Origin of the sequence: Candidatus Kapaibacterium sp. (genome assembly GCA_023957315.1) — a bacterium.
Classification (GTDB): Bacteria; Bacteroidota; Ignavibacteria; order Kapaibacteriales; family UBA2268; genus PGYU01.
On record JAMLHE010000016.1, the window covers coordinates 1 to 57,671 of the forward strand.

At 37.9% G+C, this 57,671-nt stretch carries 52 protein-coding genes and 1 tRNA gene (1 of these 53 running past the window's edge); 31 read left to right on the forward strand and 22 right to left on the reverse strand.

Going from position 1 to position 57,671, the window contains the following annotated elements:
* Positions 1–1,005: T9SS type A sorting domain-containing protein (locus tag M9949_13010; GenBank protein MCO5252320.1), on the forward strand; the 1,005-nt coding region annotated here is incomplete at its 5' end.
* A gap of 287 nt (positions 1,006–1,292) precedes the next feature.
* On the opposite strand, the gene M9949_13015 is transcribed toward M9949_13010, so the two are convergent.
* From M9949_13015 to M9949_13070, 12 genes are all read right to left on the reverse strand, one after another.
* The gene (locus tag M9949_13015; protein ID MCO5252321.1) at positions 1,293–2,144 is read right to left on the reverse strand and encodes an alpha/beta hydrolase; all 852 of its coding nucleotides are present in this window, start codon (positions 2,142–2,144) and stop codon (positions 1,293–1,295) included.
* Positions 2,129–2,335 carry a hypothetical protein gene (locus tag M9949_13020; GenBank protein ID MCO5252322.1) on the reverse strand — a complete coding sequence of 69 codons (207 nt, stop codon included), beginning with the start codon at positions 2,333–2,335 and terminating at the stop codon, positions 2,129–2,131. Before M9949_13020 ends, M9949_13015 begins: the two co-directional genes overlap by 16 nt.
* Before the next feature lie 185 nt (positions 2,336–2,520).
* Positions 2,521–3,675: a hypothetical protein gene (locus M9949_13025; GenBank protein MCO5252323.1), complete on the reverse strand. Its 1,155-nt coding sequence runs from the start codon at positions 3,673–3,675 to the stop codon at positions 2,521–2,523.
* Positions 3,676–3,680: 5 nt separating this feature from the next.
* Positions 3,681–4,205 (reverse strand): PRC-barrel domain-containing protein, encoded by a 525-nt coding sequence (locus tag M9949_13030; GenBank protein ID MCO5252324.1) that lies wholly within the window; start codon positions 4,203–4,205, stop codon positions 3,681–3,683.
* Between the two features lie 23 nt (positions 4,206–4,228).
* Positions 4,229–4,831: a hypothetical protein gene (locus tag M9949_13035; GenBank protein ID MCO5252325.1), complete on the reverse strand. Its 603-nt coding sequence runs from the start codon at positions 4,829–4,831 to the stop codon at positions 4,229–4,231.
* A 213-nt stretch (positions 4,832–5,044) separates the two neighbouring features.
* Positions 5,045–5,623 carry a ferritin-like domain-containing protein gene (locus tag M9949_13040; protein ID MCO5252326.1) on the reverse strand — a complete coding sequence of 193 codons (579 nt, stop codon included), beginning with the start codon at positions 5,621–5,623 and terminating at the stop codon, positions 5,045–5,047.
* A 98-nt stretch (positions 5,624–5,721) separates the two neighbouring features.
* Entirely contained in the window at positions 5,722–5,958 is a 237-nt protein-coding gene (locus M9949_13045) for a hypothetical protein (GenBank protein ID MCO5252327.1), read from the reverse strand.
* Between the two features lie 33 nt (positions 5,959–5,991).
* Positions 5,992–6,453 carry a PA2169 family four-helix-bundle protein gene (locus M9949_13050; GenBank protein MCO5252328.1) on the reverse strand — a complete coding sequence of 154 codons (462 nt, stop codon included), beginning with the start codon at positions 6,451–6,453 and terminating at the stop codon, positions 5,992–5,994.
* 116 nt (positions 6,454–6,569) lie between these two features.
* Entirely contained in the window at positions 6,570–7,481 is a 912-nt protein-coding gene (locus tag M9949_13055) for an isoaspartyl peptidase/L-asparaginase (protein MCO5252329.1), read from the reverse strand.
* Positions 7,482–7,538: 57 nt separating this feature from the next.
* The gene (locus M9949_13060; protein MCO5252330.1) at positions 7,539–8,417 is read right to left on the reverse strand and encodes a cyanophycinase; all 879 of its coding nucleotides are present in this window, start codon (positions 8,415–8,417) and stop codon (positions 7,539–7,541) included.
* Positions 8,414–11,086, reverse strand: a complete 2,673-nt coding sequence (gene cphA, locus M9949_13065; protein MCO5252331.1) for a cyanophycin synthetase — start codon at positions 11,084–11,086, stop codon at positions 8,414–8,416. The genes M9949_13060 and cphA overlap by 4 nt, the downstream gene beginning before the upstream one ends.
* A 277-nt stretch (positions 11,087–11,363) precedes the next feature.
* The gene (locus tag M9949_13070) at positions 11,364–13,523 is read right to left on the reverse strand and encodes a catalase (protein ID MCO5252332.1); all 2,160 of its coding nucleotides are present in this window, start codon (positions 13,521–13,523) and stop codon (positions 11,364–11,366) included.
* A gap of 387 nt (positions 13,524–13,910) precedes the next feature.
* On the opposite strand from M9949_13070, the gene M9949_13075 reads away from it, so the two are divergent.
* From M9949_13075 to M9949_13105, 7 genes are all read left to right on the forward strand, one after another.
* Entirely contained in the window at positions 13,911–14,855 is a 945-nt protein-coding gene (locus M9949_13075; GenBank protein ID MCO5252333.1) for a hypothetical protein, read from the forward strand.
* Positions 14,856–15,020: 165 nt separating this feature from the next.
* A complete protein-coding gene (locus M9949_13080; GenBank protein MCO5252334.1) occupies positions 15,021–16,541 on the forward strand; it encodes an IS1182 family transposase in 1,521 nt (506 codons plus the stop codon).
* Positions 16,542–16,923: 382 nt separating this feature from the next.
* Positions 16,924–17,682 carry a hypothetical protein gene (locus M9949_13085; protein MCO5252335.1) on the forward strand — a complete coding sequence of 253 codons (759 nt, stop codon included), beginning with the start codon at positions 16,924–16,926 and terminating at the stop codon, positions 17,680–17,682.
* Positions 17,679–20,150 (forward strand): T9SS type A sorting domain-containing protein, encoded by a 2,472-nt coding sequence (locus M9949_13090; protein ID MCO5252336.1) that lies wholly within the window; start codon positions 17,679–17,681, stop codon positions 20,148–20,150. Before M9949_13085 ends, M9949_13090 begins: the two co-directional genes overlap by 4 nt.
* A gap of 68 nt (positions 20,151–20,218) precedes the next feature.
* A complete protein-coding gene (locus M9949_13095) occupies positions 20,219–20,665 on the forward strand; it encodes a hypothetical protein (GenBank protein ID MCO5252337.1) in 447 nt (148 codons plus the stop codon).
* A 66-nt stretch (positions 20,666–20,731) separates the two neighbouring features.
* Positions 20,732–21,358: a hypothetical protein gene (locus tag M9949_13100; protein MCO5252338.1), complete on the forward strand. Its 627-nt coding sequence runs from the start codon at positions 20,732–20,734 to the stop codon at positions 21,356–21,358.
* Between the two features lie 63 nt (positions 21,359–21,421).
* On the forward strand, positions 21,422–22,024 hold the full coding sequence (locus M9949_13105; GenBank protein MCO5252339.1) for a hypothetical protein: 603 nt from the start codon (positions 21,422–21,424) through the stop codon (positions 22,022–22,024).
* Positions 22,025–22,327: 303 nt separating this feature from the next.
* Here the strand turns inward: M9949_13105 and M9949_13110 are convergent.
* Positions 22,328–22,401, reverse strand: a tRNA-Val gene (locus M9949_13110).
* Between the two features lie 173 nt (positions 22,402–22,574).
* On the opposite strand from M9949_13110, the gene wecB reads away from it, so the two are divergent.
* Genes wecB through rfbD form a run of 5 tightly spaced genes read left to right on the forward strand, consistent with a single transcriptional unit; the run spans position 22,575 to position 27,039 of the window.
* A complete protein-coding gene (wecB, locus tag M9949_13115; GenBank protein MCO5252340.1) occupies positions 22,575–23,666 on the forward strand; it encodes a UDP-N-acetylglucosamine 2-epimerase (non-hydrolyzing) in 1,092 nt (363 codons plus the stop codon).
* 3 nt (positions 23,667–23,669) lie between these two features.
* Positions 23,670–24,308 carry a dTDP-4-dehydrorhamnose 3,5-epimerase gene (locus M9949_13120; GenBank protein ID MCO5252341.1) on the forward strand — a complete coding sequence of 213 codons (639 nt, stop codon included), beginning with the start codon at positions 23,670–23,672 and terminating at the stop codon, positions 24,306–24,308.
* Positions 24,309–25,184, forward strand: coding sequence for a glucose-1-phosphate thymidylyltransferase RfbA (gene rfbA / locus M9949_13125; GenBank protein ID MCO5252342.1), 876 nt, complete (start codon positions 24,309–24,311; stop codon positions 25,182–25,184). It begins immediately after the preceding gene.
* Positions 25,181–26,173, forward strand: a complete 993-nt coding sequence (rfbB, locus tag M9949_13130; protein MCO5252343.1) for a dTDP-glucose 4,6-dehydratase — start codon at positions 25,181–25,183, stop codon at positions 26,171–26,173. Before rfbA ends, rfbB begins: the two co-directional genes overlap by 4 nt.
* Positions 26,170–27,039, forward strand: coding sequence for a dTDP-4-dehydrorhamnose reductase (gene rfbD, locus M9949_13135; protein ID MCO5252344.1), 870 nt, complete (start codon positions 26,170–26,172; stop codon positions 27,037–27,039). Before rfbB ends, rfbD begins: the two co-directional genes overlap by 4 nt.
* Here rfbD and M9949_13140 read toward each other — a convergent pair.
* From M9949_13140 to M9949_13150, 3 genes are read right to left on the reverse strand one after another with little or no spacing between them, the layout of a single operon-like run.
* Complete coding sequence (locus M9949_13140; protein ID MCO5252345.1) at positions 27,003–28,517, reverse strand: amidohydrolase; 1,515 nt, start codon at positions 28,515–28,517, stop codon at positions 27,003–27,005. The two genes, rfbD and M9949_13140, sit on opposite strands and share 37 nt — an antisense overlap.
* Entirely contained in the window at positions 28,504–28,707 is a 204-nt protein-coding gene (locus tag M9949_13145) for a YfhL family 4Fe-4S dicluster ferredoxin (GenBank protein MCO5252346.1), read from the reverse strand. The genes M9949_13140 and M9949_13145 overlap by 14 nt, the downstream gene beginning before the upstream one ends.
* Positions 28,697–29,665, reverse strand: a complete 969-nt coding sequence (locus tag M9949_13150) for a glycosyltransferase family 2 protein (GenBank protein ID MCO5252347.1) — start codon at positions 29,663–29,665, stop codon at positions 28,697–28,699. The genes M9949_13145 and M9949_13150 overlap by 11 nt, the downstream gene beginning before the upstream one ends.
* 63 nt (positions 29,666–29,728) lie before the next feature.
* On the opposite strand from M9949_13150, the gene M9949_13155 reads away from it, so the two are divergent.
* From M9949_13155 to M9949_13230, 16 genes are all read left to right on the forward strand, one after another.
* Complete coding sequence (locus M9949_13155) at positions 29,729–31,228, forward strand: AbgT family transporter (protein MCO5252348.1); 1,500 nt, start codon at positions 29,729–29,731, stop codon at positions 31,226–31,228.
* 140 nt (positions 31,229–31,368) lie between these two features.
* A complete protein-coding gene (gene secD / locus M9949_13160; protein MCO5252349.1) occupies positions 31,369–33,492 on the forward strand; it encodes a protein translocase subunit SecD in 2,124 nt (707 codons plus the stop codon).
* A 30-nt stretch (positions 33,493–33,522) separates the two neighbouring features.
* Positions 33,523–34,467: a protein translocase subunit SecF gene (gene secF, locus M9949_13165; protein ID MCO5252350.1), complete on the forward strand. Its 945-nt coding sequence runs from the start codon at positions 33,523–33,525 to the stop codon at positions 34,465–34,467.
* Positions 34,468–34,475: 8 nt separating this feature from the next.
* Positions 34,476–34,817 carry an STAS domain-containing protein gene (locus M9949_13170; GenBank protein ID MCO5252351.1) on the forward strand — a complete coding sequence of 114 codons (342 nt, stop codon included), beginning with the start codon at positions 34,476–34,478 and terminating at the stop codon, positions 34,815–34,817.
* A gap of 38 nt (positions 34,818–34,855) precedes the next feature.
* Positions 34,856–36,133, forward strand: coding sequence for an adenylosuccinate synthase (locus M9949_13175; protein MCO5252352.1), 1,278 nt, complete (start codon positions 34,856–34,858; stop codon positions 36,131–36,133).
* Positions 36,134–36,203: 70 nt separating this feature from the next.
* Positions 36,204–36,869 (forward strand): T9SS type A sorting domain-containing protein, encoded by a 666-nt coding sequence (locus M9949_13180; protein MCO5252353.1) that lies wholly within the window; start codon positions 36,204–36,206, stop codon positions 36,867–36,869.
* A 381-nt stretch (positions 36,870–37,250) separates the two neighbouring features.
* Positions 37,251–39,446, forward strand: coding sequence for a TonB-dependent receptor (locus M9949_13185; GenBank protein ID MCO5252354.1), 2,196 nt, complete (start codon positions 37,251–37,253; stop codon positions 39,444–39,446).
* Between the two features lie 18 nt (positions 39,447–39,464).
* Positions 39,465–40,466, forward strand: a complete 1,002-nt coding sequence (locus M9949_13190) for a hypothetical protein (GenBank protein ID MCO5252355.1) — start codon at positions 39,465–39,467, stop codon at positions 40,464–40,466.
* 115 nt (positions 40,467–40,581) lie between these two features.
* Complete coding sequence (locus M9949_13195) at positions 40,582–41,328, forward strand: class I SAM-dependent methyltransferase (protein ID MCO5252356.1); 747 nt, start codon at positions 40,582–40,584, stop codon at positions 41,326–41,328.
* Positions 41,325–43,643 (forward strand): YfhO family protein, encoded by a 2,319-nt coding sequence (locus M9949_13200; GenBank protein ID MCO5252357.1) that lies wholly within the window; start codon positions 41,325–41,327, stop codon positions 43,641–43,643. Before M9949_13195 ends, M9949_13200 begins: the two co-directional genes overlap by 4 nt.
* Positions 43,636–44,742 carry a glutamine-hydrolyzing carbamoyl-phosphate synthase small subunit gene (gene carA / locus M9949_13205; GenBank protein ID MCO5252358.1) on the forward strand — a complete coding sequence of 369 codons (1,107 nt, stop codon included), beginning with the start codon at positions 43,636–43,638 and terminating at the stop codon, positions 44,740–44,742. The genes M9949_13200 and carA overlap by 8 nt, the downstream gene beginning before the upstream one ends.
* Complete coding sequence (gene carB / locus M9949_13210; GenBank protein MCO5252359.1) at positions 44,735–47,944, forward strand: carbamoyl-phosphate synthase large subunit; 3,210 nt, start codon at positions 44,735–44,737, stop codon at positions 47,942–47,944. Before carA ends, carB begins: the two co-directional genes overlap by 8 nt.
* 54 nt (positions 47,945–47,998) lie before the next feature.
* A complete protein-coding gene (gene metH / locus M9949_13215; GenBank protein ID MCO5252360.1) occupies positions 47,999–51,691 on the forward strand; it encodes a methionine synthase in 3,693 nt (1,230 codons plus the stop codon).
* Positions 51,691–52,041 carry a hypothetical protein gene (locus tag M9949_13220; protein ID MCO5252361.1) on the forward strand — a complete coding sequence of 117 codons (351 nt, stop codon included), beginning with the start codon at positions 51,691–51,693 and terminating at the stop codon, positions 52,039–52,041. The genes metH and M9949_13220 overlap by 1 nt, the downstream gene beginning before the upstream one ends.
* An 18-nt stretch (positions 52,042–52,059) precedes the next feature.
* A complete protein-coding gene (locus M9949_13225) occupies positions 52,060–52,494 on the forward strand; it encodes a YbaN family protein (GenBank protein ID MCO5252362.1) in 435 nt (144 codons plus the stop codon).
* Entirely contained in the window at positions 52,472–52,924 is a 453-nt protein-coding gene (locus tag M9949_13230) for a cytidine deaminase (protein MCO5252363.1), read from the forward strand. The genes M9949_13225 and M9949_13230 overlap by 23 nt, the downstream gene beginning before the upstream one ends.
* A 32-nt stretch (positions 52,925–52,956) precedes the next feature.
* Here the strand turns inward: M9949_13230 and M9949_13235 are convergent, their stop codons facing one another.
* The 6 genes from M9949_13235 to M9949_13260 all read right to left on the reverse strand — a co-directional run bounded on the left by M9949_13235 (position 52,957) and on the right by M9949_13260 (position 55,918).
* Entirely contained in the window at positions 52,957–53,223 is a 267-nt protein-coding gene (locus M9949_13235; protein MCO5252364.1) for a twin-arginine translocase TatA/TatE family subunit, read from the reverse strand.
* Between the two features lie 39 nt (positions 53,224–53,262).
* Positions 53,263–53,451, reverse strand: coding sequence for a twin-arginine translocase TatA/TatE family subunit (locus M9949_13240; protein MCO5252365.1), 189 nt, complete (start codon positions 53,449–53,451; stop codon positions 53,263–53,265).
* A complete protein-coding gene (purQ, locus tag M9949_13245) occupies positions 53,448–54,140 on the reverse strand; it encodes a phosphoribosylformylglycinamidine synthase subunit PurQ (protein MCO5252366.1) in 693 nt (230 codons plus the stop codon). Before purQ ends, M9949_13240 begins: the two co-directional genes overlap by 4 nt.
* A 2-nt stretch (positions 54,141–54,142) precedes the next feature.
* A complete protein-coding gene (gene purS, locus M9949_13250) occupies positions 54,143–54,400 on the reverse strand; it encodes a phosphoribosylformylglycinamidine synthase subunit PurS (GenBank protein MCO5252367.1) in 258 nt (85 codons plus the stop codon).
* 75 nt (positions 54,401–54,475) lie between these two features.
* On the reverse strand, positions 54,476–55,237 hold the full coding sequence (pssA, locus tag M9949_13255) for a CDP-diacylglycerol--serine O-phosphatidyltransferase (protein MCO5252368.1): 762 nt from the start codon (positions 55,235–55,237) through the stop codon (positions 54,476–54,478).
* A 9-nt stretch (positions 55,238–55,246) separates the two neighbouring features.
* Positions 55,247–55,918, reverse strand: a complete 672-nt coding sequence (locus M9949_13260) for a phosphatidylserine decarboxylase family protein (protein ID MCO5252369.1) — start codon at positions 55,916–55,918, stop codon at positions 55,247–55,249.
* 128 nt (positions 55,919–56,046) lie between these two features.
* On the opposite strand from M9949_13260, the gene dnaN reads away from it, so the two are divergent.
* On the forward strand, positions 56,047–57,237 hold the full coding sequence (gene dnaN, locus M9949_13265) for a DNA polymerase III subunit beta (GenBank protein ID MCO5252370.1): 1,191 nt from the start codon (positions 56,047–56,049) through the stop codon (positions 57,235–57,237).
* Between the two features lie 65 nt (positions 57,238–57,302).
* Positions 57,303–57,671: the 5' end (the start) of a DNA replication and repair protein RecF gene (recF, locus tag M9949_13270; protein ID MCO5252371.1), read on the forward strand. It continues 768 nt past the right edge of the window; only the first 369 of its 1,137 coding nucleotides appear in the window; it begins with the start codon at positions 57,303–57,305; its stop codon lies beyond the right edge, outside the window.

Consider the following 57,671-nt stretch of genomic DNA (forward strand, 5'->3'; position numbering starts at 1 on the left):
ATTTGGGATACAGAGTCTGGTGAACTAATAAAAACCTTAGACGCAGGATATGAACCTTGGAATATACCAGATTGTATGGCGTTAACTGTATCCGAGCGTTACATTGCCGTTTATGTATGGTATAGAATTTATGATTCTCAAATAAGTGAATCTATCAGTGCGATTCATATTTGGGATATAAATACCTACGAAAAAATAACTACATTCACACCCCAAAATCCAACAAAATTGCATACAATTAAGTTTTCTGATGATGGTAGGTTTTTAGCTATAACATATGTTCCATTTACTAATGATGCTGAAAGTGAAACAGGCACTATTTTGTATAACAGCGGCACTTGGGATTCTTACGGGAGATATTGGGGGCATAAGGATATGTCGGCCACGATGTACGTCGCTTTCTCGCCTGATGGAACTAAAATGGCTACTTGTAGTTGGAGTTATCAAGTGAAAGTTTGGGATATTGCTGAAAGAAGACTTATATCTGATATCAAAACTAAATATGGAGATGTTCAATCAATTTTATTTAGTGACAATAAACATGTATTTGCATGTAGTATTGCTGGAACATTTTTTTCAAGTATACAAGGATGGGAAATACTAAATAACAAAGAGGTCTTTCATTTTGATGAAATATCTCCAACAACCATTGATTATAATCCAAAAATCGATAAGATTTGTGGGGCTCAATTTAGGGAAATGGTATTACTCAAACCAACAAATTCTACAAGCATTTTTGAACCCTTCAAACAAAGCCTTACAGCATCCCCAAATCCTACGAACAGTTCTATAATAATTAGTTTTAATTTGCCTAAATCGGGATTGACAAATGTTGAAATAAGCGACATTAACTCAAGAACTATTTGCAAACTCCATACAGGTTTTCTCGAATCAGGACAGCATTCTTTTGATTGGAACACAAAAGCAATTCCCGCAGGTGTTTACTTTTGTAAGATTTCTTCAAAAGAATTTAATGAGACAATAAAAATTATAGTGGAGAAATGAGTCTCGTCCTAAATTATGATGTCAAACATAAAAACAAAGAAAGCTCACCCCGACCCTTCGACAGGCTCAGGGAGCGGGAATTAAAATCGTAGGGACAGAACTGCGTTCTGTCAAAATAACTAATAATATCATAGGTACACAACGCGCCGTGTCCCTACAAAAAGCGTTCATATTGAGCCAGGCGAAGAAAACTAATTCATCCTATGACTCTAAGTCATCTGTTGAATATTGAGTCTTTAATCATCTGACAGAACGCTGTTCTGTCCCTACAAAAAATTGCATTATCCTCACTCTCCGGCAAATTTTATCAGCTCGCTATTAAACTTTTCAGTTTCTTCCAGAAATAGACTATGACCGCTGTTCTCGAAAATTACAAGTTTTGAATCTTGGATTCCGGCTTTCATTTGTTCTGCCAAATCGAATGAGCATATTTTGTCTTTTTTGCCATGCATAATCAAAGTTGGAATGCTGATTTTTGCAATATCGGCTCTCAGGTCTGTATCGCGTAGAGCGACCAAGCATTGTGCCGTAGCGTACGAAGAAGCGCTCAAACTAATTCCATTCAGCCAATTTCCAATCCCTTCATTCAGTGAAGTTTCAGTTGCTGAGAATATCTTTGCGAAATCATTTAAAAGTTTTGGTCTGTCCTTGTGATTCAGTTCAATTAATTCATCAACGGCGCTTTGGGGCAGATTGTACGGAAAATCTTCCCGTTGAGTCCAGCTCGGGGCTGCTGCTCCACAAAGTACAAGTTTTGAAACGTGAGCTTCATTATAGTTAGACACAAAGCGAATTGCAATAGAGCCGCCCATCGAAAAGCCGACTAAAATTGCGTAATTTATATCAAGTTCGCTCAGAACTGTTTTGATATCCGATGCGTGTTTATCATAATTATACTCCCCATAAGGTTTGTCAGACTTTCCAAAGCCTCTCAGTGTTATGCCGATTGCACGAAACCCTGCATTGAGCAAATCATTATATTGATATTCAAACATATCATCGCTTAGGGGCCAACCGTGTATCAATACTATTGGTCTCCCTTCGCCGGCATCAGTAATATGAAGCCGAACATTTGGCTCCACTTCAATATATTCTGCACGAGCCGATTGAGTTGTTGATTCTTCTATAGTTTTTTCCATTTCCTTTCCCTTAGATTCTTTACAAAATTTATCTTTACTGTTTCGTATGATTTGTAAGAATTATTGTTTTCGTGTATTTTTGAGGCTTGATTGGTGGTTGATAAATGGAATACACCATTTTCAATGTTCTCAGAAATGTCATCAATTCTTGACGAGCTATTCTTTTCCGGATTTACTTCTGTATTTGCCATTGTTAATATACCTTAAAATGTGAATAATAAATAGTATCTGTACAAATGTAAGCACATTAAATTATTGAAGTTTACATATACTTTGAAATATTTATATTATCCACATATTTCAAAATGTAATTCAGTAATTGAAATATTCCTGAAATTCATAAACTAAGTTTACAAATCGCAAAGCAATTAATTAATTAAAATCGAAATATTGCTGCCATTCCGGTTTCGGAGGGCATTTTATCGGTTGGTAGGACCATTACCTGTCCACCCATCTTCATAACCAATTCTCCCATATCGTCAAGCAGGTCATCTACTTTCGGATTGCTCAAATCTTTTTTCTGTGTATTTCCCGTTACAAGATTAGTAACCCTTGCCGAGATTATTCGGTCAGCTTCAACAAGAAGCGTATCAACCCGACCCTCAACAGCCGCAACTGCAATTATCTTGTAATCATCACTACCTTTGCCGTTTGCCCTTGCCTGCTCAAAACGTGCAACTAAGTTGTCAAGTTTCGAGTTATACTCCGGTTCCATTACTTCCCAAGCCATTTTTGCTAATTGCTCGGTTGAAACAGACGAAGGATTGATAGCAATTCCATTTTGAAGCAGCAGTGGATTTTTGCTTACCTTATGAAAAAGGCTATGGTGTTCGGGTAATGCTGCAAGAATAAGGTTCCAGCCTGTAGGTTTCGAATAGTGTTCATTTATCGCATTTGCGACCACTCGGAAAAAGCGCTCAGCATCTTTTTCGGATTCTTCCTTATAACCACCATGTCCGTGGTGCATACCTGAGCTTTCTCCACCCACACCTCCATAAGATGCAACAGTTGTATGGCTGTCTGTCAATTCATCACCAAGTGCTTCTGTTATGGTTTTTGGAGTGTCTGAAGTTAGTTCAACCTCAGAGATGAAATGACGATTGCCTTCAAAAAGTTTGATGTCATGGAGGGTTAAACCCAATAAATAAAAATGGTCGAGTGATTGCAAATATTGCCGCAGCGGTTTGGTATGGAAACTGTCGGCTACTATTGCAAATTCTTCAACCGTTTTATTTAATCCTACAACTTTGAAAATTCCTTTTGCACTAAAAACAGCCAGTCCATCTTTTGTGTGATTCCAGATAATTTCATCGTCAGCAAGAGTTTCGAAAGGTCCTATATGTTTTTGTACCTCATCGGCTGAATACTTGTGGAGCAAGGATTTCTCCATTTCGCGAATTAGATTTTTAAACCGGATAGGATTCTGAAGGTTAGCAGGATGGCTTCTATCCGTAGGCATATAAAGTGAAAGAAAGGGCTCCTGTCCTGACGACAGGAGCTCTTGAATTAATTCTTTGGTTAGTATTTCCATGATTTTTATTCCAAATCTTTCTTTCGGAATGAATTGTTGAACTCTTCGCGGTCATAAAATCCTTCAACAGTATTCGAACTGTGAAATGTGTTATCTCCTTTGTAATGACGAACTACATCTAATTCGTAACCAAAACCAATAACATCTCCCTTTTTGAAGCGTTTGGTTTTCGCAAAGGTTGAACTATCAATCTGATTGGTATTAACAAGTTTGTTTTCCTCATCAAGATTTGCCATTCCGATAGGAATAATCAGGTGATTTTCCCCATCCTTGTTTAAAAAACCATGAACACCTTCGCTTGCCTTATCTTGATAAGTATCATGCCCTTGCTCTATCAATGTGGTATCCACTTCAACATCAAGGTAAACTACACGTTCGGCAGTTTTATTTACCAGCAAATGCTCCACTTTCCCTATGGTGCGGTTATTTGCATCTTTTACGTCCCAGCCTCTTACATCGCTATAATTTTCGGCTACTTTATAACCGGATAATTCATCCAGGTTAAAAAGATTTTGGTTTGTATCTGTCATTATTCTTTCCTTTTTATTGTTAATTAATTCATTTTTTGAAGAAGGTCAGAAGACTTAGCGAAGTAATTCTTAACTGCATCTTTTTGTTCAAGCGTAAGTATCCCCGGTTTTATAGATTCTGATGCACTCCTTAATCCTTGAACTTCATCAGCCAAACTCGGATATTTTGCCTTTTGGATGTTTTGCAATACATTGGTTAAAATATCAGTTGCCATTCTAATGTTATCCGCATGTGTTGTAACAAAAGGATCTTCTGTAATCATATTTGCATATCCCTTTACTTTTTCTAAATCTGCTCGAACGTCATAGTCAACTTCATCTGCCATAGCATTTGTTGCATCAATTAGTTTTAATAGTGCTTCATTTGTAAATTCATGGTCCAGACTCATCTTTGTCTTACTGTTTTCAACATAATTTACATAAGCTGCAACAGTGCTGTTATTTTCCTTTACCTCTATGAGTTCAGGTTCGTTCGTGTTGGTGACATATTCTGATTCAGTGACTTCCTCTGTATTTTTGTCATTATCACTAAATACTAAGAAATACAAAAGCAATGCAGCGATGACAAGTCCTGCAATCACCCAGGGCCAAGCCTGTTTCTTCTGTTCAATTTTAATCTCTGCCATAATAATTAATCCTCTCATTAGTAAATTATATACAAAGATAAGTACATTAAATTATAGAAATTTACATTTATTATAGAAAAAGTTATATTATTCACACATTTGTTTTTTTGTCATCCTCCCTTTGGAATAATTAGAGAAAAAATCCGCTTTTATTTGCATTGTCCACGATTAAATTCATGGGCTATGGTAATCACTGTCTGCATGGTCATTAGTTTATGCTTCTATTTCTGTCGCATCAATATTAACATCTCCCATTGCAACTTTTGTTAGTTTTTGGTCAGCCGCTTTTTCTTCATTGAGCGTGGTTTCAAGCAATGCTTGAGCTTCTGTTAAACCTAATGTTTCGGCAAATTGGCGAAGTGTACCGTAAGAAGCAATTTCATAATGCTCTACTTTTTGTGCAGCTGAAATAATTCCTGCATCGCGCATTGGACCTTCTTCGCATTCTTCCATTATTTCCTCTCCTTCTTTAATCAGACCTTCCATTGCATCGCATTTTTCTGCAGTTGCTTTTTTGTCTATAGATTCAAAGACTTGCTCTAATCTGGTTATTTGGTTTCTCGTTTCAGAAAGGTGGCTTGTTAGTGCATCTACCAAAGCATCGGATGTTGCATTTTTAATCATCTTTGGAATAGCTCTGGTAAGTGCTTTTTCAGCCCAGTAAATGTCTTTCAATTCATCTACAAATAATTTCATTAGTTGAGATGATTTCATAGAAGCGCGGTTCGATTTTTCTTTTGACTGATTTCCGTTTTGGGAAGTGGTCGGCGAATTTGATTTTTGATTATTCATTTTTATTATCCTTTATATTTATTTTAGAAATTATTATTATTTTATAGATTCAGTTCGTAATGCAATCGAAAACTTTTCCAAATATGATTCCCATGTTCTTATTTTTTGGATACATTATTTTCCTTATGTTCTTTATTTTTCATAAGGTTTAAGCCATAGGTATAATTTGTAGAAAGAATTACATCGTTGCAATCAAAATGTTTGATGATTCCGTCTTTAACTAAAGCAACGACCCAACAGGTATTTTGATGCATACCGTAATCAATGAGGAATAGGGTTTGTCCTGTTCCCAAAGGTGTTTCTACTAATATCGAAGGGTCTAACTGAAGTATCATATTATTGCTTTGTTAAAGTTTAAACTGAATGCATTATGCATGTATTTGCAATTTATCGCGTAATGCTTTTACATGCTCGTGGTCGGCTTTTAGTAATGCTTTTTGTGCGTTTATCATCTCTCGATGGTCTGCACTTAAATATTCTAAATCATTCTCTAATGCCTTATTGTAAGTATCTAATGCTTCTTCTTCTCCGTCCACGCAAGAATTGAGAATTGCTTCGCGGTCTTTGCCTGTGAGAGCTGCCTTAAAATCCATCCATACACGAAAGAATTTTCCGGAAATTTTTGTACCTTCGTCTTCCTCGCCACCCAATCTGGTTACTACGCTAACTAATTCACGTTTGCATTTATGACTGGTCGAAATGAATCTTGCAAACAAGGTTTTCAAATCTTGTTCATCGGTTTCTTTAGTAGCTGTGTCATTTCCTTCAATTCTATCGTTGTTAATATTGATGAGTGAGTTAGACACGTCAATTGTTTTTTCATTTTCCATTTTGATATCCTTAATTATTTTTATAAAATTTGATTTTGTCAATCATTTTCCAATGTGTCTCGTTCTATAATATTTTGACAATGATCACACTTGAATAAGGCAAGACAATCCATACTTTATTTGTAAATTTTCACTGTAACATTTTCATCATTTGCTTTCCATGCCCTATGCATTCGTTGACTATTGTAACTTATTCCAAAGTTTCCCATAGCATCTAAAGCAATTACACCTATGTCACCTTCGACATCTTTGTTTCGCCGGTGAATGACATAATCACATGCCTCTTGTACACTGCAATTTTTCAATTCCATATAAAACGCAATGCTGTGTGCTATTACATTAGTGATTAGCAATTCTCCATCACCGGTTCCGGAAACGGCGCAAGACGAATTCTTTGCATAACAACCGGCACCTATTATACAACTATCGCCAATGCGACCACTCAAGCTATTGCTTGTGCCACCTGTTGATGTAGCAGCTGCAATATTACCTGCAGTATCCAATGCAACAGCACCAACTGTTCCGTTCGGGCGTTTTCTTATAATATCTTCTGAATCATCCTTAAGCTCATTAATAAGCTCATCTACCCGATGCTCAGTAATAAAATAGGAATCTACTTCCAGTTCCAAATTATTTTCTTTTGCAATTTCAAGCGCCCCTTGCCCGGATATAAATACATGCGATGAATTGTCCATAATAAACCTTGCAAGTGTGACGGGGTTTTTGACATTGCGAACTATTGAAACTGCACCTGCACTATTGCTACTACCATCCATAATGGAAGCATCCATTTCTACTTCGCCCTTGGTATTAAGAGCTGAACCTCGTCCTGAGTTAAACAGCGTATTATCTTCCAAGAAACGAACTGCATGTTCAACAGCATCCAATGCACTGCCTCCTTGCTTCAAGATTTTATAACCCGTATTTACAGCATCTACCAATCCCGCTTTATAAGCTATTTGGTTCAATTGGATAAATTCCGAATCTTGTCCGGCTCCACCGTGAACAGCTATCGCAATATTTTTCATCGTTATTCTTTTCCTGTCTATTAGTATTTATATATTTTTTATGAGGGCAGAACTTAGTCATGGATTTCCATCTCCCTTAATCCTAATTGTATCTATTGCAGGATTAGCAACCATTCTGGTTTTCAGATTGAATCGGCAACCTTTTACTAACAAATGGACTTTTAAGTTTTCTACAAATACACCGCATTCATCATCTTCTTCTTCAGAAATATTTGTTTGTCCGATAGTTGAATTATCTATTATCACTACCACACCTGAGCCTATGCATTTAGCATCATGTCCATTTTTCACAATCAGTGCAGTGTCATCACCAAGACCAACGCCAAGTTGCCCGGGATTAACCAGCACAGCGTGAGCAAGTCGCCCAAATCTCCCGCGTTTTATGAAATGAGAATCTATTATACAATGCTCAAGCCAACCAAAGCCAGAAGTGGTTTGCAAATCATGTCTAAACACTACTTCATTGGTACCGCCACCGCAAATCATAATTTTTGACATCACCATTGCACCGGCGCTTGTACCGGCAACTACAAAGTTTTCCTCTTCATGGTAGCGTTTCGCGATTAATTTGATTAATGGGGTATCTCCCAAAATGTCTGATAAACGACATTGGTCGCCACCACTAAAAAAAACTGCGTCTGCTTTTTCTATCCGCTTAATGTATTTGCTTAACCCTGCTTCACTTTTCTTTTCTATGGGTATGAAACCTGTATTATCAAGTCCTATTTGATTGAATGTTTGTTGATATAATTCTTTCACTTCCTCCTGAAACATAGAGGCGGTAGTGATTATCTCAACTTTCTTTTTCCCTTTTAAAAGCATATGCAAAATTGCAAAGTGTTTGAACTCAAGGTTTTGTTTTTCAACTTGAAGCGATTGATTATCAACTTTATCTTCGGCTCCTCCGATTATGAGTAATGTTCCTTTTGTTATCATGATTCGATTTGGTTTAAGATTAATGGGACTAAATCAGCCGATGCGATTTCTAAATCCATTTGTTGTTGCACATAGGACAGTGTATTTGGAATATCATCGGCACTCTCAAAAATAAATTCTCCGCTTATTGCATTATCAATGGCATATTGTATAGCTTCAATTTCATCTGAAATTATTATTATAGGTATATTGTCATTAATTTCTCGAATACCTTCAATCAGAAACTTGCTTAATTCTTCTTTGGTCCTTCCTCTGTTGTCTTTGTCATGCCTGATTAGTATTTTGTCAAACATATGGGCAGCATAACGCCCGATATTTTTTATGTCTTCGACGCGTCTGTCACCGGTAGCTCCAATAATTCCTGTTTTCTGGCTTGCATTAACCTGTTCCAGATATTTTTTTATCTGAATATATCCGCCGGTATTATGGACATAATCTACCATTAAGTCGAAATTTTTAAAGCGGTAAAGATTCATTCTGCCGGGTGTCTGTTGTGGCGAAGGGATGAAAGATTTAAGTGCTGAAGCGATTGTTTGTAAAGGAAAATCACTTAATGAGGCTGCTAATATGGAAGGTAAAATATTTTTAATCATAAACTCACATTTACCGTTAAAAGTTAACGGCACTTGAGTAACTTCAGCAATTTTTATTTTCCATAAACCTTTGCTAATAACAAAGTATTGCTCTTCAACATAAGCAGCCCACCCATCGTTTTGGATATGCTCTTTAATGCGTGGATTATTTGCATCTATGCTGAATAATGCAATATTACAATCTAAATTATTTTTGATTTCAAAAACCAAATCATCATCTGCATTTAGAATTGCATAACCACTATCAAAAGTGCTTTGTGGAACGACTGCTTTTAATGTTGCTAATTGTTCGATAGTGTCAATATCATTTACACCCAGATGGTCATCCGAAATATTGGTAACAATACTAATGTCGCATTTATCAAATCCTAATCCGGCTCTAAGTATTCCACCTCTCGCACATTCAAGCACGGCAAAATCAACAATGGGGTCGCGTAGTACAGCAGCTGCACTGATAGGTCCGCTGCAGTCTCCGGCACAGATATGAGTACCATCAATATAAATTCCATCCGTTGTAGTATATCCGGTATGATGCCCGGCGGCAGCCGCAAAATGGGCAATTAACCGCGTAACAGTTGTTTTGCCATTTGTGCCCGTAACAGCAACAATCGGAATACGTCCGCTTGCATTATCGGGATAAAGCATATCTAACACAGGCTTTGCCACATTTCTGGCTTTACCTTGGGATGGGAAAAGATGCATTCTGAAACCGGGACCTGCATTAACTTCAATCACTGCGCCATTTTCTTCAGTTATTGGAATACTAATATCTTTTGCCATTATATCTATTCCACATATGTCTAAATTCATGAGCCGTGCAATACGTTCGACCATGAAAATATTTTGTGGATGCACAATATCAGTAACATCTCTTGCTGTCCCACCCGAGCTTAAATTGGCGGTGCCCTTTAAAAATAAAATCTCTCCAATTGGCAGAATAGAATTTAGTGTAAGTTTTTGTTTTGATAAGATGGATTCGGTAGCTGTATCAAGTATTATTTTGCTAAGTACATTTTCATGGTCTTCACCTCTACGAGTATCATTATTTGTTTGGTCAATCAGTTCTTTTATACATGATGAGTCATCGCCCATTACCATTGCCGGTGTACGTGTTGCTACGGCAACTAATTTGTAATTAATTACCAAAAAGCGATAATCAACACCGTTTATAAAGCGTTCCACTATTACATCGTCTGAAATTTTTTGCGCCTCAATAAAACCCTTTCTTGCCTGTTCTAAAGAGCTTATACAAGTAGTAATTCCTCGCCCATGATTACCATTTATCGGTTTGGTAACAAGAGGGAACCCAATTTCGTTTATAGCTTCTTCCAGTTCCATTATATCATCAATCAGGGTACCTTGGGGTACGGGAATATAAGCATTTGATAATAAGTTTCGAGTAGCATTTTTATCAGATGCCAAATCAACTGCGATGCTGCTTGTAGAACATGCAACGGAGGCGCAGATGATTTTTTGATTGCAACCTTGACCAAGCATTATTAAAGATTTATTGTTTAATCTTGTGTAAGGAATGTTTCTACGTTCAGCTTCTTTTACAATTGAAAATGTGCTGGGTCCTAATTTTTCTCTATTATACAGTCGTTGCAGCTCTTTTATATCAACGTCTATATTATAATCTATTTTGCTGATGAGCTTTTCCACAAAATTAACAGCCGCTTTGGCAGCGTATATTCCTGCTTTTTCTATGACATATGAAAATACAACGTGATAAATACCCTTTACATTGGTAGAACGCGTACGTCCGTAACCACAATTCATCCCGGCAAGAGATTGCAATTCAAGAGCAATGTGTTCTACCACATGCCCGAGCCAAGTACCATCTTTTACACGCATAAAAAATCCACCTTCAACTCCCTCTGAACAGAAGTGGCTTTTCAAGGATGGCATAATCCGTTCTAATGATGCACCGAAACCATCTATCATGTTAGTAGGTAATTGCTCATAATCTCCAATGTCAAGTTTCATGACAATAAGATTTTTCCTGTATCCCGACCAGTAATTTGGTCCGCGGGTAACTTTTATTTCAATTATTTCCATTTTATTATTTTTTTTCATATTTTACAAATCATTTTGAATCAACACCTTACTGTAATTAATTGTATTTCATAGTCCACGATATAAAAGCTAATGGAATCAAGGCGTTTTTAATCATTTAGCATTAAAAAAACACCCTATATTTGTTCAGCTTTGTTTTTATATGTTTCTTTATATTGCATTAAAACAGTTTAATACAATATTCTTTCTTGTATCAATATACTTATGTATTGGTGCCTGAGCACCTTATATAATAATTCCGGTTATGTAAATTCTAAAGCAATTTTTTACATATAGCTTAAGCCGGCACTTTTCTGAAATCTTCACGATTCCAAAAACGATGTTTGGCGATGCACTTGATAAATTTGTCGGCATTGCCATCAATAATTACTCCAACATCTTCCATATTCAGATTCTTAAATTCAATCTCTTTTATAAAAGTCTCTTTCAAAAAGTCGGCACTTTCCACTCCTGTCGCGATAACTTTGCAATGTTTGTAGGCTTCATTCACAAAATGTATCGAATCGGGCTCGGTTATTAAGGCTGTGATATTGTCTTTACCGGCAGGTATATAAACTGCATCATACAATACCGAAGCATCGGTCATAAAAGTTCCATCCACAGTTATTTTATTGCCGCCTTCAGTGGTAATGGTACCCTGTTTCAGCGAAATTAATTTTACAATAGCGCCTTTCGCCACCAAAGCTTTTTTCATTATACTCACCGAATCATCATTTACCCCATTTGCAACAAGGAACGCCACTTTTCTGGTCTTAATCGTATCTTTAATTGTGCCTTCCATGCTTAAAGCTTCGGATTTGTCAATCACCGGTTTTACATGAATAGGTTCAGTATCCTTCATATCCGCATCAGCTGAAACACCATGATTCATTGGCTTTTCAGGAGCTTTCGGAAGGTGTAATCCCAATCCGTCAGCCACTTTTGAAGCTAAGCTTTTATCAACCTGCGTCAGTAACCCAAGCATCCTTTCTCTTATGTAAACTTTTTCAACTTTGCCCAATTCAAAAGTAAAAGCATCTACAATATGCTTCTGTTCAGCTTTTGACTGGCTGTGGAAGAACATAGTAGCCTGACTAAAGTGGTCAAAAAAACTTTTGCTTCTGTTTCGGACTTTTACGGCGTCAATTCTTTCTGCATGACTTACAAAGCCGCCTTCAGCCTCTTTGGCTTGCATCGGTGCACCACCTGAAATACTGTTAGGATGGTAATTTGTTTTATCCGAATTTATGGTCTGCCTCATATGTCCGTCACGCTGATTATTGTGCATTGGGCACACAGGGCGGTTAATTGGAATTTCATGAAAATTCGGACCTCCCAATCTCGAAAGTTGCGTATCGGTGTAAGAAAATAATCTGCCCTGCAACAAAGGGTCGTTGCTAAAGTCTATTCCCGGTACAATATGCCCGGGATGAAATGCAATTTGCTCTGTTTCGGCGAAAAAATTATCAGGATTTCTGTTGAGTGTCATTTTTCCCACTCGAATTACGGGAATAAGTTCTTCAGGAATTAGTTTGGTTGGGTCAAGCAAATCAAAACTAAACTTAAACTCATCTTTTTCGGGTATTATTTGCAAACATAATTCCCACTCTGGAAAATTGCCTGTTTCGATAGCTTCCCACAGGTCTCTTCTGTGGAAATCGGGGTCTTTACCGGAAATATTTTGGGCTTCGTCCCATGCTATTGAATGCACTCCCAGCAGAGGTTTCCAAATAAATTTCACAAAGTGGCTTTCATTATTCGCATTAATCAATCGGAAAGTATGAACTCCAAAACCTTCCATCATACGATAGCTACGGGGCAATGACCTGTCGCTCATTTGCCACATTACCATGTGCATGCTTTCGGGCATCAGTGATATAAAATCCCAGAAAGTATCGTGAGCAGAGGCTGCCTGCGGCATTTCATGATGCGGTTCAGGCTTTACGGCATGAACAAGGTCGGGAAATTTCATAGCATCTTGAATAAAAAATACGGGCATATTGTTTCCTACCAAATCATAATTACCTTCCGATGTATAAAATTTTACCGCAAATCCTCTTACATCTCTTGCCAAATCTGATGAGCCTCTGGAACCTGCAACCGTTGAAAAGCGTACAAATACAGGAGTTTCGACTGTTTTATCATTCAAGAAAGCCGCTTTAGTGTATTTGTTTTGTGAATCATACAACTTAAAAACACCATGAGCCCCACTGCCTCTTGCATGTACAATCCGTTCCGGTATGCGTTCGTGGTCGAAATGTGTAGTTTTTTCCCTCAGAATAAAGTCTTCTAATAGCGTTGGTCCTCGTTCTCCGGCTTTGAGCGAGTTATTGTTGTCGTTAATTTTTAAACCTTGATTGGTGGTCATGAGTTTGTCTGCACTATTCTCAGTATTAACTGACAAGTCATCAATTTTAGATGAATTTTTCTTTTTCGATTTTTTTTCTTCATTAGCCATTTTAGTTGTTTCTGTCTTTGTGAGTAATAATTAGTTACGCTACAAAGATAAGTCCATTAACTCATTGAAATGTTATAGAAATAATTTAAATAGTTGCATAATTCACATATTGGAAAAATTGTATCGTCCGAATTTATATTGTCAAACATAGACTATGATTTATTCTTGGGAAAATGTAAATGCATTGGTCATTCTGAGCGAAGCGAAGAATCAAGATTTCGTAAAATAAATGGATTCTTCGCTTCGCTCAGAATGCCGCCATACACCTTATTTGATATATTTATAAAAAAAATCATATCCAAATGTGACAAAATCAGTTTTGACTTGTTATTATAATTATAGTATTGACAAATTGGAAAATTGTTTTTAAAAATTTGGGAACTCGACATGAAAAAAATGTTTTTATACTCAATTTTTATGCTTTTTGTAGCAAATATCGCTTACATACAGTCGCAGCAGCAGACCGATGGCTTATTAAGTAGTTGGGTCACATGTTTGGCGATTAGTGGCGACCGCATTTTTGCCGGAACTTGTGACGGTGTCTTCTTATCTACCGATAACGGGAATAGCTGGACAGAGAAAAATACTGATTTAAGAGTATTAAGTGTGCAGGCAATGGTGATGAGCGGAAACACCGTATATGTCGGCACTTATCTTGGTGGAGTGTTTGTATCTACGAACGATGGAGATACTTGGGCAAAAATGAGTGTAGGGTTGGATGATGAGGATGTTGCCGCTTTAGCAAAAAGTGGAAATCTGTTTATAGCCGGAACGTATTGGGAAGCAAGTGCCTATTCATTTGTTTCCATTCAAGGTCAATGGCAATGGGTTTTGATGAATGTGGGATTGCCGAGAGCCACCGTTCGGACTATCGTTATCAAGGATACTGAAATTTTTGCCGGAACTTGTGAAGGTGTGTATTCATCTTTAGACAGCGGGAAAACTTGGACAAATAAAAGCAGCGGATTGCCCAAATTGAAAGTTCGGACACTTGCCATTAGTGGCGACCTGATTTTTGCAGGAACCGATAGTGGTGGTGTGTATTTATCCACAGACAATGGAAATTCTTGGTCGCCCAGAAATAGTGGATTACCAAATGTAACAATCAGGTCAATAGCAATAAGTGAAAATCAAATTTTTGCAGCTACTGAAGGTTATGGGGTGTTTTCATCCTCAGACGTCGGCTATAGCTGGTCTCCGAAAAATAAAGGATTACAGAACCTGAATATCTACACCTTAGCGGTAAGCGGAAATAACATGTTTGCCGGAACATGGGGTGGTGGCATTTATCGCTCTACAGACTTTGGCATCAATTGGATTCGAACAAAGTGATGGGGGGAGAGGAAAATATGAACGAAAATCCCCCTGCTCGCAAGCTCGCTTTGAGGCTGTCTCATAAGGGCAGCCATTTTTTATATTTTTGTGGAAAAATACGAGAAAATACTAGGTGCAAAATAGCGTCATAACAGCTGTAATCAACAATAAGTTAGCGATGCAATGAGACCAAAGTTTAAATACTATAATCAATCACAAGCGTTTCTGCTACCTCCATCTCTTGATGAAATGATTAAAGAAACTCATCCTGTTAGGACAATAAACAAAATTATTGATGAAATTGATATAAGCGATATCGAAAACAATTACATCGGTGGTGGCGCGACCAGCTACAGCCCGAGAATGCTTTTGAAAATACTCGTATATGCTTATATGAATAATGTTTATTCAAGCCGACGAATAGAAAATTTAGTGCAAGAAAATATTCATTATATGTGGCTAAGCGGTATGCAAAAGCCGGATCACAATACAATCAATCGCTTCCGCAGTAAACGCTTGGCAAGCGGCTTGAAAGAAGTCTTCACTAAGGTAGTAATGCTATTTCATAAAGCCGGAATTTTGGATATTAAAGATCTATATACAGACGGCACAAAAATAGAAGCAAACGCAAATAAATACAGCTTTGTCTGGAGTAAAAATATCCGAACACGTAAAGAAAAAATATTACAACAAGTCAATGAGTTGTGGAAATACGCACTTCAGGTAAGCGCAGAAGAAATGCGAGACGTCCGACCACAGAGCTACGAAGAGATAAATCCCGAGAGTATAACTGAAACAATAGAAGAAATAAATAAAGTATTGGTAAAAAAAAAGATTGATAAAAATGTACGTGCCAAACTTACAAAAGTGAAGAAAACTTGGTCTGAACAATTAAGGAAATATGAAGCATACGAAAAGCAAATGAACGGTCGCAACAGTTGTTCAAAAACCGACCCTGATGCAGTATTTATGCGAATGAAAGAAGACCGTATGCAGAACGGACAACTAAAAGCCGCTTACAACTGGCAAATAAGTACAAACAATCAAATAGTGGTCAATTACAGTATTCATCAAACAGCCGGTGACACTTCCACATTTATTGAACATATAGAATCATATAAACGCCAATATCGTGAATACCCTGAATCAATCACAGCTGATGCAGGTTATGGGGGTCATGAGAATTACAAATATGCAGAAGACAATAAAATCGAAGCCTATATCAAATACAACTATTTTCATAAAGAGCAGAAAAGCAAGTGGCAGAAAGACATCAGCAAGTCCGACAATTTATATTACAACGAAGAACAAGACTGTTACTATTGCCCAATGGGTCAAGCGATGGAAAATATCGGAGAGAAAGAAAAAATAACTTTGAACGGATACAAACAAATAGTCAGCCGATATAGAGCCAAAAACTGCGTCGGTTGCCAGCTGCGAGCCACTTGCCACGAAGGCGCTGACAATCGAACGATAGAAATAAACAAAGAAGCAAAACGACTAAGAGAGCAAGCAAAATCCCGACTGATGAGTCCTGAAGGTGTGAAAAAACGAAAACGACGACCAATTGAACCGGAAGCGGTTTTTGGCAATATCAAACACAACAAACAATTTAGAAGATTTTTACTGAGAGGCAAAGAAAAAGTAGAAATCGAAGTTGGACTATTGGCTCTAGCCCACAATCTGAGCAAATTTGTAGCTTAAAATAGCAAAATATCTCACTTTCCCATCCAAAATTGCCTCAAATTAGCATCAAAACATACCAAAAAATGGAATAATGCTCATTTCTAATTGATTTTTCAAATTTAGAATGTTAATTATAACAATTAGTCTCATTTTTTCTTTTTATTGAAGTCGAAGAGGCTGCTCTTGTGAGACAGCCTCATTAAGGGGGATTTGTTTTTTGGGGCTATGTTTTCGTCAAATATTTTACGACACGACACCATTCTTCGGTAAAGTTTTTCTATATTTGAAAATTGGAAATAGACTAAAAACCTATTATGCTCAATATTTGAATCTGTGGTGGTCTGATTTTAAAAGAAAAGGTGAAAAATTTCTGAATCGAAAATAAATTTTAGAGTATCCTATGAAAAAAATATCCTTTATCATTTTGTTAGCTGCTTTGTTTTTCCTTACAGGTTGCCCAAACGATGACCCCGTCAAGCCCGACCCTTGCGCGGGTAAGAAACCGGTGACCGCTGAAATAAAAATTATGCAAGAAGTCAGGAATGCCGACACAGCATCTAATTGGATTGAAACAGATACAATATCAATTGATAAATTGGTGATTTTTGAATCTTTAGAAAATTATGATTTTTATGAATGGCAAATTCTCGGTGATACTACAAGATACTACAAAAGGCGACAATCATTTAGATTTTATGAACCTTGGGGGGAGCTTACTGTGAGATTGATTGTACGTAGCCAACCTGATACTCTTTGCTTTCCTACTGATGATGGTATAGATACTGCTTTCAAAAAAATTCTTGTAGTAAAAAAAGAAGATTTGGCATTAAATGGTAGTTATTTGGGTTATCACGAAAGTAATCCCTTAGACACTTTCACAGTAGATATTGTGTTTGAAGGAGGTAATAGAGGTATGGTTATATACAACATAAATAGGGGATGTTTTGTTCCTAAGACAGTAGAAGTACTTCAAACATATATGTTTGTTGATTATAGTAATCATTACATCAGTTTCAAGGGTAACGTTGGAGAATTTGGATGCGAACTACCTTCAGGTCGTGGAGTACTTGATATTTCGAGTAATACAATCGTAATTGACTATGAATCTGGTCCTAAAGATGATAGAAAGCAGTACAAATTTATAGGGGTGAAGAAATGAAAACTCTAATCATTTTTTTACTCTTCTTATCTTACAATGCTGGAATCCTTTATAGCCAAACAGATAGGTGTTCAACACAGACTACAGAGGCTGTAAGAACAGACCCGAACAATGCGATTAACGAAAGATATCCAAGCAAGACCAATACAGATGGTAGAATTTTAAATTGGATGGATAAGCAATTTGATGTTAATTGTATGTTTTTTCATTCTGGTGTAAACCGCATTGAATCACCTTTCAATCAGACTAATAATATTTTTGTAAATCACTTTTTAGATAATAAGGATAACAAACCGGAGGACGGTTGGGAACTGATCTGTCGCCAATTTGGATATAACGATGATGGCTTACTTGATACAGATGAAAACAATCCCTACTTGGTACTATACAACAGATACTTAGGTCTTATAAGAGTGTTTGCCTTAGTTGGTAATAATAAAGCAGATTACTCATATGGCAAAATTTCAATGAGGTTTCTGTCGGGTGATGAACATGTTACTACTTCCTTGTTAGATTTCGCTATTTCAGACTCTTTAAAACCATTTCGTGCACTGAATGATTTCCCTTCACGAGCAAGTGGAATTGACTTTAATAACTATAGTATGCATAATTTGTTTAGAAGGGTAAGCAACATGTATAATTGGTTTTATGCTGATTTCCCGGTAAATTATGACCCATGTACTTGTTTGTCCAAGTCGAAATTATTTTTTGAAGTTGAAATGATGACTCAAGCTAATTTGAATATGACCGGCACTTTAGAAAAAACAGTTGTTGATTTAGGGAATTCTTATAACAATGATAACTCTGCTTTGATTGATGATACAGGAAAATCGTTGACTTTGTCCGGATTTGGTGGCAATATTGTAGAAACTTTTAAAAGTTTTAACAGATTCAATGTCGGTTTGAAACACTACATTAAGGAATTTCACAAAAGTGATAGTCTGAAGAAAGATAAAGCATTGGCATCTTTGAATGTTTTTAACGAAACACTTCGCGAAGGCATGGCAACTGATGCATTGAAAATTATGCCTGAAGTCGGGAATATTAGCGAGATGCTTGATTATTTCATAATTGGTGGCAAAACTTACCCAACAACGATTAAACATGCACCAACTGCTATCCAATCAAATTTGGCGGTCTCCGGTTCAATCACTGCTTATAAGTTTCAGAGTATAATCTTTTGGAATCCCGGTTCAAACTTCACAAGTTCTTCATTCGATGATAGGCAATATCCAATTTACGACCAAGTGCTTGGCACCTTCAATCTCTTAAGGGCGCCCAAAATTGCTGTCAATAAATCAAGCTTTGTTGAATGCAAAAGTAAAAAGTTGCGTATATTTCCTAGAAAAGTAAGATTCGATAATAGATATACAATTAGCGATACTTTCTCGGTCAATTTGCACGAACAAATTCAATATGTGCTCAATCCTGTGGCTTTCAGTACCAATCCCGATGATGTTACCATTTTAGCATCTATTGAATTCGATTTGGAACCCACAAAATATTTATACTTTCGGGGAACCGATATCAGTGCGACGGGTTTGGAACATGTTAAGGATAATACTTATCGAAGCAAATATTTCCCAATTCAATGCTTGACAGATGAGTACTTCAAATTTGTTGTCACTACAGACGCTACTGATTTTTGGCACAAAGAAGAATGCGGCGAACTATCAGTAAACCCTATTAGCCTAACTAATTTCAAAGTCAGATTGCTCAATTTTTATAAGAGGAATGACTTGGAAAATCATCCAAATGCCGATGATATTATGGAAATGAGAACATACCTAATTGGAGAAATTGTTTACACAGAGAATTTGAACAACACTGATGATTATTCAATTTCGGGCTACCATGAATCATTAGTGCTCGAAAATACTACGATATCATCCGATATAACTGCTTGGGGCGATATTGAAATAGGGGAGAATGTCACTGTGTCAGGTTCAAATACATATTATATCAAGTCAATTTATGGTAGCACTTATGTTAAAAATGGGGCAAATGTAGTACCAAACTTGATATTGCAATCAGGGCATAAAAGTGCTTGTAATATACCTATGTATGCGCCCGTTTCGTTTGATGATGTAATGGATTTTTGCAAATCTAACTCGAAAGACGGTTATCGTCCCGAGATTAGGCGGATGGGACCAAGCAGTATGTTTTATGAAGATGCCTTGCATTATTCTAATATCGAACCGTCGCATACATTGAGTTTGGATGTTTATCCTTCACCGGCTCATTCGACAGTGAACATCAAATTTGACCATTCCGAATCACAAAATATTAGAATTGTGATAAGCAACCCCTTAGGAAAAATACTTGCCATTCCCGTTGACAACTCAAATCATCCACATGGAGAATTCACTATACCAATAGATGTCAGTCATTTTTCACAAGGAGTATATTTTTGTACATTATATAGCCCACAAGGAATAATCACAAAAAGCTTCGTAGTAGTTAAGTAATCTATACAAGTCTCGTCTTTTGTAACAAAAGAGGGAAATGAAAATTTCACACTTGAAGGAGTCAAAAAATGAAAAAAAAACTAATATGGTTAGTCTTTGCGAGTGTGTTATTGCTGAAGTCTTGTGATAGAGGAATTGAAGTAGGCTTACCACCAATATTTTCAATGGAAGCAATTTATCCAAATCCTGCAAGAACAATAGATACAATAACTCTTGGAATTTATGAATATGATACGGGACTGAGATTAGGGTCTGGTGATAAGTTAATAGTTATAGCCAAAAAAGCAACAGATACGGATACGTTAAAAATAACAGGAATAGAAAAAAGACGTGAAAACCCTAAATATTCAGAAGGACACATCATTTCTAATCCTTATATTGAAGTCATTCGGTCAAAATTTGAAATAATGATTCAATGCGATATAAGTAATCTGAATGAAGGAAATTGGACAATTGAAGTTAGTGGTGGTAAGTGGACAACTACTAGTAAGGTAAGATTAATAGTTTTTAAATAGATGAGTTCCCTTCTGTCAGTTGTAACAAAAGCAGAACAGGAAATTACATATTTATAGGAGTAAAAAATGAAAAAACTTTCTTTGTTTTCTTTGTTTATTTTTGTATTGGCATTGAGTTGTTCGGAGGACTCAAATTCGCCCAATAACAATCCTAAGGAACTAATTCCTTTAAAAATTGGAAATACATGGGTACATAATCATACCTATTATGATGAATTTCTCACCGACCAATCAGGTAAATTAACATCAACTGTTATATCTGATGAAATGTATAACGGTGAAAAGTATTATAGAATGGAAATGTTAAGACATAATTCCAACCAAAAGGAAATTTCACAAGTATATTACATTAACAAATCTGACGGATTTTATTCGCTATATTTTATTAATAGCGAACCCCAAACAAAGTTTGTAAAATATCCGGTATTCGAAGGTGAAATTATTCATAGCGATAAATACAACAAATTTTATGTAGAAAAAGTTGATACATTGATAAGCACAAGTGCGGGGAAATTCAAATGTATAATGTATGTTAAAATAGCACTATTGGATGATATAGAAAGGAGTAAAGTTCTAATTTATTACTGCCCTGGTATTGGGCTAATTGCAGGGGAAAATATTGGGATAGATCATGAAACCGGACATCAATTTCTTTTCTTCAAGTCTGAATTAGTATCGTATAGTTTGAAGTAGAAAAAATTCAGTTCTGTCCTTTACAACAGAACGGGAAATTTACATATTTATAGGAGTTAAAAAATGAAAAAACTTTCTTTGTTTTCTTTGTTTATTTTTGTGTTGGCATTGAGTTGTTCGGATGACTCAACTTCGCCCAATAACAATTCTAAGGAAATATTTCCTTTAAAAATTGGTAATTCGTGGGTGTACAATTATACCTTTTACGATGATTTCGAGGTGAAGACAACTAAAGGGACATTAACTGTTGTTTCAGATGAAATGTATAATGGTGAAAGGTATTATAGAATCGAAATTTCGGATGGCGACCAAGCTATAATAATACCACCTATTTATTACATTAACAAGTCTGACGGATTGTATTTATTATTTTTTGAAGATAATCAAGAACCCGAATCAGTGCTTATAAAATATCCGGTCACCGAAGGTGAAATATTTTTTAATGATGGATTCCACAAATCATATGTAGAAAAAGTTGATACTTTGATAAGCACAAGTGCCGGTAAATTCAAATGTATAAAGTATGTTGATATAATACATTTGAATGGAGAGCAAATACATAAAAGCATCAAGTACTACTGCCCGGGTATTGGTCTAATTGCATCAGAATCCGGAAATTGGTCTCTTGAAAATCGGTCTGAATTAGTATCGTTTAAATTGAAGTGATTGGGGGGGCTATTTTGTAAACGTTTTTTAGGACAAACTTTGGAAAATCCCCCTGCTCGCAAACTCGCTTTCCCCCTTTGGCAAAAGGGGATTAAGGGGGATTTCTTGTTTGTTGTCCCGTCAGTTGTTCCAACTAATGAATATTGATGAATCTGTATTATAGTGTCAGATGTAACAAAGACGATTCACTAACTATGGAACAAAGACGGGACTGGAAATTCTGAAAAATAAGACACGTTATTTTTGACGAAAAGAAAAACCTTGACTGTGTCAAGGTTTCAAGGGCTATGAAATTATGTTTTGTGGGCTCTACAGGATTCGAACCGGCGACCTCTACGATGTCAACGTAGCGCTCTAACCAACTGAGCTAAGAGCCCAAAATTCTGTTACAAATATAACACATTTTGACGAGATAGCAAATGATGTGTTTGCGATAATTTTTGCCCTCATTTGAAATTCAAAATTTAATTCTACTCCCTTTTTCAATTTCGATAACGGTATTGTTCGCCCATAAATCCTTATATTTGAATTTGTATAAAATTGAAAATTGATGTCAAAAATTATTAACATTGTCGGGGCGCGCCCCAATTTCATGAAGATTGCTCCATTGATGAAAGCATACGCGGGTTCTGATTCCTTGGAGCCTATTTTGCTTCACACCGGGCAACATTACGATGCCAAAATGTCGTCTCTTTTTTTTGATGAGCTTGGCATCCCCAAGCCGGATATCAATCTCGAAGTCGGTTCGGACACCCAAGCCAAACAAGTTGCCAAAATTATGGAACGCTTCGAAGATGTTTGCTTTAGCGTCAAACCTGACGCCATTCTCGTCGTCGGCGATGTCAATTCAACTATGGCTTGCAGTATTGTCGCTGCCAAACTCGGAATCAAGATTGTCCATCTCGAAGCGGGTTTGCGAAGTTTCGACCGCACTATGCCGGAGGAAATCAACCGATTGGTTACCGATGCTCTTGCAGACTTGTTGTTGACTCCATCTGCAGATGCAGACCAAAACCTATCGAATGAGGGAGTGAGCAAATCGAAAGTTTTTCGTGTCGGCAATATAATGATTGACACATTATTTATGTTCTTGCCCAAAGCGGAACTTTCACCTATTCTTGATGATTTAAAGCTCCGAAGCGGTGAATTCAGCCTTGTCACTTTGCACCGCCCATCAAATGTGGACGAGAAGGAAGGAATCCAGAGCATAATGAATACTTTGAATGAAATTTCCTCCGATATAGATATTATTTTCCCAATGCACCCACGCACTAAGGAAAATTTGCGGAAGTTTGGCATAAATTTGAATGCTCTGAATCCGAGACTTCAAATTTGCGAGCCGCTTGGCTATCTCGATTTCCAAAAATTAATGTCTAACTCGAAATTTGTAATCACAGACAGCGGCGGAGTGCAAGAGGAGACTACTGCACTGAAAATACCGTGCATCACATTGCGCGAAAATACTGAACGCCCAATTACGATATTGGAAGGCTCGAACGTCATTGCCGGAAAAGATATGCAGAAATTGTTGGAATACGCCAATCAAGCAATTGCGGGAAATTGGAAGCAAAGCCAAATCCCGGAAATGTGGGACGGCAAAACTGCTAAAAGGGTGATAGAAGTTTTGGAAGGGAATTTATAATATATGAAAATTACTCAGGTCAATAACCTTGCTTTAAGCGAACTGAAACTTATTCAATTCGCCCGATTTAGTGATGAACGCGGATATTTTACCGAGACTTTCCGACAATCAGATTTCGAGAATAATGCTAAAACTGTCTTTCTCGTTGGAAAGCAATTCAAACAAACAAACGAATCCTACACACATGCGGGCTTTTTTCGCGGTTTGCATTTCCAATGGAATCCATTTATGGACAAACTCGTAAGGTGCGTTAACGGTCATATTATTGATTTTGCGCTGGATATTCGCCCCGATTCTCCTGACTTTTGCAAAATCGTGGCTCAAGAACTGCAATGCAACAATCAGAGCGAATTTGGTGAATGGTTTTGGGTGCCGAACGGATTCGCACACGGCTTTTACGCAATGGAAGATTCGCTTATCGAATATATGTGCACATCCGAATGGTCACCAGGCAATGAAGCGTCATTGACAATTGCAGATGACCGGATTGATTGGTCTAATTGCGAACCGGATATAATTGCTTTGATGCACAAACTCATTAAAAATAACACATTGAAAATGAGCAACAAGGATAAAATTGGGATGAATCTGAGCCAATGGGCGGATTCGATTGATGCAAGATTATTCAAATATGAGGCATAAATGAAAACGAAAGGTATCATTCTCGCCGGTGGAAAGGGGACAAGATTATACCCTATGACCAATATTTTTTCTAAACAGTTGCAAGCTGTTTATGATAAACCGATGATTTATTACCCGCTTTCGACATTGATGTTGGCAGGTATTCGTGAAGTATTAATCATATCTACACCCGAAGACACTCCAAATTACAAAAAATTATTGGGTGACGGCTCTCAATTCGGGATTACAATCGAATATAAGATTCAAGATACTCCGGGTGGATTGCCCCAAGCATTTATCATAGGCGAACAATTTATAGGCGATTCCCAAGTTTGCCTGATTCTTGGCGATAATCTTTTCTATGGCAAGCTTGATTTTTTACGTGATGGAATAGCAAACAATCATGGTGGAACAATTTTTGCTTATCATGTAGATAATCCAACCGAATATGGTGTTGTAGAATTCGACCACAATCATAAAGTTTTGAGCATAGAGGAGAAGCCCTTGGTGCCAAAATCCAAATACGCTATTCCGGGATTGTATATTTTCAATTCTAAGGTCGCCGCTTATTCTCGTGAACTCAAACCGAGTGTGCGTGGTGAAATCGAAATCACCGACCTTCACAAGCACTATTTGCGAGATAATGAACTCGATGTGGTGACTATCGGCAGAGGAGTGGCATGGCTTGATACCGGTACACCTCAATCATTGCTCGAAGCAGGTGTCTTTATTCAAACTATCGAAAAACGCCAAGGTACAAAAATTGCTTGTTTGGAGGAAATTGCCTTGCAACAAGATTTCATTGATTTGGATTCTTACCAAAAATTAATTGGCAGCTTACCCGAATGCGATTACAAAAATTATTGCAAAAAAATTATAAACGAGTATAATAGATGAAAATATTGATTACCGGCGGTGCCGGTTTCATTGGCAGTGAATTTGTCAGACAAGCAGTAAGTGCAGGGCATCAAGTTGCCGTAATTGACAAGCTGACCTATGCGGCAGATAAAAAGCGGCTTTCCGGAGTTTGGAATGATATCGAATTTTTCGAGGGCGACATTGCTTCGCATGATTTTGTAATGTCGGCATTTACATCTTTTCGTCCTGAAAGTATTGTTCATTGGGCTGCTGAAAGCCATGTGGATAGAAGCATTTTAGAACCAACAATTTTTATGACCTCAAATATACTTGGAACTCATAATTTGTTGGAAGCGGCAAAATCATTTGAAATCGAAAAATTCATCAATATTTCTACAGACGAAGTTTATGGCGAACTTGGTGAGTCAGGCTCCTTTTATGAAGATACACCGCTTGCACCAAATTCGCCTTATTCAGTGAGCAAAACATCGGCTGATATGCTTGGACGCGCTTATTTGCGTACATATGGCACTCCCGTGATTACCGTGAGACCTTCGAACAACTACGGTCCATGGCAATATCCCGAAAAATTGGTGCCCGTTGTAATTTTAAAAGCGCTTGCCGATGAACGAATTCCCGTTTACGGAGCAGGCGAAAATATTCGCGAGTGGCTTTACGTTGCTGATTGTGCTTCGGCTGTCTTGGAAATTCTGAATCATGGTAGAGTTGGGGAGATATACAATATCGGAAGTGGCAACGAAAAGCGTAACATTGATGTCGTCAAGGCAATTCTTGATTTGCTCGGCAAATCTCACGATTTGATAGAGTTTGTGAAGGACAGACCAGGACACGATTTCCGATATTCCTTGAATTATGACAAGATTGCTAATGAGCTTTCATGGTCTCCCAAAGTCAATTTTGATATTGGAATTGCGAATACAGTGAATTGGTATCTTCAAAATATTGATTGGGCTAACGGAAAACTTCACGATTTGAGACAATATTGGGCGAAGGTTTACCAAAAATGAAAGTGTTCGTATTTGGTGCTGCAGGACAACTCGGTAAAGAATTTGTCAAGATATTCTCAGCTAAAGATAATGTGCAATTATTCACATTTGATATTGTTGATGTTGATATTTCCGATTTTGAAGCTATATCAAAACTATTCCATAAGCTTGAGCCCGAACTCGTTATCAATTGCGCTGCATATAATGATACTGTAAAAGCAGAACATCATTTTTCACCTAATTATCCTGTCAACTCGTTCGCACCTTATAATTTGGCTTTGCTATGTAATAAATTCGGTGCTAAATTTGTTCATTTTAGCTCGGATTATGTTTTTGATGGTTCAAAATCATTGCCTTATACGGAAGATGATAAATGCAACCCTGTAAACGAATACGGAAAAGCAAAGTCAATCGGCGAACAAATAGTTTTAGACAAATTCCCGAATTCATTAGTTTTCCGACTTAGTTGGGTGTATGGTTTGGGACAGCAAAATTTTATCTATAAATTATTTGAATGGTCTCGCAAGCAACAAGTGCTGAAAATTGTTGATGATGAGATTTCGGTTCCATCGTCTGTAAAATTTATTGCAGAGCGTGTTTTGGAAGCATTAGACAAAGATTTAAAGGGCTTATATCATTTAATACCTAAAGGGTATTGCTCGCGTTACGAGTGGGCTTTAACGATTAAAAAGCATTTGAATTTGGATATTGAAATCCATCCTGCTAAAATTATTGATTTTGAGCAGAAAATCGAAAGACCACATTTTTCGGCAATGTCATCGGAAAAATTATCGGAAGATTTAGGAATACAGTTCAAAGGTTGGGACGAGGACCTTGATGATTATTTGCTTCAAGAGCGAGAATATTTCAAATTGCCACCGACGTAAACCGCCTCGACCGATGTTTCGTGTATTTGTGATTTCGAACTTATATTGCTGTTTGTAATTACAAAATCAGCCTTATATCCAACTCTTAATAAACCTGTAGATGAATTTACAACTTTTGCAGGTGTCAAAGTATATGATTTTATGGCGTCAAATAGATTCAATCTTTCAGCCGGATTCTGAATTTCACCACCATTTAGATTTTGTCTTGTGAGAAATGCTGAGAGCCCCAAAAATGGATTGTGGGATTCAATCGGGAAATCTGAACCGGCAATTATTTCGACACCGTTTTTCAAGAATTTTTGCCACGGATACCCATGCTTATCGAAAATTTTTCGCCCGAGCCTTGCCAGTGCCATTTTCTCATCACCAATGTAGTGGATGGGTTGAACTGAAGCAATCACATTTAGTTCTCTAAATCTCTGAATGTCCTCATCAGCTACTATTTGAGCGTGCTCAATTCTCAATTTATTTCTGAAATTTCCGAATTTTTGACGCAAAATTTGATAAGCATCTAATACTTCACGATTTGCTCTATCGCCAATAGCATGAATTGCTATATCAAATCCTTTTTGGATGGCATTTTCAGCTTTTTCAGCCATTTGAATTTTATCCAAAATCAACAAGCCCCTGTTACCGTCATCATCAGCGTAATCCGACAACAATGCTGCTCCTCTTGAGCCTAATGCACCATCAGAGAATAATTTCATTCCAACAATATTGAAATATTCAGAAATGCTCGGAGTGATTCCTGCATCAATATATTCGTCGTTTTGAGCTGAAACATGCGAAAAAATCCTGATTTTCAGTTCATTATTCGAATTCATTTTGTGAAATATCTTAATTAATTTCGGCGATACATCCATATCATGGACTGCGGTTATTCCTGATTGAATGCACAAATCTTGAGCAATTGAAATGAACTCTTGATATTGCTCATCGGAAAAATCGGGAATTAGCTTTTCTACCAACAACATCGCCGAATCAACCAACACACCGTTAGGAGTGCCGTCATCATATCTCAAAATCGCACCTCCGACAGGGTCTTTGGTCTCTTTGCTTATACCGGCAATTTCCAAAGCTTTAGAATTTACCCACGCAGCATGTCCGTCAACTCTGATGAAGTGGCAAGGCTTGTCGGGAAATGCTTTATCAAGATTTTCTAAAGTTGGTAAATTGCTATTTGACCAATTTTCCTGATTCCAACCTCTGCCGAAAATCCAGCTGCTTCGGAAAAATGGCTGCGCCTCTGCTTTTTCGATACAATCTTTTTCGGATTTACAATCGTCAAATGTCAGAATTTGGCGCATCATGCCCAATCCCCACAAATGACAATGTGAATCTGTCAAACCGGGCGAAATATAAGCATTTCTGAAAACCGAACCGGCGTCGCCTGTGACAATGCAAACGCCTTCGTCAAAGGGTGTGATTGACTTAATCAATCCTTCTTCTAATTCAATTTTTATATTAGTCAGTGTCATTTTCTATCCTTATTATTACATCTACCGGACAAACGGCATGGCATTGAGGTTCGTCAAAATAGCCGATACATTCAACGCATTTACCTGCGTCAATTTCATAAATGTCTTCACCCAAAAAAATCGCTTCGGTCGGGCAAATTGGCTCGCATTTGCCACAAATTATACAATCATCTAAAATTTTAAGCGCCATATTTTTGCTTCATCTTTGTTTTCAGGTCTTCGTAATTTTCCATCCAATTTACTATGAATTCCTTCGCTTTATCACGTGTAAGTACTCTGGTCTTTTTACTTTGGAACAAGAATGCGAAGGTTAATGAATGAACATAAAGCATGAAAAATTTCAAAATTTGAGAGACTTTATAAAATGATGCTTCAAGCAAACTCAAGTGCTTTTTCAAAAATAATCTTTTTGTATAGACGAGTAAGGGAATATAACTGACACTGTTAGTTTCTCGTGTCTTACCCACCAAGTGTTTTACTTTTACGTTTCTAATTATATAATTCAAATGACCTGCTTGAGATGCTCTCTTGCAAAAGTCTGTTTCTTCGGTATAAAAGAAATAATCTTCGCAAAAACCATCCAATTCTTGAAACAATTTTTTTGAAAATAGCATTACAGCCCCAACTGTAAAATCAACAACTAATGGAGCTAATTCATCGTGATTTCTCTCAAATTCATTTTCGTAGCCTTTGTGAATAATTTTGATAAGATTAGTCAATTCCCAAAACCCGAATTTGTAGCTCGGGAAAAATGAAAATGCTTCTTGATAAGTTCCATCTTCATTGATGAATTGAGGTGCTATAACTCCCGGATTCTCCAAGTACTGATAACTCGAAATTAGTTTTGGAATGGATTGGTTGGGGTAAATAACATCGCTGTTGCTGATAATATAATAATCGGCTTTGGATGCTGAAACGCCTATGTTGATAGCCTTTGCATACCCATAATTTCTATCATTACGGACAATTCTTACTTGCGGATAATTTTTTGAAAGATAATCAACGCTATCATCGGTTGATGCGTTATCAACAACGATAATATTACTTTCGCTGATTCCATTGGAACAAATCGAATCAATACAGTCACAAGTTAGTTGGCGAGTGTTATAATTGATAATTATGACATCCAAATGTATTTGGTTTGACAAAGTTTCCTTACATTACAAGTTTTTTAAAAGACAAATATAAATATATTGTTTTACTTTAGCTAAATGAAAAAACTAATCGAATCAATTTTATCAAGGGTCGAAAAGTCTGTAGATAGACTTCCTGACCCATTCTTCCTCTTTTTAGGTCTGGCTTCTCTGGTTGTGTTTGTTTCATATATTGCTTCTTTAGTTCAATTTAGTGCTACAAATCCCGCAACCGGTGAACCAATTATCGCCGTCAATCTGCTCTCCAAAGCAGGAATTCAACGAATGTTGACCAATGCTACTGCGAATTTCATGAATTTTCCGCCTTTGGGGATAGTGTTAATCACAATCATTGGTATCGGAATAGCTGAAAAGTCCGGCTTTTTTAAGACTTCATTGCTCACATTGACAGCTTCAGTCCCCAAAAAGTTGATTGCTCCCGTTCTAATATTAATTTCGGTAAACGGAAGTCTGATGGCTGATTCGGGAGTTGTATTGTTGCCGCCGCTTGGAGCTATGCTGTTTGCATCATATGGCAGACACCCAATTGCAGGATTATTGGCAGCTTTTGCGGCTGTTTGCGGCGGATTTAGTGCCTCATTCTTTATTACTGCACTCGACCCTTTGTTGTCATCTTTCACAGATGTAGCTGCAAAAACCATAGACCCAAGCTACGATGTATTCCCGACTGCAAATTATTATTTTATGTTAGCCTCGGTGTTAGTTGTTACCGGAGTTTGTTGGTTTGTGACAGATAAAATCGTTGAACCGGCTCTCAAAAATACTGAAACGAAATCGCTTGATAGCGATTCTGAAATCCCAAATCCAAACGCTCGGAAAGCATTCTTTTACGGAATCGGCAGTGTAATAGTAATGTCATTATTGATTCTATGGGCTGTTATACCCACTGATGGTATATTGAGAGACGAAGCAGGGACAATGAAACCTCTGTTTCGTAGTATAGTAACTATTTTGATGATTATGTTTGCAGTATCCGGAATCGTTTATGGATATGTTGCCAAGACAATCAAAAATTCAAAAGATATAGTCCGAATGAGCAATGATATGATGGGTACAATGGGTTCCTACATTGTTTTAGTCTTTGCAATAGGTCAGTTCATAGCATATTTTAACGATTCAAATTTGGGATTGATTATCGCAGTCAAAGGTGCCGAATTCCTGCAAGAGCTTGATTTGGGACGAGAAATGATACTTTTGTCATTCCTGTTTTTTTCGATGATAGTGAATATTTTCATTTCAAGTGCGTCTGCAAAGTGGGCTTTGTTGGCGTCAGTCTTTGTTCCGATGTTTATGTTGTTGGGTATTAGTCCCGAATCAACACAAATGATGTATCGAATTGGCGATTCGGTAACAAATTTTATAACGCCACTTTTTCCATATTTCCCGATTTTGATAGTATTTGCAAAACAATTTGCACCTGAAATCACTTTTGGCAAATTAATATCGCTGCTATTGCCATATTCTTTTGCATTAGCATTGATATGGGGTATAATGGCGGCTATATGGGTGTTTGCGGGGATTCCTTTGGGACCCGGTGCACCTGTTTTTTTAGATTGATGCAGAAAAATATTAAGTTTAAGTGAACATGTTTATAAATTTCATTTGAATAATCTATTAATTAAGCATAAATTTGTACTTCGTATGGAATGCAATTAAAAAAAACAAAACTTATTAGAGATATAAACGGAGGCATTTAATTGAAAAATAATTGGGGGAAACTTTTCCTTATTTTGATTCCGATAATAGCGGCTATAGCCGTTATGATACCCACTTATAGGGCATACCAATTGGAAGGTAAGTTGAAAGATTACCGCGTAAAAGCTGACGCTGCGGGTAATTCTGCTGATTCTTTGGCTATTATGGAAGAATTTAGAAACATGTATGGCACAGACTTGGACGAAGCCAAGAAAAACCAACTCAAGCTTGGTCTTGATTTACGTGGTGGCATGTATGTGACTCTCGAGGTTGATATTGTTAAACTGCTCGAAGAATCGGCTCAACGCGAAGCTATAGACGAAGTATTTCTTACCGTTCTTGAAAAAACTCGTGAAGAGACATCAGATTCGGATAGCGATGCTTTAGATATTTTCTTGAAGCATTTCAACGAAATAGCCCGTCCTAAGGGCAAATCATTGATTTCATATTATGATATTGGTGATTTTCGTGAAGCTACCGAAGAAAACATTATCGAGCGTTTGAGACAAAATGCCGATGATGCAATACATCAAGCCGCAGAAGTTATTAGACAACGTATTGACCAATACGGCGTTGCCGAACCAAATATCCAACAACAAGGAAATAATAGAATTATCCTTGAGCTACCCGGTGTGGAAAATGAAGAACAAATGCGTAGTTTGCTCGAAACAACTGCTCGTCTTGAATTCCATTTAGTTCGGAATAGTGTTGATATTGTTCGTGCATTTGCTCGGATTGATAATCTATTAGCAGAGCAAGCTCGCCGCAGAGCAGGCATTGTCGAAGAGCAACCCGTTGCTCAAGACACCGCTACTCAAATAGCTGAAATACCGGCACCTGCTACCCAAATTGATACGATGCAGACTGCACTATTAGATGCAGATACCAGCCTTACCGATACAAGCGGTGCTGATACTTCAAAAGCTGCTGACCCATATGAAGGTATGTCCGAAGACGAAATTATGAAAAAGCATACTTCCGAGCATCCATTTACTTCCTTGTTTGCTACATACTTTATGCAGCCGGGTGATGCAGGGCAAATGGTGCCTTTCTATTATACAACCGATGAAATCCCTGATGGCGAATATTCCTTCCGCATAATTAAGGATTCGATTGCAAGATTTAATGAAATCTTGAATCGTCCGGAAATCAAACCTCTCATTCCAGTAGATTTTAAAATTACAATTGAAGCAAAACCTGATTCGAGATTATTCAAACAATCCGGTATTGAAGTTTTTGAAATTTTCTCGCTCAATCGCGAACCGGAACTAACCGGTGAAGTAATCACAAATGCACAGCAATCATTTGACCCAACCACAAACGCACCCATCGTAAATATGACTATGAACGATGACGGAGCTGAAAGATGGGCAAGGATTACAGGAGCCAATGTTGACAAAAGAGTCGCTATCGTACTTGATGAAAGAGTTTACTCCGCTCCTGTTGTTCGCGACAGAATATTAGGTGGACGTTCGCAAATTTCCGGTATGGCAAATTCTGATGAAGCCAGATTATTGGAAGTTGTATTGAAAGCCGGCGCTTTGAAAGCTCCTGTTCAAATCATCGAAGAACGTGTGGTTGGACCTTCGCTTGGTCAAGATTCGATAAACTCAGGCGTTACTGCATCTCTTTTTGCGATGCTACTCGTAATTGTTTATATGGTGTTTTACTACAATAAAGGTGGTCTCGTAGCCGACTTTGCAGTATTGTTAAATGTATTCCTTGTTATTGCGGTTTTGACTGCTCTCAAAGGTACTTTGACTTTACCCGGTATTGGAGGTATTATCTTGACGATAGGTATGGCAGTGGATGCGAATGTACTTATATTTGAACGTATTCGCGAAGAAATAGCCAAAGGTCGTTCATTAAGGTCTGCTATTGACGAAGGTTTCAGTAAGGCGCTTAGTGCCATCATTGACGGTAACATCACAACCGGTATTACGGCATTCATCTTATTGACACTCGCAAGCGGTCCTATCCAAGGTTTTGCAACAACACTATTGATTGGTATAATTAGTACTTTGTTTACAGGTATTTTGATTACCAGAGCACTAATCGAACTTTTACTTATCAAGGGTGGCAACGAGTTTAACTTTGGTCAACCAAAACAAATTCAATCAGTATAATTTAGAATAATAAAAATAGAGGTTAAATAAATGCAATATTTTAAAAAAACGAATATCAATTTTACCGGTTATAGAAAACAATTTGCAATGTTCTCAATTATACTTACAGTTGTTGGCTTGTTGGCTGTTTTCATTCTCAAACCGGAATTAGGTATTGACTTCAAAGGCGGCGCCGAAATTGGTCTTGCCTTCGAAAAAGATGTGGATATGGGAAAAGTTAGAAGCATCGTCAGTGACTTGAACTTAGGTGGAAACGAAATCAAATCTTTTGGCAAAGCCAACCAAATCCTTATCAGAGTTGCTGATGTCAACACAGGACCGGATAAAATCCAAGAAGCTCTGAATAAATCAATGTCCGAAAATCCATACACTGTGCTTAAAATTGACAAAATTGGAGCCAAAATAAGTAATGAGCTTTTTGTTGAAGCTATTTGGGCGGTTTTGCTTGCAATAGTTGCGATTTTGATTTACATCGCTTTCCGATTTGAATTCGATTTCGGTGTTGGAGCCGTTATCGCCCTTGTTCATGACGTTATCATAACATTTTCAATTATCGTCATAACTCACCATCTCGGTATTTTGAATTTGGAACTCGACCAAGCTTTGCTTGCAGGTCTGCTGACGGTAATTGGTTACTCCATTAACGATACTGTGATTATCTTCGACCGTATTCGCGAAAATATCGAGAAACATAAAGGTATGGAATTTGTGAAAATGGTGAATATGAGTATAAATGAAACACTCAGCCGTACTGTTAATACTACTGCTACTACAACATCGGTATTATTATTATTATTGTTCTTCGGCGGTCCGGTTCTTCAAGGATTTGCGTTTACAATGTTCATCGGTATCGTGTTTGGTACTTACTCTTCGATATACATAGCAAGTGGTTATGTAATTTGGAATCACATACGTACTCACAAAAAAACAGATGAAACGCACGGCAAAAAAACTTATAGTACCGCAAAAGCATAATAGAGCCCATGAATCAATTTAAAATCATAGACGAAATCAAAGGTATTGCTATCGTAGAACTCAATGAAAGTGTTCTCGGTGGCAATACCGCTATTGAATTTACCGCATTGCTCGATAGATTAGTTGCCGAAAAATTCAAATCTCTTATTGTAGATTTTTCGGCTGTGCAAATTATGAATAGTACAGGGCTTGGCATGTTAGCCAATGCCCATGCTACTATGAACAAAAACAATTTGAATTTGGTATTAATCAACATACCCGACAAAATCAAAAAATTGTTCGATATTACTCATTTGACTAATGTCTTCAGAATCCATCCTAATTTGGAATCGGCACTTGCTGAATTATAATATTTTAAGTATTTCCAATCAAAATTTAAACGAAAATTATGAGTGTTAGTGTCGTTGTAGGTTCTCAATGGGGTGACGAAGGTAAAGGCAAGATTGTTGACCTTTTGAGTCAGTCAGCCGATATTGTTGCTCGTTACCAAGGTGGTGCAAATGCCGGACATACTATTGTTATTGAAGATAAAAAATATATTTTGCATCTGATTCCTTCAGGTATCTTGAATGATGGTGTAATCTGTGTTATCGGTAACGGCGTAGTAATCGACCCGGTTGCTCTGATGAGTGAAATTGAAATGCTCAAGCAACATGGAATTGATGTAAAAGACCGTTTGTTGATTTCGCATAAAGCTCATCTTATAATGCCTTATCACAAAATGCTCGACCAAGCCCGCGAATCTCTGACTTCATCTACCACAATCGGCACTACAGGACGTGGAATCGGTCCGGCTTATATTGACAAGGCACGTCGAGCCGGAATTAGAATCGTTGACCTATTAGACCGCAAATCTTTTGAAGAGAAACTTAGGAAAAATATCATCGAACAAAATGATATTTTGAATAAAATTTATGGATTTACCGAGTTGAATGAAGAGGAAATTGTCGAAACTTATATTAAGTTTGATAATTTGATTGATGAATATATCACCGATACTTCATATTATTTGAATACTGCAATCAAAGCTGATAAAAATATCATCGTCGAAGGTGCCCAAGGTGCTTTGCTTGACGTTGACCACGGGACTTATCCATTCGTGACAAGTTCCAATCCTACTTCCGGGGGCGCTTGCACCGGATTGGGGATACCACCGACATCAATTGGCAAAATTATCGGCATTACAAAAGCATATTGCACACGCGTTGGAAACGGTCCATTCCCAACTGAGCTGAATGATGAAACAGGAGAACAGTTGCGTGCCGTTGGCGCCGAATTTGGTGCTACAACCGGACGCCCAAGACGATGCGGTTGGCTTGACTTATTTGCATTGCGTTATTCTGTTCAAATCAATGGTATATCCTCCATTGCAATGACAAAATTAGACGTGCTGAACGGTTTCGAGACAATTAAAGTTTGCACCGGCTACAATGTCAAAGGCAAATCATTACGCAGTTTCCCTGTAGATATTCCCACGCTCGAAGCTATCGAACTCGAATACATCGAATTTGCCGGATGGAAGCAAAGCCTAAGCGGTATCACTAAATATGACAATTTGCCAAAACAAGCAAAAGAATATTTATCCTTCATCGAAAAATATACCGAGGCAAAAGTCGAATACATTTCCACTAGTCCCGATAGAAAAGATACAATTATCCGAGCCTGATTCCAATAAAAAAACTTAATCAATGTCATAACATCTATATATTTTCAATAACAAATTTTATAGGTGTATTATGAAGTACTTGGTTCTAATTTTCATTTTATCATTCGCGTTATCGAATTCAAATTTGAATGCTCGTCAATTTCGCGTTTCGCAAATTCCCAACGGCAATAAATTTGATTGCAATACATGCCATACAATGGGCGGTGGAAGTTCACTGAATCCATTTGGAATTGATGTTTTCAATGCTTTTCTGACTAATGGAAATGTAGATTGGGTTTCAGAATTAGCCTCGCTTGATTCGGATAATGACGGTTTTACTAACGGGCAAGAATTACTCGACCCAAATGCCGAATGGAAAATTGGCGACCCAAATCCGGGAAATCCCGCAGATGTCGGCAATCCGGGTTCTTCAAGTAGCACACCTTCAAGTGTACATGACAATGTATTCAACAGAGAAAATCAAGTTATCTCCAATCTGAGTATTGTGCCCAATCCGGTCATTTTCAGCTCGAACATTGAGTTTGAACTCAATCAAGCAGGTGAAATAAATATTGAGCTATTCACAGTTTCCGGAGCACACGTTTCAAAAGTCTATTCGGGATGGAAATCGGAAGGCAGATATTTGCTCGATTTCAAAGCAGTGGATTCCCAAAACAATAAATTAGCAAAGGGCGTCTATTTGCTTAATATCCGACTTGGCAATGCATCCGTTATTCATAAGTTGATAATTGAATAATATATGATTTCGATTCGTAGGGACTGCCTCACAAGGGCAGTCCTTTTTTTTTGCTTGACGTCCCGTCAATTGTTACAACTGACGGAACATGTCTTGTCCTGAAATAATTGACAAACATAGCCCATGAATTTATTCGTGGGTGAAGAATTTTAGGACAAGACAACCACCCCGTCTGCTGCTCAGACACCCCTCAAAAGGGGAATTTAAGACATGGGAACTCCTCACAATGTCAGCCTTTTTAGTTTTGATTATCTGCAACATTTTGGTTACACCACAAATAAACTTTTTGCTCATGTAACGCACACATAGTATATTAGAATAATGAAATCAAACAAAATAGCAAACTTGTTTTAAAATCTTATGAAATATATATACTTAGTAATGATAATTTGGTTCGGAATTTCATTAAATTTATTTGCCGAATCAATCATTGAGGTCGTGGACGAGGATACGAAAGCCCCTGTTCCATACGTGAAAGTTACAACAAAGTGTATCGGTGCCAATTGTACTGATACTGTAAACATCCAACTCACGAGTAAAAACGGTCAAGTAAAGACCAAATTCGATTTCCCCTTCGACATCGAAGTCAATCACATAGGCTTCCAAACTTATGTAGCTCGAATTAATTCCAAAGCTGATTTGCAAATTATTTTGCGTCGTAAAGAATTTGTTCTTGACGAAATAGTGACAACAGGTCAATACACTCCTCGAAGCGCTCAATCATCAGTCTATCAAGTCAAAACTGTAACTGCTGAGCGAATTGTAGCCCAAGGTGCGGTTAATCTTCGCGATTTGATGACGAATGAAATGAATGTTCGATTGAGCCAAGACAATATTCTGGGCTCAAGCATGAGTATTAACGGCGTTTCAGGTCAAAATGTCAAAATCATGATTGATGGCGTTCCCGTCGTTGGCAGACTTGGGGGCAATATTGACTTAAGCCAAATCAATCTCAATAATGCACGACGTGTAGAAATCATCGAAGGACCGATGTCAGCAATCTACGGTACTGATGCCTTGGGTGGTGTGATTAATATTATCACCGAAGACCATATCGAAGACGATATCAAAATCACCGGCAATACATTGTACGAATCAGTCGGGGTCTATAATATTGATGGCTCGCTTGGATACAAATTTGGCAAAAGCAATGTTATGATTTCAGGCGGTAGAAATTTCTTTGCAGGTTATTCCGAAGTGGACACAGCTCGAAATAAGCAATGGAAGCCAAAAGAGCAGTACTTCACCGATTGGCAGTTTAATCACTTTTTTGATAAGCATACTTTTCGTTATTCCGGAAATTTTTACCAAGACCACATTCTTAATCGTGGTGCACCGCGTTTGCCGTATCGCGAAACCGCTTTCGATGACCATTTCAAAACTTTACGACTGACTAATAGCCTATTTTTCAGAGGTGAAGTTGCCAAAAATCGCTTTATTGACATCACCGGAAGTTATTCATATTACGAGAGGAAGAAAAACACTTATTTCAAAGATTTAGTTACACTCGAAGAAATTTTCACTTCCGACCCCGCAGACCAAGACACGAATTCATTCGATTCGTGGGTATTACGCAGTACATATAGCCATGACAATGTAATCAGTTGGGTCAGCTACCAAACAGGCTTTGACTTGAATATGAGTACGGCATCAGGTAGGAGAATAAACGAAAATGAAAAGACTTTGGAAGATTACGCCGCTTTTGTAAGTATTCAATTCCGCCCAATTGACGAAATTACAATTCAACCTGCGATGAGGGTCATTCATAATTCAAATTACGATGCTCCGCTCGTGCCATCAATAAATCTAAAGACCGATGTTACTGGTTTTATGACTATCAGGGCATCTTACGCAAGAGGATTCAGGGCGCCCTCTATCCAAGAATTGCACTTCATGTTTGTGGACATCAATCACAATATCAGAGGCAATGAAGGGTTGAAAGCTGAAACATCTCATAGTTATAACTTTTTATTGAATTTCCATACTCAAACTAACAATTACGCTTTCAAGTTTGAACCCGGAATCTATTACAATGATATTAAAGACCTGATAACTCTCGGCAACATTGAAAACGATTTGTGGTCATATGTTAATATTGGCAAATTCCAAACTATTGGGGCAAATATGACACTTAGTTATATTCGTACTGATTTGAACTCTAAAATCGGAGTTTCATATATTGGTCGCTCCCATCAATTTAGCGAGACTATTGCCGCTTCACCTTTAGTATTTTCACCCGAAGTTATGGCAAATGTAATATATAATTCACAGTTTTTCGGCATTACAGCATCAGTATTTTACAAATATACAGGTGGACAATCCGGTTTCAATGTTGATGAGTCGGGAACAGAATATTCATCTTATGAGATTGAAGACTACCACACTCTCGATTTGACATTTTCGAAAGACATTTTTGATAAATCTGTAAATCTGACTGTTGGAGCAAAGAATTTGTTCGATGTTAAGGACATTAAGCGCTCAAGAGCCGGTAGCGGTGGAGTGCATAGTGGTTCCGAAACTTCATCGCCTGTAGCGTGGGGTAGAACTTTTTTCACTTCAATTCGTTTTAACTTTTAACAATAATTTGACTGAATTATGAAAAAAATTATAATATATATATCGTTCTTGGCATTTGGCTTGACATCTTGTTTCGAAGATGAAATCCCGGTCGCACCATATCCGCGTGGGGATGAGCAAATAGCTACTGTTGAGTTGACAAGTAAATACATTTACCAAGTGTATTTCAATTTTGAAAAAGGTCAATCAATGAAATCCAATAAATATGATGTCTGGGATTTGGCTTTCCAATGCTATGGAGAGGACTTTTTTGTATTATTGAACGGAGCAAAGTTCATGGAAGCCGCAGATATGGGTCCCGTTGATTTTGCGTCTCTCACAAGCCAAGAAAATGCTACTTTCAGGTATGATTCGACTAATCTCGTGTTTGAGGATTTTGCAATCGGCAAGTGGTGGTCTGAATCATCGGAAGGCATGGCAATATCGAAAAATCATGTTTATATTGTCAATCGCGGTCGAGATACTGACAATCGCAGACAAGGCACTTACAAAGTACAGTTCCTCGGATTCGAGGATGGTCACTATAATGTTCGTTTTGCCGAGCTCCAATCTACAACTTACAATGAAATAAAAGTTCCTCGCAACGATAATTTCAATTTCGTAATGCTTTCGCTTTCCGGTGAAGGGGAAGTATTAGAGCTTGAACCCGCTAAAGATGATTGGGACATCGTTTATACGAAATATATTGCATTTTTGCCTTTTGAAGGTGGATTATTGCCTTATTCGGTGACAGGTATTTTGATTAATCATACTCACGTTGTAGCAGCACGAGATTCCGGCAATGTTTTTAAAGATATAAGTTTCGAAATGATTGATGATTACCAATTTTCAAACCAACCAGATATTATCGGACACGATTGGAAATGGTTCGATTTAGAAAGCGAAACATATTTAGCCCGACCCGAAAAGAACTTCTTATTACGCGATAGCAAAGGGTTCTATTGGAAATTCCATATCATCGAATATTACAACCAAATGGGCGACCGTGGTTATCCGCAGATGGAATACAAAAAACTTTAAGCCAAATTATAATAACTTTTACACATTTCCTTTAATGATTTTGTAGATTCTGCAATAAGCGGTAAATTGCAAGTCTGTAAATTGTAAAGAATATAAAAGTTAGCTTAAGTTAAATATGCAGGAAATCGTATATCACGAAAATTATAGGCTTGAAGAAAGCTATTGGTGGTTTATAGCTCGGAGCGCCATTTTACTCAAAATAATCAACAAAGTATGCAAGTTCGACAAGGATGCAAATATTCTTGACGCAGGTTGCGGTACGGGTGGTTTTGCTGAGAAAATGTCAGCTCATGCAAATGTGATTTGCTTAGATACCTCCGCAATTGCACTCGAATATTGCCATAAACGCGGATTGAAAGACACTCACCAATGTATCTTATCTGAATTTGATAAATCTAACCGACGTATTGACGGCATTACGATGCTTGATGTAATCGAACATATCGAAGATGATTACGGCGTTGTTCGCGATGCTTTCGAACTCGTAGATAATGGCGGCTACCTCATTGCAACAGTTCCTGCGTATCAATGGCTATGGTGCAAACATGATGAAATTCACATGCACTATCGCCGCTATAACATGGACTCCATAAGCAAAGTAATCGAAAGTGCGGGTTTCAAAATTCGTTACGCTTCGTACTTTAACACTTTCCTTTTCTTGCCTGCAATTATGAAACGATTTCTAGATAAATTGACCGGCGCCGACAAAAATAATACTAATCCTATCGAACCTGTTCCCGATTTACTAAATAAATGGTTTAAATATATTTTTGGTTGGGAGAGCAAATTTTTACCAAAAATCAAATTTCCTTTTGGACTATCAATTGTTATAATTGCTGAAAAAACGGACACAAAATCATGACTAAAACAACAAAAAGACCTGAGTTTGTCGGAGAAAAATCAAAAGTTGACTTCGACCAAAAGACTTCAATTATCATCGCAACTGTCATTTTTATTCTTACAACTTCGATATTTTTCGGAGACCAACTTTTTGGGGATAAGTACTTTTGGGAAGACTTCTTAGAATATGTTTACCCGACTCAAAATTTTGCAGCTGTCGAATCATCTCAAGGTAAGATTCCTTTTTGGAATCCTTATATTTTTAACGGAATGCCATTTGTTGCAGACTTGCAGGTAGGATTTTTCTACCCGCTCAACAGGCTTATGAACTTTTTCATCGCCGATGATGGTCATTTATCCGTCGGAGCATTGCAGTTTCTGGTGATTTTCCACTTTTTCATAGCCCAGATGGCAATGTTTCTGCTGTTGAGGCATATTAAAGTTAGTATCTATGGGGCTATGATTGGTGCAATCACTTATAGTTTTTCGATGATGATTGTGTGTCATGTGATTCACCCGATGATTGTATATCACATCGCATGGTTCCCCTTAGTTTTTATGCTTTTCAAGAAAGCAATTGATACCGGCAATATCAAAACCGGAGTAGGTGGTGGGCTGATTTTCGGTTTTTCAATGCTTTCGGGGCATCCGCAATCATCGCTTTATTTAGGATTGCTATTGGGATTCTATTTGATTTACCGACTAATCATCAATTTCAAATCTAAAGTACAATTCAAATTGCCAATTTTGGTTGCACCGATTTTGACTTTCGTGTTCGCGGCTGCAATTTTTCAAGTACAATTTTTGATGTCCGGCGAATTAGCTGAATTGTCTAATCGTGCTGAAATGACTTATGAAGATTCAACTGAAGGCTCATTGGCAATGTCTCAACTGTTCCAAGCGGTCGTACCTGACTTATTCGGCAAAGTCGATGGAATGGGGCAAAACGAATTTCCCTTTTATATGAAAATTTCTCCAACTGAAGATGCTCCCTATTATGCGTATTGGGAAACAGCGTATTATTTCGGCTTATTGGCATTAATTCTCGGTTTATTGACCTTAGTGTATTTCCTCAAGGAACGCGACATCGCATTTTATTTATTCATCATAATATTTGGTGTATTGTTCGCACTTGGTTCTTCGGGTATCATACATGGAATTTTTTACAATCTACCATTTTTCGGTCAATTCCGAGTTCCGGCACGTATGATGTTTTTTGTAGTCTTTGCATTTTCAATCCTTTCCGCAATCGGATTCGATAAATTGTTCTTTTCAAATCTTCCAAATAAATTCAAAAAATTGCTCATAGTTTCAGCTGTGCCAATATTTGTGCTGCTTTTAGGATTGACAGGCATTTTGACATCAATGGTTGATGTTCCGGCTTCTTATATGCCGCTCGCAGCATCTAATTCGCTCATCGGGCTGTTTATCATTGTCGTTTTGCTGGGATTATCGTATGTGACAATCAAAAACAATGGGGCGCTGCATTTCAGCGGTGGCTTGTTGGTTTTACTTGTTTTTCTCGATTTATACGCAGTCGGTAGCAAATTCAATGATTCACCTCAAAGTCCTGCCCAAGCCTATGAATTGGAAAATGCGACCTTAAATTTATTCAAATTTCAATCACCTGACAATCTTTTCCGAGTAAATACGCGCTCTTACAATCCACCGGTTATGGCTTTCAAACGAAATCAAGGCTATATGGATAATATCATGACAACTGAAGGATATAACCCATTAGTTTTAAGAAGAGTGAACCCGGCTGTGAATGATGTCAATTTGATTTATGATTTGCTCAATGTGAAATATAAAATCACACTCGACCAGCAAACTCGCGGTCCTGTTTTTGTTGAAAATCCGACTATGTTCCCGAGATTTTGGTATGTATTCGATTGGGATGTCATTGGCGAAAATGAAGTCGAATCATTTATGAAATCAAATCAAATTGATTACAGGAAAAAAGTAATTCTCGAAGAGCAACCAAAAATAGCACGAAATTTAGCATCAAATGATTCGTTATTAATTAATATAAAATGTATGGAATATTCGGGCAATTATCAACGCTACGAGGTTATGAATCCCGAAGCAGATTTTATCTTGGTATTGAGCGAAATTTGGTATCCTGCGTGGAAAGTTTTTGTTGACGGAATGCCCGCAAAATTGCACAGAGCAAATTATAGTCTGCGCGCGGTAGAAATCCCCAAAGGAGCTTCTAAAATCGAATTCAGATTTGCCTCGCCGTCATTTGCTATTGGGCAATGGATTACGCTAATTGCTTTAATCATAGCAATTCCACTGTTGTTTTTTAAATTTTCCGGAAAAAATAAGAATGAGTAAAAAAGCATTAGTAATGCTCGAGAGTGGTTTCTATCTTTACGGTGAAACATTTTGCGGTTCAGGCGAATGTTTTGGCGAATTTGTTTTTAATACTGCCATGACAGGATATGAAGAAATAGTCACCGACCCGTCCTATCGTGGGCAAATTGTGACGTTTACATATCCGCTAATTGGCAATTATGGTGTTACTTTCAATAATTTGCAATCCAACAGTATCCATAGTGAAGCTGTGATTATTCGCGAGAATTCTGCGATTACCTCCAATCACGCTGCAAAAATGTCATTTGCTGATTTTCTCAGTTCGCATGGCAAAATGGGAATACACAAACTCGATACTCGCGCATTGACGACAAGGCTCCGGAAATTTGGAGCTATCAAAGGCGGCATCAGCACTGATGAATTAGACCCCGAAAAATTTCTCCAAAAAATTACCGAAGCGCCGGACATTTCGGACTCCAATCTTTATGAGGAAGTAATCGGTAACGAGGTTTTGACTTTTGAAGGAAACACTGCAAGTGCACTTAATTTGCTTGTAGTTGATTTCGGTATCAAACGCAGTATTTTGGAAAATCTCCGTAAATATTATAATCATATTTACTTAGTTCCATTCGATATTAATTTCGATGTAAACATCGCAAACTTGGATTTCGATGCCGTTTTCTTGTCCAATGGTCCAGGTGACCCAAGAATAGTGCATAGCTTTGATAAATATTTACACGAATTCGCTTATAATAATTTCCCAATAATTGGAATTTGCTTCGGACATCAGCTAATCGGGAAAACATTCGGACTGAAAATTGATAAGCTGATTTTCGGGCATCACGGTGGCAATCATCCTGTGAAAAATATTGAAACGGGGAAAGTGTTCATTACTTCGCAAAATCATAATTATGCAATTTCGCACCAAAGCATAATCGAATCGCTTGATTGGAATATGAATTGGCTACATTTGTATGATAATACGGTGAGCGGCATTAAACATAAAACTCTGCCAATCAGCTCAGTGCAATTCCATCCGGAAGCATCGCCCGGACCTAACGATGCGGCTTTAGTAGTTTTCGACGACTTTTTCAAAATTGTAAAAGATTCAAATGCCTAAAAGAAACGATATTCAGAGAATTCTTGTAATCGGCGCCGGACCAATTGTAATCGGTCAAGCCGGCGAATTTGACTATTCCGGCAGTCAAGCTGTCAAAGCTCTTAAAAATCTCGGTTATTATGTCGTCGTTCTAAACAGCAATCCGGCTACTATCATGACCGACCCGGAGCTTTCAGACCGTGTTTACATCGAGCCGATTAATACGGACATAATTGAGCAAATTATCCAGAAGGAAAAAATTGATGCCATTTTGCCGACTGTTGGCGGACAAACGGCTCTCAATGTGAGTTTGGAACTTCATGACAAGGGCTTGATTGAAAAATACGGCATCGAGCTTTTAGGTGTAAGCGCCGAAAGCATTGCCAAAGCTGAACACCGCGAATTATTCCGCCAATCAATTGAAAACATCGGCTTAGAATCTCCCAAAGGCAAAACTGTCAAAACTCTGAAAGATGCGATTGAATTTTACGATGAAGTCGGATTACCGCTTATTATCCGACCATCGCTCACGCTTGGTGGCTCGGGTGGCGGAGTCGCAAACACTTTAGATGAATTCAAATCCATCGTGATTAACGGATTATCATTGTCGCCAATTACTGAAGTCTTGGTCGAAGAATCGCTGATAGGGTGGAAGGAGTACGAATTTGAGGTCATTCGCGATAATAATGATAATGCTATAATTATAGCTTCTATCGAAAATTTCGACCCGATGGGCGTGCATACCGGAGACAGCATTACCGTTGCTCCAGCCCAAACTTTAAGTGATGATGAATATCAGAAACTTCGTGATTATTCAATTGCAGTTATTCGCGAAATTGGGGTTGCTACTGGTGGTTCAAATATACAGTTTGCGCTGAATCCCAAAAATGGCGATATTCGTGTAATTGAAATGAATCCGAGAGTTTCGCGTAGCTCGGCACTTGTGTCGAAAGCAACAGGATTTCCGATTGCCAAAATCGCTGCAATGCTTGCTGTAGGGCTAAATCTTGACGAAATCACCAACGACATAACAAAATCTACTCCCGCATCTTTCGAGCCGGTGCTTGACTATATTGTCGTAAAAATTCCCAGATGGGATTTCGAGAAATTCAAATCTGAAAATTCACTCACAACTCAGATGAAGTCTGTCGGCGAGGTGATGGCAATAGGCTCAAATTTCCGCGAGGCACTCCAAAAGGCTTATCGTTCGCTCGAAATCGGTCTATCGGGATTGGAATCTGAAAAATTCAACAAATTATCAATTGATGAAATCAGAACCGGACTTGGAAAATTCACTCCGGATTTGCCTTTTTTCATCAAATCGGCAATCATAAATGGTTTGAATATCGCTGAAATTTCTCAACTTTCCAGAGTTGATATTTGGTTTGTGGAAAATATTAAAATGATTTGCGATTTTGAAAAGCAACTCCAAAATTTGGACTTCGAAGGATTGGATGAGGATATACTACGTGAAGCAAAATTAAACGGATTCTCGGATATTCAAATTGCGAAACTAACCGGCACGACTACTGAAATTATCAGACAAAAGCGAATCGAACTCGGCGTATTGCCAACTTACAAAAAAGTTGATACTTGTGCAGCCGAATTCGAAGCCGTGACACCATATTATTATTCTACATATCTGACTGAAAATGAGTCTGAACCATCGGACAAAACTAAGATTATAGTCCTTGGCGGCGGACCATTTAGAATAGGGCAGGGGCTCGAATTTGATTATTGTGCCTCACAAGCAGCCATGAAGCTGAAGGAATTAGATTACGAAGTAATACTTATAAATTGCAATCCCGAAACTGTCAGTACGGATTACGACACTTCCAACAAACTGTATTTCGAGCCTGTTCATATCGAAGATGTAATGAACATTATCGAACTCGAAAAACCTTATGGTGTGGTTTTGCAATTGGGTGGGCAAACTCCTCTGAAATTATCAAAAGAACTCATGGAAAATGGAGTTCGTATTCTCGGCACTGAACAACAAAATATTGATTTAGCTGAGGACAGAGGCAAACTGATGGAAATATTGGATAATCTCCATATTGAATTTCCTCCCGGAGCAATGGCGAAAAATCGTGACGAAGCATTTATTTTCGCATCAAAAATTGGCTATCCGGTAATCGTCCGACCTTCTTACGTGCTTGGCGGACGCGGAATGGCTATTGTTTATGACGAGCATGATCTATCCCTTTTCATTGATGAAGCTACCAGAGTCAGCGAAAATAATCCCGTTTTGATTGACAAATTCCTTGAAAACGCACTCGAAGCCGATGTTGATGCCGTTTCTGACGGTCAGGATATTATCATTGCCGGAATTATGGAGCATATCGAAGAAGCCGGAATTCACTCCGGTGACAGCTGCTCAGTATTGCCAAGCTATAGCTTCTCGCCATACGTTAAAGACCGCATACGCGAAATCACTTATCAAATTGCACGAAAGCTCCAAATCAAAGGTTTCATCAATATTCAATTCGCAATTGCCGACGAAAAAATTTATCTAATCGAAGTCAATCCACGCGCCTCACGAACTGTGCCTTTCGTTTCCAAATCATCGGGCATTCCGATGAATGAAATCGCAGTCAGAGTAATGACCGGAGAAAAAATTGCAGATATGGACGTACCGAAAAGTGGCTTCTATGGTCACTTTGCGGTCAAAACTCCGGTGTTCTCATTCAGTAAATTTCCCGGAGTTGATACCGTCTTAGGTCCTGAAATGAGAAGTACGGGCGAAGTAATGGGCATCAGTGAATTTTTTGGCGAAGCATATGTCAAATCTCAAATTGGTGCTGGAAATAATCTGCCTCTCGGTGGCAATGTTTTTATTTCAGTAAATGACCACGACAAGAGGTCAGTTGTGCCGATTGCTCAAAAGCTTCGCTTACTCGGATTTGAAATTTACGCCACTCTCGGCACATTCAGCACTTTGCATGTAGAAGGCGTCCATGTCAATCTTATCCATAAAATTGGTGCAGGACATCCCAATGTAGTCGAAATGATTCATAGTGGCAACATACAGATGATTATCAATACTCCTTTGGGTAGGAAAGCATATCAAGATGACTTGTTGATTCGCTCCGCAGCATTGCAAAATAAAGTGCTCTGCATCACAAATATTTCCGCTGCTCGCGCAATTGCAGATGGCATGGAATGGCTTCAACGACATAAAATCACAATTCATAATCCATTCGTTTCTCGGAAAGGCAATTAAAATACTTTTGCTTCACTAACTTCATTATTTCGATAATAAACACTAAAAAGCGACATGCGAAAGTATTACGGAAATAAAATAGTAGAAATTGCTGAATTACTCAAAAACCGCATCCTTGTTTTGGATGGTGCTATGGGTACAATGGTTCAGCGTTATAAATTGACCGAAGCCGATTACAGAGGCAAAAGATTTGCCGATTGGCACAAAGACCTCAAAGGCAATAATGATTTGCTCGTTCTGACTCAGCCCGATATCATTAAGGAAATTCACCTTAAATATCTCGAAGCGGGCAGCGATATAATCGAAACCAATACATTCAATGGTACATCAATTTCCCAATCTGATTATGATATGGGCGATTATGTCAATGAAATTAATTTCAATGCGGCAAAAATTGCACGTGCAGCAGTTGACGAAATGCTCAAACGTGACCCATCGAAACCCAGATTTGTAGCCGGAGCGGTAGGACCAACTAATCAAGCTTTATCATTATCGCCGGATGTGAACAATCCGGGATATAGAGCAACCGATTTTGATACGATGAGCAATGCCTATTACGAACAAGTAAAATCGCTTGTAGAAGGCGGCAGCGATATAATTTTGATTGAAACCATTTTCGATACTCTGAATTCAAAAGCAGCTATTTTCGGAACTGCACAATATTTCCGCGAATCGGGAAATTACCTGCCTGTAATGATTTCGGGTACTATAGTTGACCAAAGCGGAAGAACCTTATCCGGTCAGACGAACGGAGCTTTTTGGGTCTCAATATCGCATACAATCAATTTGCTTAGCGTTGGATTTAATTGTGCTCTTGGTTCCGAGCAAATGCGTCCTTACATCGAAGAGCTATCCTCAGAAGCAGATTGTTTCACAAGTTTATACCCAAATGCCGGGCTGCCGAATGAATTTGGCGGTTATGACGAATCACCGAAATTCATGGCAGAAGTTTCACGGCAGTACGCCGAAGAGGGCTTTGTCAATATTATCGGTGGATGTTGTGGAACTACTCCTGTCCATATCGAAGCAATTGCAGAGAGCGTCAAAGGTATAAAACCTAGAACTGTGCCGTCGCCAAAGACATTTATGCAATTAAGTGGACTTGAGAAATTAATCGCTTACGAGAATTCAAATTTCATCAACGTCGGGGAAAGAACGAACATTTCGGGTTCGACAAAATTCAAAGACCTGATTGTCAAAAATGATTTTGAATCCGCACTCGCAATTGCAAAGCAACAAGTGGAAAATGGTGCTCAAATTATTGACATCAACATGGACGAAGGGATGATTGATTCCGAATCAGCTATGACTACTTTCCTGAACTTAATTGCTTCTGAGCCTGATATTGCCAAAGTGCCGATAATGATTGATTCATCAAAATGGACAGTCATCGAAGCAGGTTTGAAGTGCATTCAAGGCAAGGGCATTGTGAACTCTATTTCCATGAAAGAGGGCGAAGAGGAGTTCATCAAACATGCACGAAAAGTGCTCGATTATGGCGCTGCTGTCATCGTCATGGCATTCGATGAAAATGGTCAAGCGGATACTGAGCAAAGGAAAATTGACATTTGCAGCCGTGCATATAAAATTTTGACCGAAGAAGTCGGTTTTCCGCCTCATGATATAATTTTCGACCCGAACATTTTGACTTTGGCTACAGGAATGGATGAACACAACAATTACGCTGTTGATTACATCAATGCTGTTCGTTGGATAAAGCAAAATCTTCCTTATGCAAAAGTTAGCGGTGGTGTGAGTAATTTGTCATTTTCATTCCGCGGCAACAACAAAGTCCGCGAGGCGATGCACTCGGCATTTTTGTATCATGCTATCAAAGCGGGTATGGATATGGGAATTGTCAATGCAGGGCAAATTGAAGTTTATGACAGTATCGAACCCCAATTGCTTGAGTTAGTCGAAGACGTGATTTTAAACAGGCGCCAGGATTCGACTGATAGTTTGCTCGCTTATGCTGAAAGTAACAAAGGCGAATCGGAAAAGAAAGAAAAAATTGAACTTTGGAGAGCGAATTCCGTTGAAGAGCGGCTCAAACACTCTCTCATCAAGGGTATAGTTGATTTTATTATTGATGATACCGAAGAAGCACGTCTGAAATTCGAAAATCCCTTAGAAGTAATCGAAGGACCACTGATGGACGGCATGAACGTCGTTGGTGAGCTTTTCGGTGAAGGTAAAATGTTTTTACCGCAAGTTGTGAAAAGTGCGAGAGTAATGAAAAAGTCGGTCGCTCACTTGATTCCATATATTGAGCAAACACTGAAAAAATCTGAGAGACAGACTGCAGGTAAAATTCTGTTGGCTACTGTAAAGGGCGACGTTCACGATATTGGGAAAAACATTGTTTCTGTGGTTTTGGCATGTAATAATTTTGAAGTTATTGACCTTGGAATTATGACTTCCAGCGACAAAATCATTGATGAAGCTCGCAAACAAAAGGTTGATATAATCGGCTTGAGCGGCTTGATTACCCCTTCATTAGATGAAATGGTTCACGTAGCGAAGGAACTCGAACGATTGAAATTCGATATTCCATTGATGATTGGCGGTGCAACAACTTCGCGAGTGCATACTGCCGTCAAAATTGCCCCAAATTATTCAAAGCCTGTAATTCACGTTCTTGATGCAGGGAAAAGCGTTCCTGTGGCTTCAGCTTTGCTTAATGTGAAGATTTATGATACATTTATCGAAAATTACAAATCCGAGTACAACGAGATTCGTTTGAATCATCAAAAATCTCAGATGTCCGGCAATATTATAAAATTTGCGGAAGCTAAGAAAAATAAAGCGATTTTATCCAAATCTTATAACCCAATGTTGCCAAACAATCTTGGAGTTTTCGATTTGCAGAATTTTTCACTATCCGAGATTCGCCAATACATTAATTGGACGCAATTCTTCATCACTTGGGAATTGAAGGGACGCTATCCGCAGATTTTTGATAATCCTGAAAAAGGGGCAGAGGCAAAGAAATTATTCGATGATGCAAACGAATTGCTCGATAAAATTATCGCAGAAAAACGAATCACAGCCAACGCAGTATTTGGGATATTTGCTGCAAATACGATTGAAAACGAAGACATCGAAGTCTATGAATCACTTGACAAAAAAAGCACTCTTCATACTTTTAGATTATTGAGACAGCAACAGGCAAAGAAATCAGGTGCTGAAAATCTTTCACTTTCGGATTTCATTTGGGATAAAGATTCCGGAAAAAATGATTTTCTTGGTATGTTTGTTTGTTCGGCAGGGCATGGAGTCCATGAACTTGTTGATGAATTTGAAAAAGACAACGATGACTATAATTCTATAATGGTAAAAGTATTAGCCGACCGCCTTGCTGAAGCATTTGCGGAATTACTCCACGAAAAAGTACGCAAGGAATATTGGGGCTATGCTTCGGAAGAGCAACTTAATGCCGAGGATATGTTGAATGAAAGATACTCGGGAATTAGACCTGCGGCAGGATACCCATCATTACCTGACCATACCGAAACGCAAAAGATTTTTGATTTACTGGATGCGAGCGAGTCCACAGGAGTTCAATTGACCGAAAGTTTCATGATGAATCCCGGTGCATCGGTTTGTGGATTGTACTTTGCATCGCCCGAATCTAAATATTTTGCAGTCGGAAAAATCGGCAAAGACCAAATCGAATCCTACGCAAAACGCAAAGGCGTAAGCGTAGAAATTGCCGAAAAATGGCTCTCAGCTAATTTGGGCTATTGATGAAAGGGAATTTCCTGCATTGGCTTTTGGGTGTTCCGGCAGTAATTTTCATACTGCTATTCACGATATTGCCTTTGTACGAAGCCATAGACAAGATTTTCATGACGTCTGAGATGTTTTTAAAAATAGTCTCTGAAAAGCATCTGCAACCTTGGTTTTTCGATTCTCGCGGAACGTACATATTTGCAAATTTGGTTTATGGCATTTTGAACGCTGCATTTCTCGTGTTTTCTACAATTTATTTGTACAAAAGAAAGTCTGTTGACTTGCTGATTGCATTTATGATTTTTCTCGGATTTCATTTTCTCGTACTTTTTCTGGCGGGCAATTGGCTTGCACCCGGACAATGACACAAAGCGACTATAATAATGACTGAATTTAAGATTGAAAAAAATAGATTTAAAAGATACCTGTATTTAGTTTTAGGTATAATAAATGTTGTCATGGGATTTATCGGTATATTCGTACCGGTGTGGCCCACTACGATATTCCTGATACTTGCTGCATGGTTTTTCGTTCGCTCGTCCGAAAAGCATTATCAGTGGCTCATCAAAAACAAACTTTTTGGGAAAATGATTAGAAATTATCGCGAATTCAAGGGTATAACCCGCGAAAGCCGCCGTAATTCCATTATTATACTTTGGGTCACATTGACGATTTCAGCGTTCTTCGTCGAGCTTTTATGGGTTCGAATACTTTTGGCTTGCGTTGGGATTGCTGTGTCGTGGCACTTGTTAGCTTTGCATACTTTAACTGATGAAGAAATAGCGAAATTGAACGATGAAAACACTATTATTGAATGATTTGACTGATATTGAGCTGCAAATGCTCAATCTTGCTACTAAAGTTCGTGAAAATGCTTATGCACCGTATTCGCACTATAAAGTCGGTGCGGCTATATTAGGTATTGATGGAGAGATTTACACCGGTTGCAATGTCGAAAGTGCGGATTTTACACTGACTTCCCATGCCGAATGCGTTGCAATTGATTCTATGGTCAAACATGGCTGTCATGAAATAAAATTACTGCTAATTGTGTTGGAATCATTGCATTTGCCATCATTCCCCTGTGGACTTTGCAGGCAAAAAGCATCAGAATTTACCGAAGATAACGATTTGAAAATAATTTCGGTCAATTTGGATTCAGAATCTAATATTTCAAAAATCTACGAAACAAGCCTATCCGAATTGTTGCCGAATCGTTTTACTTCCGATAATTTCTTGAATCATTAGATTGGGAATAGCAAATAGGGGATAGTTTCGAGTCAATTTTTGTTGATGTAATCTTCTTTTATAACTTGCTTGGGTGGCTCTTTGACTTCATTTTCGATAGTATTTTTAATATTATTGACAGGTTTTTGAACTTCTCGACTGATTTCGGTAACTTGCTCGGAGAATTGCCGTTGAGCATTCTTCATTTCGTTTATACCACGTTTTATCATTTGGGCAAACTCGGGTAATTTCTTGGGTCCGAATAAAATCAGAACCGCAAGAATGATTAGTAATAATTCACCCCCACCAACATCAAACATAGATTTAACCTGCTAATTGATATAAATAATTGATAAAACTTATTTATCCAACTTGTTGTCGGTTGGGTCATTCGTAATATCGTTAGATGCTTTTTTAAATTCTTTTATACCACTTCCAAGCCCTTTCATAAGCTCAGGAATTTTTTTTGCACCGAACAATAGCAAAATTGCCAACAAAATGAGAACCCATTCCATACCACCGGGCATACCGAACATTATTAGGTTCATGATAGACTCCTTGCAATTGATTTAAAAATACTAATACCGTCATCACAGCCGAGTTGCTTGTCACTATATCTTTCGGGATGCGGCATCATACCCAAAATATTTCCATTTTTGCTAATAATCCCGGCTATATTATTGACTGAACCGTTTGGATTATATTGCTTTTCGATAATACCGTCAGGTGAACTGTATTTGAAAACAATCAAATTTTCATCTTCGAGCATTTTCAATGTATCGGCATCTGCGTAATAATTTCCTTCGCCATGTGCGATTGGAATATTAATCACATCACCCTTTTGATAAGCAGAAGTAAAGGCTGAATCATTTGAAATCACTTTTAGATTTGTATCTTTGCAAATGAAATTCAAATTTTCGTTCTTTAGTAAAGCACCGGGCAACATTCCGGTTTCGGTAAGGATTTGAAATCCGTTACAAATGCCAACGACGTATTTGCCGCTTTCGCCGAATTTTTTGACTTCTTTCATCAATGGTGAAAACTGTGCAATAGCACCACATCTCAGATAATCGCCGTAGGAAAATCCACCCGGCAAAATTATGCATTCAATGTCATCGGGAATCAAAGTATCTTTGTGCCATAGATATTGTGCACCAAATCCGGCATTCACCGAAGCCGCATGATATGCATCATGGTCACAATTTGAACCCGGGAAAACTACAATGCCAAACTTCATTTCTATTCCGCCTTAGTGATTTCGATGGAATAGTCTTCAATTATCGGATTTGCGATAATTTGTTTGCATGCGTTTTCAATCTGATTTTGTGCCGCAGTTTCGCTTTCAGCTTTTATTTCCAGAGTGACGAATTTTCCGATTCGCACCGCACTCATAGTTTCAAATCCGATTGAATGTAATGCGTGCTCGACAGTTTTGCCTTGAACGTCGAGAATGCCTTCGCGAAGTGTGATTTTGATGTTTGCTTTATACTTGTTCATTTACTTGAAATTTTAATATAACTAATCTTCAAAAATACGAAAAAAAAGCCGTATTTACTAAATTTACTAATTTGCTTAATTCTCTTCTGCGTCATCAATTTCCTCTTCCGGTTCTACGTCCATTTGGAAAAATCTGATGAGATGTCTGATAGCACTTGCGACAATGTAGAATACCATAAATGGGAATACGAAAATCCCCTTACTTATTACAGATGCAATCATACCAATAGCAAAAATAATTGATACCACAGGTCTTTCGCGGAATGACTTCTTATTTGGTCGCGGAATATTGTCGAATCTGATATCAGAAATCATTGCATAGGCAACAAAAATCACCAATGCAAAAGTTGCTATTACAGTCATTGATTCGGAAATGTAATTATTAGGGAGAATAAAAATTATGTATGAAACGATTGTCAAAGCCGCTGATGGTATAGGCAAACCTTTGAAGTATTGTTTGTCCTCAATCATGTCAGTCAATTGAATATTGAACCTTGCTAAGCGAGATGCCCCCGCTAATGCAGGCAAAGCAGCGAATAAAATCCCAATTTCGTTGTAATTGACGAAGAATACTTGGTAAAGCATAAACGAAGGTGCTACACCAAATGAAACTACGTCACATAGCGAGTCAAGTTCAGCTCCAAATTCGCTTGTAGCATTGATGAGCCTTGCCATCACACCGTCAAGCATATCAAAAATTGCAGCAATTAATATAAATAATGCACCCTTTTCGATATCGCCTTTTGATATGTAAACGATAGCGGAAAAGCCTGCATATAAATTGACTAAAGTCAATAAATTTGGGACTAAAGATTTAGTGATTCTTAGTTTTGCCATTTCAGCTTGTTATTCATTAATTTGTTTCATTCTACCTAAAATTGTTTCACCGGCTATGACTTTGTCGTTAACTTTTACGAAAAATTCACAATCCAATGGCACAAATATATCCATTCTCGAGCCAAATTTCATCATTCCGAATCTATCTCCTACCACAACGCTATCTTTGACTTTGACATCGCATACAATTCGTCGTGCCAAAATGCCCACAATTTGCTTATACATCACTTTGCCATGACGAGTCAAAACCCCGATTTTGGAGTGCTCGTTCAGTTCTGATGATTTCGGATGATATGCTACTAAATACTCTCCGGGAACGTATTGATAGTATTCTACAATTCCGGTTACGGGATTGCGGTTTACATGCACATCAATCGGCGAGAGGAAAATGCTCAATCGTTTTGCTCGTTGCTTCAAATAATCATTTTCATCCACTTCGATTATTTCTACCACTTCGCCATCCGCAGGAGCTATAATGTAAGTATCATCATTGATTGCTACCATTGGCAATGTTCTATCAGGGTCTCTGAAGAAAATGAACACCAATACAATTATGGCGGCTCCAATGATATAAAGTGGAATGCTTAGAAATAATTTATCAACATAATAGCCGATTGCCAAAATTAGCACTCCGGCAATAAGCATGATTACTATGTTATCAGTTCCGTATTTAGTGAGCATCTGTATTCCTGAAAATGTTGAAAACTTTTTTCTTATATTTTTTTAATCTATACTAATTTTGTATTTTGACAAAATAATTATGCAAAATAATAAAATGTTAAGTCATATCATAAATTTGGGGAAAAATCATGAAATTTCGTGCATCATTGATTGAATTTCAGCAGGCTTTATCAAAAACTTTGCCTGCGATTCCGCGTAAAGCTACAATTCCGATATTGGAACATCTATATTTTTCAATAGAGGATAATACTTTAAGTATAATAGGTACAGACCAGAATATTACCATCATGACTTCAATCAAAGTTGATGCTGAAGACGAAGGAAAAGTTCTTGTTCCGGCTAAAATGTTAGACGATTTGGTAAAAACTTTAGGGCATTCCGGTGACCTCGAATTTATAACCGATACTAACAACTACGAAATCAAATTATTAGTCGAACGCGGCAAATATAACATGAAAGGGCTCAATCCAATTGAGTACCTTGATTTGCCGGAATTATTTGAATCTAAAAAACCTGACTTCGAAGCAGCTAAACAAGAAGGAACCATCGAAAGCGGTATCTCGACTGCATTTTTTATCAAAGAGGACATTGTGCGATTGGCTGAAAAAACGCTCATTGCAGTTTCAGACGATGAGTATCGTCCGGCAATGACGGGTATATTGCTCCAATTCAGAGAAAACTACGTCAATGCAGTTTCGACTGACAGTTACAGATTGGTAAAAGCTACTGTTCATGCAGACAAAGTATCATTCCCACAGAATTTCGATGTTATTTTGCCTTCAAAATCAATGGAACTTTTGGTCAAAACTGATAGCGATTTGATTATGTCATTCATAGAATCATTCGGCAAAGTCACTCATGCTCGTTTTGATGCCGGAAACACGATTTTCATTACTCGTGTAATCAACGAAAAATTCCCGCCATACGAGTCGGTTATTCCTCAGAATAATGCAATATTGCTCACTGTTGACAGAAAGCAAGTCCTTTTGGCAATCAAGAGTGTGTCGTTATTTGCGAATAATATCACAAAGCAAATCAAACTTCATGCAGTTAATAACACATTGACTCTACATGCCGAAGACGAAGAAACAGGCAAGAGCGGCAAACGCGAATTGCCATGCGATTTGAATCACGAATCATTCGAAATTGGTTTCAATTTCAAATATCTCGAAGAAGCATTCAATAACGTTGAGGAAAGCGAAACTGAAGATAATTTGGTCATTATGTCATTTTCTGAGCCAAATAAGCCCGCTCTTATCAGACCAAAATCCGAAAAAGAAGAATTGCTCATGCTTGTAATGCCTGTCAGAATATCATAATTTGTAATATATGATTTGCCCCGAGGTTCATTTTCAAATTATCTCGGGGCATTTTTTTATTTTGAATGAAAATCCATAAAATCCATATTGTAAATTTGAGAAATCATGCTGATAATTTGATAGAATTATCACCATCGACCAATATTATTCATGGCTTAAACGGTTCCGGTAAGACTACGATTCTCGAGTCGGTTGCTTTGGCATCGCACTCGAAAAGTTTTCAACCCACTGATGATAAAAATTTGATTCGTTGGGCAGAGAATCGATATTTTGTGAATGTCTTTGCTGATTACGATATGGATATAGCTTACGAAATCAGCATCAATTATAATCGTGGCAGCCGTAAGCAAATCAATTCATCGAAAGGTGAAAATTTATACCCCAAAGACATTATTGGCGAAATGCCGATTGTGATTTTGACTCCCGATTATAAA

Excerpts from the sequence above, each read along its gene's own strand:
- M9949_13015 (MCO5252321.1), bottom strand. The coding sequence starts at position 2,144 with ATGGAAAAAACTATAGAAGAATCAACAACTCAATCGGCTCGTGCAGAA.
- M9949_13020 (MCO5252322.1), bottom strand. The coding sequence starts at position 2,335 with ATGGCAAATACAGAAGTAAATCCGGAAAAGAATAGCTCGTCAAGAATT.
- M9949_13025 (MCO5252323.1), bottom strand. The coding sequence starts at position 3,675 with ATGGAAATACTAACCAAAGAATTAATTCAAGAGCTCCTGTCGTCAGGA.
- M9949_13030 (MCO5252324.1), bottom strand. The coding sequence starts at position 4,205 with ATGACAGATACAAACCAAAATCTTTTTAACCTGGATGAATTATCCGGT.
- M9949_13035 (MCO5252325.1), bottom strand. The coding sequence starts at position 4,831 with ATGGCAGAGATTAAAATTGAACAGAAGAAACAGGCTTGGCCCTGGGTG.
- M9949_13040 (MCO5252326.1), bottom strand. The coding sequence starts at position 5,623 with ATGAATAATCAAAAATCAAATTCGCCGACCACTTCCCAAAACGGAAAT.
- M9949_13045 (MCO5252327.1), bottom strand. The coding sequence starts at position 5,958 with ATGATACTTCAGTTAGACCCTTCGATATTAGTAGAAACACCTTTGGGA.
- M9949_13050 (MCO5252328.1), bottom strand. The coding sequence starts at position 6,453 with ATGGAAAATGAAAAAACAATTGACGTGTCTAACTCACTCATCAATATT.
- M9949_13055 (MCO5252329.1), bottom strand. The coding sequence starts at position 7,481 with ATGAAAAATATTGCGATAGCTGTTCACGGTGGAGCCGGACAAGATTCG.
- M9949_13060 (MCO5252330.1), bottom strand. The coding sequence starts at position 8,417 with ATGATAACAAAAGGAACATTACTCATAATCGGAGGAGCCGAAGATAAA.
- cphA (MCO5252331.1), bottom strand. The coding sequence starts at position 11,086 with ATGAAAAAAAATAATAAAATGGAAATAATTGAAATAAAAGTTACCCGC.
- M9949_13070 (MCO5252332.1), bottom strand. The coding sequence starts at position 13,523 with ATGGCTAATGAAGAAAAAAAATCGAAAAAGAAAAATTCATCTAAAATT.
- M9949_13075 (MCO5252333.1), top strand. The coding sequence starts at position 13,911 with ATGAAAAAAATGTTTTTATACTCAATTTTTATGCTTTTTGTAGCAAAT.
- M9949_13080 (MCO5252334.1), top strand. The coding sequence starts at position 15,021 with ATGAGACCAAAGTTTAAATACTATAATCAATCACAAGCGTTTCTGCTA.
- M9949_13085 (MCO5252335.1), top strand. The coding sequence starts at position 16,924 with ATGAAAAAAATATCCTTTATCATTTTGTTAGCTGCTTTGTTTTTCCTT.
- M9949_13090 (MCO5252336.1), top strand. The coding sequence starts at position 17,679 with ATGAAAACTCTAATCATTTTTTTACTCTTCTTATCTTACAATGCTGGA.
- M9949_13095 (MCO5252337.1), top strand. The coding sequence starts at position 20,219 with ATGAAAAAAAAACTAATATGGTTAGTCTTTGCGAGTGTGTTATTGCTG.
- M9949_13100 (MCO5252338.1), top strand. The coding sequence starts at position 20,732 with ATGAAAAAACTTTCTTTGTTTTCTTTGTTTATTTTTGTATTGGCATTG.
- M9949_13105 (MCO5252339.1), top strand. The coding sequence starts at position 21,422 with ATGAAAAAACTTTCTTTGTTTTCTTTGTTTATTTTTGTGTTGGCATTG.
- wecB (MCO5252340.1), top strand. The coding sequence starts at position 22,575 with ATGTCAAAAATTATTAACATTGTCGGGGCGCGCCCCAATTTCATGAAG.
- M9949_13120 (MCO5252341.1), top strand. The coding sequence starts at position 23,670 with ATGAAAATTACTCAGGTCAATAACCTTGCTTTAAGCGAACTGAAACTT.
- rfbA (MCO5252342.1), top strand. The coding sequence starts at position 24,309 with ATGAAAACGAAAGGTATCATTCTCGCCGGTGGAAAGGGGACAAGATTA.
- rfbB (MCO5252343.1), top strand. The coding sequence starts at position 25,181 with ATGAAAATATTGATTACCGGCGGTGCCGGTTTCATTGGCAGTGAATTT.
- rfbD (MCO5252344.1), top strand. The coding sequence starts at position 26,170 with ATGAAAGTGTTCGTATTTGGTGCTGCAGGACAACTCGGTAAAGAATTT.
- M9949_13140 (MCO5252345.1), bottom strand. The coding sequence starts at position 28,517 with ATGACACTGACTAATATAAAAATTGAATTAGAAGAAGGATTGATTAAG.
- M9949_13145 (MCO5252346.1), bottom strand. The coding sequence starts at position 28,707 with ATGGCGCTTAAAATTTTAGATGATTGTATAATTTGTGGCAAATGCGAG.
- M9949_13155 (MCO5252348.1), top strand. The coding sequence starts at position 29,729 with ATGAAAAAACTAATCGAATCAATTTTATCAAGGGTCGAAAAGTCTGTA.
- secF (MCO5252350.1), top strand. The coding sequence starts at position 33,523 with ATGCAATATTTTAAAAAAACGAATATCAATTTTACCGGTTATAGAAAA.
- M9949_13170 (MCO5252351.1), top strand. The coding sequence starts at position 34,476 with ATGAATCAATTTAAAATCATAGACGAAATCAAAGGTATTGCTATCGTA.
- M9949_13175 (MCO5252352.1), top strand. The coding sequence starts at position 34,856 with ATGAGTGTTAGTGTCGTTGTAGGTTCTCAATGGGGTGACGAAGGTAAA.
- M9949_13180 (MCO5252353.1), top strand. The coding sequence starts at position 36,204 with ATGAAGTACTTGGTTCTAATTTTCATTTTATCATTCGCGTTATCGAAT.
- M9949_13185 (MCO5252354.1), top strand. The coding sequence starts at position 37,251 with ATGATAATTTGGTTCGGAATTTCATTAAATTTATTTGCCGAATCAATC.
- M9949_13190 (MCO5252355.1), top strand. The coding sequence starts at position 39,465 with ATGAAAAAAATTATAATATATATATCGTTCTTGGCATTTGGCTTGACA.
- M9949_13195 (MCO5252356.1), top strand. The coding sequence starts at position 40,582 with ATGCAGGAAATCGTATATCACGAAAATTATAGGCTTGAAGAAAGCTAT.
- M9949_13200 (MCO5252357.1), top strand. The coding sequence starts at position 41,325 with ATGACTAAAACAACAAAAAGACCTGAGTTTGTCGGAGAAAAATCAAAA.
- carA (MCO5252358.1), top strand. The coding sequence starts at position 43,636 with ATGAGTAAAAAAGCATTAGTAATGCTCGAGAGTGGTTTCTATCTTTAC.
- carB (MCO5252359.1), top strand. The coding sequence starts at position 44,735 with ATGCCTAAAAGAAACGATATTCAGAGAATTCTTGTAATCGGCGCCGGA.
- metH (MCO5252360.1), top strand. The coding sequence starts at position 47,999 with ATGCGAAAGTATTACGGAAATAAAATAGTAGAAATTGCTGAATTACTC.
- M9949_13220 (MCO5252361.1), top strand. The coding sequence starts at position 51,691 with ATGAAAGGGAATTTCCTGCATTGGCTTTTGGGTGTTCCGGCAGTAATT.
- M9949_13225 (MCO5252362.1), top strand. The coding sequence starts at position 52,060 with ATGACTGAATTTAAGATTGAAAAAAATAGATTTAAAAGATACCTGTAT.
- M9949_13230 (MCO5252363.1), top strand. The coding sequence starts at position 52,472 with ATGAAAACACTATTATTGAATGATTTGACTGATATTGAGCTGCAAATG.
- M9949_13235 (MCO5252364.1), bottom strand. The coding sequence starts at position 53,223 with ATGTTTGATGTTGGTGGGGGTGAATTATTACTAATCATTCTTGCGGTT.
- M9949_13240 (MCO5252365.1), bottom strand. The coding sequence starts at position 53,451 with ATGAACCTAATAATGTTCGGTATGCCCGGTGGTATGGAATGGGTTCTC.
- purQ (MCO5252366.1), bottom strand. The coding sequence starts at position 54,140 with ATGAAGTTTGGCATTGTAGTTTTCCCGGGTTCAAATTGTGACCATGAT.
- purS (MCO5252367.1), bottom strand. The coding sequence starts at position 54,400 with ATGAACAAGTATAAAGCAAACATCAAAATCACACTTCGCGAAGGCATT.
- pssA (MCO5252368.1), bottom strand. The coding sequence starts at position 55,237 with ATGGCAAAACTAAGAATCACTAAATCTTTAGTCCCAAATTTATTGACT.
- M9949_13260 (MCO5252369.1), bottom strand. The coding sequence starts at position 55,918 with ATGCTCACTAAATACGGAACTGATAACATAGTAATCATGCTTATTGCC.
- dnaN (MCO5252370.1), top strand. The coding sequence starts at position 56,047 with ATGAAATTTCGTGCATCATTGATTGAATTTCAGCAGGCTTTATCAAAA.